We start from the raw sequence: 57,671 nt of genomic DNA, 5'->3' as shown, positions 1-57,671 counted from the left end.
ACATGGCAAACATCGTTGAACCTACAAAGCTTTAGCTTAGAAGTTCCAGCAGATGATAAAGATCGTATTGAATTTGTAAATGAGCACGTTGCAAGCCACATTGATGGGCCTTGGATTGATTCGTTGACTGAAGGTACTCAGGGTATTCGTCGCCTAAGTCCACCAGCATTCCGTTATCAGCTGACAGAATTTGCACGCCGCGCCGCCAAGCGTATCGTTCTTCCTGAAGGTGATGAACCACGTACAGTAAAAGCAGCGGCTATTTGTGCTGAACGTGGCATCGCAACTTGCGTACTTCTTGGTAACCCTAAAGAGATCCGTCACGTTGCTGAACAACAAGGTGTAGAACTTGGTGCCGGTGTTGAGATTATCGACACAGACGCTGTACGCGAAAAATACGTTGCTCGTCTTGTAGAATTGCGTTCTAAGAAAGGCATGACCGAAGTTGTTGCACGAGCAAAACTGGAAGACTCTGTATTCTTGGGCACGATGATGCTAGAGAACAACGAAGTTGATGGCCTTGTATCTGGCGCTGTACACACAACAGCGAACACCATTGTTCCTCCATTCCAGATAATCAAAACCGCACCAGATGCTTCTATCGTGTCTTCCGTATTCTTTATGCTGCTGCCTGATCAGGTATTGGTTTATGGTGACTGTGCGATTAACCCAGATCCTACCGCTGAGCAACTGGCTGAAATTGCGATTCAATCTGCCGATTCTGCTAGGGCATTTGGTATTGACCCTCGCGTTGCTATGATTTCATACTCAACGGGTGAATCTGGCAAAGGCGCAGATGTAGATAAAGTTCGTGAAGCAACCAAACTGGCTCAGGCGAAACGTCCTGACCTCGTTATTGATGGTCCACTTCAGTATGACGCTGCAATCATGGAAAATGTCGCCGCTTCTAAAGCGCCAGATTCTCCTGTCGCAGGTAAAGCAACTGTATTTGTATTCCCAGACCTCAATACTGGTAACACAACTTACAAGGCTGTACAGCGTTCTGCTGACCTAGTGTCTATCGGTCCAATGCTTCAAGGCATGCGTAAACCAGTCAATGACTTGTCTCGTGGTGCACTAGTAGACGACATCGTTTACACCATCGCACTAACGGCGATTCAGGCTGACCAAGCTGATCAAGCTGAGAAAGTCATTCAAGCTGAAAAAGCGTAGTCTTCGCTACAAATAAAAACCCCCAAAGACAATCTTCGGGGGTTTCTTTTTTTGTCACTGGCAGTAATACCAGATACGTTAATTAGTCAAATTGGTATCAGGTTACTTTATGCTTGTATACCGACGATAAGCCATGGTGCATTATCTACGGTTAAATCGCGCTCTAAATGCCAAATATCCGTGATATCTTCTTCAATCGCTTCCACTGAGTCCCGATACCGACCACTGAACTGAAGGCTAAGCTGCGCTTTAGAGGCATCGTAATTTACACGAACAATTTCCGCGTCTACATACATAACATCCGTATGCTGATCACCCTCAAGTTTTGCTCTCTCCGACTTCAAATCATCAAACAAACTTGAAGACACGTACTCTTCAATTGTATTCAGTTCATTATGATTCCAAGCACCTTGAAGAATACGATAATGCTCACGAGACCCATTAATAAACGCTGCCTGATCAAATCCCGGTGGGTAATTATGCGGAACATCGCTGTGCCCTGCAGACCCGAAACCCGTCGCAGGTTGAGCTTGTTCAAAACTCTGATGAATAGGCTGTTCTTTTTGGTAGTGATTGTCAGCGCCAGAGTACACTTGCTGATTCATGCTTCCAGCTTTTGCGCCCAACATGGCACGTAAAAACTTAAAGACAAAGAACGCGACCAACCCTATGATAAGGATATCCATAAACTGGATACCCTCAAATGCGCCACCAAAGAATGCAGCTAATAGACCACCAGCAAGAAGACCGCCCATCAAACCACCCATTAAACCACGTTTGCCGCCAACGGGACTCTGTGTCTGATCTTTTTTGACAGAACTTGTGTTGGTCTGACTCTTGTTTGTCGCGGGTGCTGTCTTGAACATCTTACCGAAAGACTTACCACCACCAAATCGCTTGGCTTCGGCAGTCGGTGACGTGGTCACGGTAAACATGATGAGTGCGACCATAGCTAAGATACGTTTCATTTTTTCCCTTTTGTTTGTCTCACAAAACTATTTTTATTAGACTAAATATTATAAAAATCCAACTTTATATTACCGCATAGTATATGGATATCCCTTACATTTATATCCTTTGTGCAAGCTTGTATGTATCGAAATATTGCAAAGCCCACATTACGACAAAATAGCACGCATTGTTCTTGACCTTTTTGGGGCTCCACATAGAATAATGAACAATGTTCATTTTATAGATCTTGTTTAGTTACATAAATGGGAATGGCACAAAAAAGTATGGCACGCAGAAACGATCACACCCGCGAAGAATTGGTTGAATTAACTTTACAGAAGGTAAAGGAATTCTTGGCGGATCAACCCCATCATAGTCTTAGTCTAAGAAAAATTGCTACTCAAATTGGTTATGTACCCAGCACTCTTGTCAATATATTCGGCAACTATAATTTATTGCTATTACAGGTTGTCGCTCAAACGGTTGACGAACTGCGAATAGAGGCTTCCACTGCACTTGAGAACTCAAACAGCACTGAAGAAGCACTGTATAATCTCGCGTATTGTTACCATGACTTCGCTCAACAAAACCCCTACCGCTGGCAGCTAATATTCCAGCATACGATGAATGGTGAAAACCTACCCGATTGGCAGTCCGAACGCATCGATAACATGACGAGTATGTTAGAAAAATTGATCGCTATTTTGTCTCCGACCAAGTCTGAATACGAGATTGTAGAAGCCAGTCGTGTCTTATGGGCCGGGGTTCATGGCATCACCGTGTTGAGTGTGGATGATAAGTTTTTTACATCATCACCTATCGACGGAAAAGCACTGATTAAAAACCTACTTTCCAACTATTTAGAGAATTGGCATAAGAATGAATAAGGTTTTGCATGTCTGAGCTAAACCCCTCTCCAACAAGCAGCAGTTCTTTGCTGACTCAAAGACGTTTTTTGCCTTACTTTATTACCCAATTTTTTGGTGCATTCAATGACAATATTTTTAAAAATGTCTTACTCATATTGGTCGCCTTCACCGCGAGTGGCACCCTCTCTATATCTTCAAGCCTTTTTATAAATATTGCTGCGGGGTTGTTTATTCTTCCTTTCTTTTTATTCTCGGCAACCGCAGGTGAATTAGCCGACAAATATGATAAAGATTGGTTTATACGAAAAGTTAAGTTAGCAGAAATTGGCATTATGACTTTGGGTGCTATCGGCTTTATTACTCAAAGCTATGAGGTGTTGCTTCTACTGCTCTTTCTTATGGGTACCCAGTCTGCTTTCTTTGGCCCGGTTAAATATGCATTATTGCCACAACACCTGAAAAGCGAAGAGCTTCTAACTGGCAATGCCTTAGTTGAAACTGGTACCTTTCTTGCCATTCTTTTGGGTACCTTAGCCGCTGGTATTATTGCCTCAAATGATAACGCTACCCATGTTGCTGCCCTTTCGGTAATGCTTTTCTCTATAATTGGTTATGTTTCGAGTCGGTTTATCCCAAAAACACCCGCCGCGAATCCAACGGCAAAGATACGTTGGCAGCCGATAAAGCAGACAAGACACACATTAGGCATCGCAAAAAAAGACAGTGTGACGCACAAGTCCATTTTAGCGATCAGTTGGTTTTGGTTTTTAGGCGCCAGTTACCTTACTCAATTCCCAAACTTTACCCAAATCTCTCTTCATGGCAGTGAAAGCGCCGTTTCTTTTCTTCTTGCTCTGTTTTCCGTCGGTATCGCGATAGGATCACAGCTATGTGATAAGTTGTCTAGAAATCGAATAGAGTATGGGCTTGTCCCTGTGGGAAGTATGGGCATTACTTTGTTTGGTATTTTGATGGCTTACTCGGTACCCGATAATCTACCGTCACTTACCTCTTTCGCAGACTTTGTTGGGTACAGAGAACTTTGGCCAACCTTTACTTATTTAGCGCTGTTAGGTATTTCTGGTGGGTTATTTATAGTGCCACTTTATACTGTGATGCAATTAAGAGCGAAGAAGACAGAATGCTCACAGGTCATCGCCGCAAACAATATCTACAATGCGCTTTTCATGGTTGGTAGCGCGATACTTGGTATCGTATTGCTCGGCATTCTAGAGATGCCTATTCCTGAGTTTTTCATCTTTCTCTCGGTCATCAACTTTGTTGTAGTGCTATACCTTTTTTCACAGGTTCCTGTGTACGCAGTTCGGTTTGTTGTATGGATAGTTACCCATATTATCTACCGAGTAAAGCATACCAATTTACACCATCTGCCTAAAAACGGAGGCGCTTTATTGGTTTGTAACCATGTAAGCTATATGGACGCACTGTTGTTGAGTGCCGTCTGCCCTCGTTTGATACGATTTGTAATGGAAGAAGATTACGCTAATCTTAAACCACTTCGGCGCTTTTTATTTCGTGCTGGTGTCATCCCCGTTTCAGCGGCGAACAGTAGATCGATACGCAAGGCATTCAAAGAGGTTGAAAAAGCACTGTCAGATGGTGAGATTGTCTGTATTTTTCCAGAAGGTCGATTGACGGAAGATGGCGAAATTCAACCCTTTATGCGTGGCATCGATATCATTATTAACCGCTCACCTGTCCCCGTCATTCCTTTGGCTATAAAAGGTATGTGGGGGAGTTACTTTAGCCGACATAAAGGACGAGCCTTTAAAGGCTTCCCTAATCGGTTTAGGGCAAAGCTAGAGATAGAAGCAGGAAGACCTGTCTCGCCAGCTGACGCCAAATCGGATTATATGCGTGAACAGGTACAAAAGTTACGAGGAAGCTACAAGTAGTTTTTTGGTCTAGAGAATACTTTCGTTTAATTAAACTTAACGGTTGGTTAAGTAAATTAAGACATACTAAACGTCAATGTCACGTTATGCTCATCGTGACTTTTACGTAATACGGCAGCAACAATGAACAGTAAAAAACTCTTTTTTTTCATCGCAGCAGCAATGTGTTTAACACCTTGGGTTTCTTCACCTACCGCCTTGGTTATTGGGTTTGTGCTATCGAGTTTGGGCTTTGTGCCCCAAGACTTACCTGTCAGTAAAATAACCAAAAAGTTACTGGCTTACTCTATTGTAGGATTAGGTTTTGGTATCCATTTTCAAGAGGCGCTTGCGGTGACTGGAGAGGGCATCGGTCTTATCGTTGTTTCCATTTTTGGCACATTAATCATAGGCACTTTGGTCGCAAAACAGATAGGTTTAAATAAGGAAGGTGCGTATCTTATCTCTGCTGGTACTTCTATCTGTGGAGGTAGCGCTATAGCCGCTGTTTCTCCTGCTATTAGAGCCTCTGATGAACAAACAGGCTTAGCCTTGGCGGTTGTCTTTGTTCTGAATTCTGTTGCACTATTTGTATTCCCTTTAATCGGACATGCACTTAATCTAGATCAGCATACATTTGGTACCTGGGCGGCTATCGCTATCCATGATACCTCTTCTGTGGTCGGTGCGGCTTCCGCTTATGGCGAAGAAGCCCTAAAAACGGCCACGACTTTAAAACTCGCACGAGCACTTTGGATTGTCCCTGTCGCATTTATTAGCGCCATGTTGTTTAAAAATGGCAGCAACAAAATAAATATCCCTTTCTTTATTTTATTTTATTGTGCAGCAATATTGATAAGCGATTACTTACCACAGTTTGAGGTTATATACGGGGGGATTTTCGCCATTGCTAAGCAAACATTAGTGGTCTGCTTGTTTCTTATCGGTTCGAGTATTTCTCTGGAGAAACTGAAAGCAGCAGGTGCTAAGCCTCTTTTATTTGGTGTTTTCTTATGGGTAATGGTTTCAAGCTTATCACTTGCTTGGCTGACTCTGGCGTGAATACAGATAACCAATAATAGTCAAAAAGGCACCGAGTTCAGCTAAAGACTTAACGACGCCTTGGCTAAATAGTGCGGTCGCAATTAACAGCACGGCTATGGTAATCAACACAATCTTCATTATAAAAGCTCTCTAATAACTAATAGTACTATTATTGAGCTTTCTTATAATAAAACAAAATTCAGTTTTGGACTAAGACATAACCAATTGGTTCGCTAGATGGCTTTTCTCTTGCTCACTTGAGAGCTTATAAACCACGCCTTTACCTTTGGCCTAGACAGCTTGATCGATGGTCCTTCTAATAGAATTTCAGGCATAGCGATATATTCAACAGGCCATTTGAATTTTTCTAGCCGCCGCGACAGAAACTGCTCCACATCTTTTTGCTCAAAAGCATGCTCACTTTGAATAACGGCGACTGGCCTTGCTCCATACTCTTTATCTTGCACTGGAATTACCACCGCATTGTTGATCTTGGCATGTTGGGTTAAGACAAATTCTATCTCTTCACAATGGATATTTTCGCCACCTGAGATAAATAAATTATCAACACGTCCGAGGATTCGTAATTGATCGCCTTCCCATTCGCCCAAATCTTTACTATCAAACCAATCATTATTAACAATGGGTGTTAATCTACCTCGATAAAAATACCCTGAAGCCAGCGTCTCTCCACCGACGTATATTCGTTGTTTTTCCACTTTAAGAAGCCGATTAGGTAACAAGAAACCCACACCCAAGTATTCATCCACTTGCTTAGCCATCACGGTAGAAGCCGATTCAGTCATGCCATAACCTAGCCAGGTATCTATTCCTCGACGATTCGCTTCTTGTGCTAACGCCAATGGGATGTGACTTCCACCCAATAACACTCGAGAAAGCGTGATCCGCTTTCCGCTGTCAATTAAACGTTTGAGTTGTGTAGGAACTAGGGAGGCATGAGTTGCCCCCTGAAGATCGGTAAAAAGATCCTTTCCTCCGCCTACTTTTAGGCAAGCACCCACTGTTAACCATCGCCAAATAATAGCTAAGCCTGACACATGGTACATCGGCAAACTAAGTAACCACGTATCGTTGGGCTTAAAACCAAAGCGAGCCAGCAACCCATGCGCAGAAGCTTCATGTTGTTTATTCGTGTGTGCGACGGCTTTCGGTAACCCTGTAGAACCGGAGGTGAATACAATGCTGACAAGGTTGTCTGGGTGAACACTTGCAGGTGTAGTTGAGTTTGACCCTACGCAACATCCGATAGATATCTGTAGAAGCGAGTAGAGCGTACTGAGCGGTGCCCTATCGACAAGTTTATTTGTCCCTTTTCCAAACCAGACATGGTTACAACCTAACGTATCAAGCTTTTGAACCAGTGGAGTAATCGTACTCGGTGCGATAAGGGCAGGAAGTGCACCCAGATGAATACAAGCCAAGTAGGCAAGTACCAATTCAATACTGTTCTTAGAGACAAGAGCAACCACATCACCTTGACCGATATTTTGGCCACGCAGCGAAACCGTGACTCCATTGAGCAAGGAGCTGAGATGAGCCCATGAGTACGTATTGTTTTCAAAAACCAACGCGCACTTGTTAGGCTCCCTTTCAGACCATAGTGATAACCAAGTTTGCACGCTATTTTCCAGTTGGTTATTCATTAAAGCCCGTTCCCAAAGTTTTTACTCTTATTACTTACTTTGCCAAACAACTTGTTGTTCGTCTAATGGAACAATAGGAAGGTCACATTGTGGCCATTTCACTTCAAGTTGAGCCCCAAATAGCTTAATTGTATCTAGGCCGGGCACAGACTCTGGAGTAAGCCATTGCGCAAGCCTAGCAAGTTGATTTAGACCCAAACTCGATTCTAAACTCGAGCTGATCACGACCTTTATTCCATGACGATTAGCATCCTCAACAAGCGACTGGCAACGATAAACAGAACCAATTAACGTCGGCTTAATAATTATAACCTTCGCACCCGTCAGTTTTCCTAAATCAAAATCAGGCTCTGAAACAGCGTCCTGTAACGTTTCGTCCCACGCAATAGCAATGCCCGTTTTAATAGCAAAGGTAAAACTCTGACCCGGCTCTTTGCATGGTTCTTCCACAAATTCTATGCGATGGCGGCGAGACGAATTAATATAAGTAGCAAATTTTTCTGCCTTTTCTGGCGTCCAAGCTCGGTTCGCATCTAAACGAACTCTAAGGTCGGGAATCGACTCCAAAAACAGGTTAACCAACATTCCATCACGAATAGGTTCATAGAGCCCTACTTTAATTTTGGTCACTTTTTTATCTAGTGGAAGTGCATCTAAAATCGGCAACATTGCATCGGGATCACCCGTGCATAAGGGCGCACTATCATAATTACCCGCCATTGGTAACTCGCCTGCTAGTTCGAGCTCAGCAAAGGACAACCCACTCGCCACAGAAGGACACAGATCATCATAAGCAAATGCATTGCCGTTGACCCAAAGCTCTAGTTGCGCCTGGGCCTGAATACCCGCCTGTTCGGTGGTTTCTTTACTGAAACCGACCAGTGGTGCAATTTCACCATATACCGTTTTGCCTTGCTCTGAGAGCTCGGCTATCCACCCCACTCTTTCTGCCAGCTTGCTGTCTCTGAGAATCACTCCGCTGTCCATCGGAAGTTGGTATTTATATAGTTTAGCTTGACGCATGAAGGCCTCGGTATGGTGACATTGAAAAAGTTTGCAATCTAAAATCTACTCATAATGAAAACGAGTGTGCTGAACGCCTTTATGTCGCCTAATTTTTAATTTCAAAAACTAAGCGACGTAAAGCACGATTAAAAACGAGATTATGGGTTTCTTGGAAATTTAGAAAAGTCTGGACGACGCTTTTCATTAAACGAGTTACGCCCTTCCTGCCCTTCTTCTGTCATGTAGAACATCATCGTCGCATTACCTGCTAGCTCTTGAAGTCCCGCTTGGCCATCACAGTCTGCATTTAAAGCCGCTTTCAAACAGCGCAGAGCCATTGGGCTATGTTGTAGAACTTCACGACACCAACGAACGGTCTCTTTTTCAAGTTCGACCACAGGTACTACTGTGTTAACTAGGCCCATGTCCAATGCTTCTTGCGCATCGTAAAAACGGCAAAGGAACCAGATTTCGCGGGCTTTTTTCTGACCAACAATGCGAGCCATATAAGACGCACCCCAGCCCCCATCAAAAGAGCCAACTTTAGGACCTGTTTGACCAAATTGAGCATTCTCAGCCGCAATCGTTAAATCACACATCATGTGCAGTACATGACCACCACCAACGGCATAACCGGCAACCGCGGCGATAACTGGCTTAGGGCAGGTACGGATTTGACGTTGAAAATCAAGAACATTGAGATGATGAGTGCCTTCTTCGTCTCTGTAACCACCATAGTCACCACGAATTTTTTGGTCACCACCTGAACAGAAAGCGTCTTCACCTAAACCGGTAAGAATGATGACGCCAACCTTTTCGTCATAGCGAGCGTCGGCCAATGCTTTCATCATTTCATTAACGGTTTGAGGGCGAAAAGCGTTGCGAACCTGAGGGCGTGCGATCGTGATCTTAGCGATACCATCAACGGATTTATGATAATGAATATCTTCATATTCAGAACTACAATCTGCCCAAGTTACTGGTGCGTAAAGTTCTTCTTCTGTCATTCCAATTGTTCTTGCCATGTTTTGGTCCAATTTGTTTTGTTGATCTTGCTAAAGCGTCTGCTCTAGCTGTATAAGTTTGGTTCGAATTAACTGTGCAAACTCTTCAGGTTGTTCCTTATGAACATTATGCCCTGCCTCTTTTATTGATGTAAAAGATAGTCTACTTTGCTTGGCTAATTCAAAAAATTTCATGTCTTTTTCACCACATATATAGTGAATAGGCTTACCAGTGCGCACTATTTCATCCAACAGGTAAGATTGATTGCCGAGGGATGTAGTGACTAACATCTCTGCAATCGCGCTCCCTTTATTGTGCGCTCTTCTGCCAATCAGTTCATCTCTTTGCTCGCGATTTAGAGAACTAAATACAGCTTGCTGATACCAATCGCTTAATACTTGTTCAATTGGCTCACTCTTAAACCTCTCTGCCCAGCGTCTATCATTAATCAGACGTTGTTGCCGTTCATTGTCATCTTTAAGCCCAAAACCGCCGCCTTCGAAAAAATAGCCAGCGATGTTTAACCGATCAAAAATGCCGTTGGCTAATCCAAACATGGCCAGTCTTGCGCCCAGAGAATAACCAACAATAATAATGGACCTATTTGATCCTACTTGAGACAAAATTGTGTTAAATATTAACTGGCAAGTATGGGTAAAACTGACAGGGTGTTGACTACAACTGTTTCCATGGCAAGGAAGGTCCACCACTACACAGGGATATTGGTCGAGGCGATGAATCACCTCTTGCCAATCACTCCCACTTCCAAGTAAGCCATGCAGAAAAACCAACACAGGGCGATCGCGGTTGGTATCCAGTTCATGGAATTGATTATGGTGTAGCATGATTTCTTTGTATTAATTTTTTAATGTCAGCAGAAGCTTGACCCGCAGGTGTTCGTATTTCAATGAGCAATGCACCTTTACCTGAGTCAAGGTGCTCAGTTGCCACACCAATCAACTCATTCATATTGTCTGGTTCGAGATATTTAAGGCCAAACTGTTTGGCTGCGTATTTGAATTGATAACCATGAGGCATTTGGTAAAGTGCCGTTTTCTTTTCCTGTGGCACCGGCAAGAGATCGAATATAGCGCCACCATCGTTATTGGTCACCAAAATAATAATAGGCTCTATTGTATGGCTAAATAACGAAAGTGAGTTGAGATCGTAAAGCAGTGAGGTATCACCCAATAACACCAGCATCGCTTCTTTATTGATTCGCTGTACTCCTGCCGCCGTGGCTACCAATCCATCGATGCCTGATGCACCTCGATTAGTATAAGCTCGATTTCCAGACAGAGCGGTAACCATATCCAACAACCTTACAACTAAACTGTTACCAATAAATAAATCTTTCTTACCGACTATTTTAGGAATCGCGATAGCAACACCCAGCTCAGAAAATTCATCACATTCAAGCGCAAGCCTTTTCACTTGTATGGTGCATACCTTCAACTCATCCGCCCACGATTTATGACGGCTGATTAACGGTAACTTAAGTAACAACTGATCATTCACCCACGCGACAATGCAAGAGTAGATATGTGTTTGAGGTAAATGGTCAGGATTTGATCGAGTTTCTTCATTGCCAATCAGATAATACTTCGCAGCATAATGAGTACACTGCTTCTTGATAAATTCGTTTAATGTTTTTGATACTAACCTAGCACCAAATTGTAAAATGAGATCGCATTGTCCTAGCTTGGTTTTACCATCTTCTGTTCGTAACCAGAGATCATAATGCTGCCATTCACTCGATAGACCCGATTGAGGGTCGCACAACACTGGCCAACCTAAAGCACTGGCTAGTGCCTTTGCTTTCTCTGCATCGGCAACATCAACATTACCGATTACGACTAAGCCCTTGTGCGTTTGCAACGAGATCATATCATTGACATCACGACCATCTCTTCGGATCTGTCGAGTGTAAGGCGTATCCTTGCTTTTCCACGCGTCTACACTCAGTAAATAGTCATCGTAAATAGACTTGTCTACTTCAGAATACAAAGGCTCTGGAAATGGGCAATTGATATGAATGGCACCACCGCTGCGCTTTTGCTGATACATCAGATTATCGACAGATGAGAGCAACCAAGTAATCGGTATGTTTTCAGTTGGACTTGGTAAATTAAGGCTACCATTTACATGATTCGAATAGATACCAATCTGATTTATCGCTTGGTTAGCACCACAATCAATCAGCTCTGGTGGTCGATCTGCAGTTAATATCACCAATTTCTCACCCGTAAGCTTAGCTTCTGCAATAGCGGGCAATAGATTCGCGACAGCCGTGCCTGAAGTAACGATGATAGCGACAGGAGACAGACTTGCTTTTGCCATGCCTAAAGCAAGAAAACCCAAACCACGCTCGTCAAAATGAGTATGAATAGTGAGTTCTGGATTGCTATCAGCTTCCAAAGTAAGTGGAGTAGAACGGGAGCCGGGGGCAATACAAACATGATGTACGTCTAGTCTAACCAGTTCTTCTAACATGACTTCAGACCATATACGATTAAGCACGGCCTGATCGGTCTGGCGACTTAACGTATTTTGACTCATAGAGCGACTCCCATAGGTCTATTTTCTTCCAGTAAACTCAGCAGAGTTGCCATTTTTTTGTCGAGTTCTAACCACTCCACATCGGCTTGAGAACCTTTAACGATGCCAGCCCCTGAAAACAGATGCAATTCATCACCACTGACCAATGCACTTCTTATCGCGACACAAAATTCTGCCTTTTGGTGACTGATATACCCCATAGAGCCGCTGTACCATCCACGAGAAAAAGGTTCATTCTCTTGAATGTAGTCAATCGCCTCTTCCCTTGGTAATCCAGCAACGGCCGCCGTTGGTTGTAATGCTGCGAGCAACTGCACACCATTTATTCCCTTTTTAAGGCGGGCATGGATCTCACGTTTTAAGTGCTGAACCTTTCTAAGGCGTATCAACTTTGCATTATTTTGCAATTCTATCTCATCCGTGAAAGGTGTTAACCTATCCACAATATCATCAACAACATATTGATTTTCGACAATATTTTTCTTGTCATGCGTCAACCAGTTCGCAAACTCAAGATCTTGTTGAGCATTGTCGCCACGTCCAATCGTCCCAGCTAAGGCTTCAGTTTCTAGCTCCTGTCCATTGCGGCTATATAGCCTCTCAGGTGTTGAGCCGATAAAAGCTTGCTTGTCATTTAATGCGAATAAGAAATGAAAACTGTTTTTATTCTGTGCCCAGCTTGATTTTAGTAGCTGCGCTGCAGAAATAAACCTATCGAGTTTAATAAGGCTTTTTCTAGCTAAAACAACTTTTTTAAATTGGTTTCGCTCAATTCTTTCTAAAACGTCTTCGATTTGATAGCGCCATTTCTGCTCACAAGGAACATGAACGATAGATTGGATATGCGACGAGATAGGCAACAATGGCGTTACATCAGCGGATAACATAGTTAACGCCGAGATAATCGCATCTTTATCATCCGCTAAATTCACGCAAAGCGACCAATTGTTATCGAATCTAACCAGTTCAATTTGTGGAAGAAAGAAATACGCCGAAAGGCCGCTACCGTCTTTTTCTGGTAAGTTGTCAAAAGATTTTCCTCCCCAAATACGCTGATTTTCGCCCAGAATTGTATAGGCTGGTGCAGGTTCAGAAAAAATGTGCACTTTTCCTAACGCAACGACCTCTTCACGGGTATCGCGTGACTGCCAGTAAAATTTAGGAAAATGAGGTTGAACCTCAAGCCAATCAATACAGGCTGCATTTGGTGCGCACGTCAAAGGTTGAGCAATTCTTATGTCTTGCTCTTTAGCGTTGGCGACCTGATTAACGAGTTCATCAATAGCTTGACTAAAATGAGACAAATCTACCTCTAAGTGTTTCATAGCAATATCTAATATTATGCACCGCACTCTATTTGCTGACTAGCTCCAAATCAAGTTAGATCCTCACTTTTGAGTTAGTGGTAAAGGAATATAGCCCAAAAGGAGTAACATCCTGTTAATTCATAACAGATTTTTATACTATGGAACGACAAAGTGGTGTAATTTGATAAAGTAAAATAAGAAATAAAGGGAATAGAACCATGTATAATATCGGGATGTCATCAAAACTCGATAATGTCTGCTACGACATTAGAGGACCAGTGCTCAAACATGCTAAACGCATGGAAGAAGAAGGTCATAATATTCTAAAGCTTAATATTGGGAATCCCGCCCCGTTTGGATTTGATGCCCCCGACGAAATTCTTGTTGATGTGATTCGCAACTTACCTACTTCCCAAGGTTACACCGATTCGAAAGGTATCTACTCCGCTCGTAAAGCCGTAGTACAACATTATCAACGCCGCGGTATTCACAGCTTAGACGTAGAAGATGTCTATATAGGCAACGGTGTTTCAGAGCTTATCGTTATGTCTTTGCAGGCGTTATTGAATAACGGTGATGAGCTTTTAGTACCGGCTCCAGATTACCCATTATGGACAGCAGGTGTATCGCTATCAGGCGGAACACCGGTTCACTACATATGCGATGAAGAATCTGATTGGTACCCTGATCTTGATGATATTAAAAAGAAAATCAGCAAAAAGACACGCGGAATTGTTCTTATCAACCCGAACAACCCAACGGGTGCTGTCTATAGCCGAGATTTTTTACTCGAAGTGATAGAAATCGCTCGTCAAAACAACCTGATCATCTTTGCTGACGAGATCTACGATAAAGTCCTTTACGATGGGGCCACACATACCACCATGGCAAGCTTAGCCGATGATGTATTAATGGTTACCTTCAATGGCTTGTCTAAAGCTTATCGCGTATGCGGATTCCGCAGTGGCTGGATGTTCTTAACTGGCCCAAAACATCTTGCTAAAAGCTATATTGATGGGCTAGACATGCTCGCATCTATGCGTCTGTGTGCCAACGTGCCAATGCAACACGCTATCCAGACAGCATTAGGTGGCTACCAGAGTATTAACGAATTAATACTACCCGGTGGACGTTTACTAGAGCAAAGAGATAAAGCCTTCGAGCTTATAACTCAAATACCGGGAATCACCTGTGTCAAACCAAAGGGCGCAATGTATCTGTTCCCTAAAATTGATACCAAAATGTACAACATTAAAGATGACCAAAAAATGGTTCTCGATTTCTTGGTCCAAGAAAAAGTACTTTTAGTACAAGGCACTGGCTTTAACTGGCCTAAGCCGGATCACTTTAGAATCGTCACCTTACCGCACGTAGAAGACTTAGAAATAGCCATTGGTCGATTTGAACGATTTTTAACTACCTATAGCCAGTAAGAATATCTATGATAAAAGGCTCCTTATTGGGAGCCTTTTTCGTTTTAAGTCAATTAAACGAGATGTTTTGGAACAGGACACACACCTGACTAGAATAATCATTGATACAAATTTTAGAATAAGACACACACCAATTCTGTAACGGTTAAAGGAATCATCAATGAAACCACAGCAAAGTACATTCATGGCATGGGTAACTCGTATGCCTTTAATAAAACGCTGGGCATTAATGCACTGTTTTCAGGAAGAAAACGTCTCTGAGCATTGTCATCAAGTATCGGTTATTGCCCATTTGTTGGTCGTCATCAAAAACAAACGTTATGGAGGAAACTTAAGTCCAGAGAAAGCGGCGGTCGTCGCTATTTATCATGAAATTTCAGAGACAAAGCTTCAGGACATCAACTCCAAAACCAAATACCATAATCCGGAGTTTACGGCTGCTTTCAAAAAGCTCGAAGATATTGCAGAACAAGAATGCTTAGAAACCTTACCCGAAGATTTACGTGACGAATTCTCTGATCTTCTTATCCAGAAAAATGTAGATGTTGAGTACAAGGCCATTGTTAAAGCCGCTGATATCCTCTCTGCCTACATCAAAACTATGAATGAGCTTAGGTTTCATAATGACGAGTTTTTACACGTAAAAGAAGGTCTTGACCCTCGTATAGAGCAACTCATTGAAACCATGCCTGAAGTAAAAGACTTTATGGATATATTTTGTGATAGCTGCACAACGACTTTGGATAAGATATCGGGTTAATTTTCATCAAGGACATACACCACAAGAATTATTAAAGAATGATGCTTTGATCTATCTGTGCCATTAATGTAACGAACGCCTGAATAGTATCTTTAATAAGCATAATGTTTAACTTCAATTGCAGTTTATTGTATCTGGAGTTAATCATGACCACGGCTAGAAATCAGCTCGTTTGCCTAAAATCAACTCAATACTATCATTGTGTATCGCGCTGTGTGCGGCGTTCTTTTCTTTGTGGCGAAGACTCAATATCGGGTAAAAGTTATGAGCATCGGAGAGGATGGATAGAAGAAAAAATTAATACACTGGCATCGATATATTGTATTGATATTTGCGCTTATGCTGTGATGAGCAACCACTACCATCTAGTTTTGCATGTCGACGAAAATGAAGCCAAAACTCTTACGATGCATGAAGTGGTAGAACGTTGGTCCAAAGAACACAAACTCCCGCAATTGATATTGAAATGGCAACAAAATCAAAGGTTAGGTCAAGCCGAAATAAGAATCTGTGAAAGTATCATTAAAAGTTGGCGCACTAGGCTATACAATTTAAGTTGGTTCATGAAAGAGCTTAATTATGATATCGCCTGCAGAGCCAATAAAGAAGATAGTTGCAAAGGTCACTTTTGGGAAAGTCGATTTAAAAGCCAGGCTCTAATGGATGAGCAAGCTCTTATTGCAGCTATGGCTTATGTTGACCTAAACCCAATCCGAGCTGGAATAAATAAGACACCAGAAACGTCCGAATACACATCCATTAAGACGAGGTTAGAAGCATTAAATAATCAACTGGAAGAGGCTCCGGGGTTATCTATTTTCATCGGTAATCCAAACAACGAAATGCTCAAAGGTATTCCGTTTAGGCTTATGGACTATTTAGAATTAGTCGATTGGAGTGCAAGACAGATTAGAGAAGATAAAGCAACGATTTCCACAGCACTACCCCCAATACTTAAACGACTTAAACTAACCCAGATTCACTGGTTAAGAGCTTGTACCAGTATTGAAAATAGACGTGTCACATTGGTTGGAAGCTATTCTGGTCTTAGAAAACATAATCACCTGAACAAACGAAAACACACATGCGCTTTGCAACTAGATATTGATTGATACAGCGCCTAATTACTCGCATCACTGCCGCAACGTTTAATTACTATATAACCTAACTCGTCCAAAAAACCTTCATTTTTACTTGTTTTAACAAATAACGATAATACGTGCTGTTAGTCAGCTAAAACAAACTCAAATTAATGCTGCTACATGTTAGTACAAATAATAAACATGTGGATTGCGGTGTGTGTCCTTGAGAAAAATGCCTTTACGCACTCTTTTCCCCTAGAAAAGTTAATTCAGCATCTGTATCGAATGGGTTGTTAAAATCCGATACTACATCGTTTATCTGCCACTCTTTTATATCTGCTTGAATCAGGACAAATTGAGACAGCCCATATTGGCTAGTAGTAGCAAATTTATGTTGAGTACCAACAATGCCCGTCTCAACGCTTAGCATTCTCCCACCGATATCAATTAATTTTTCTTTTAAACGCTGGGAGAGCTCATAGACAGAAAGTGAGGACTCTATTCTGTACAGGTATCCCCCTTCAATTTTTTGCCTCGACCAATAATCTAGTTCATTAAAGTCGATTGGCTGCTTAGAGGCGAATACCGCTCCACTCTGGTATTGGCAACCGCAAATCGTAACGGGTGTATGTTTGAATTCAGGTTGGCCTGAAAAAGAATCAGTATGAGGCGAGATGAGGTCGCACGGTTTACTATTTTTTGCAGTAATGCTATTCCAATGAATGGGAATGAAAAGATGTTGTAACGCCATATCTTCCGTAACTTCAACCCTAACCTGACACTCTCCTCCGGTGTTAGACACCTTAGCTAATTGTCCATTTTTGACACTAAATTCCGCCGCTGTAGTTGGGTGAACTAACACATAGGGTTCTGGTCGATGCTCGGACAATCGCGCTGATAGACCTGTTCGAGTCATCGTATGCCATTGATCTCTTGAACGTCCACTGTTCAACAACAATGGAAATGTACTGCTGGTACTACTTTTTGGTAAAGCATGTTGAACCGGAATGAACCTAGCACGTTTATCAGCGGTGAAAAACTGAGCATTGGAAAAAAAACGCTGGTCAACGATCTCTGTCTGAAGCGTTTTTACTGGCCATTGTTGTGGTGTAAGACGGCTATAACCTTTGTCGTCCAACTGGGTTAATCCAATAAGGTCAAGATCTCGCTGACCATCTCTATTTCCCTGCGTAGTTAGCTGCGCATGTTCACGAAACACTTCTCCCTCATGGCGATAATTAAATGCCTCTTTAAAGCCCATTTTCTGCCCTACTTGGCTTATTATCCACCAATCTGGCTTAGCCATGCCAGGGCTTGGCAATAATCGACGCTGACGAGATATCCGTCGTTCTGAATTGGTGACTGTCCCCGATTTCTCACTCCAACCTTGAGCGGGTAAAACCAGATCAGCCAGCCTTGTGGTTTCCGTGTCGGCAATACAGTCGGAGACGACGACAAACGGGCAGGTTTTTAGTGCTAGTTTGATTTTTTCACTATCGGGTAGGCTAACAACAGGATTGGTTGCCATTATCCATACGGCCTTAATTTTTCCTTCTGCCATTGCGTCAAACATATCCACCGCTTTTAGTCCCGGCTTAGTTGCTAACGTGTCGGTTTGCCAGAATTGTTTTACCGTAGCGAGATGTTCTGGATTTTCAAACTCCATATGTGCGGCGAGCGTATTGGCTAACGCCCCTACTTCTCTTCCCCCCATAGCATTAGGCTGACCTGTCACTGAGAAAGGGCCACTACCTACTTTCCCTATTTTACCGGTGGCAAGGTGACAATTAATAATGCTGTTTACCTTATCGGAGCCAGAACTAGATTGATTTACGCCCTGAGAATAGATAGTGACGACTTTTTTAGCGTGTGCAAACTGCCGATAAAAAGAGTCTAATTCCTCTCTTGTTAAACCGGTGGTCCGTTCGATATTTGTCTCTAATTTGGCCAACTCAAGTGCCTGAGAAAAGCCGTTAGTGTGAGTATTAATAAAGGCGGAATCGAGGTGATCATGTTCGGATAAAAAACGGAGCAGACCATTAAACAGAGCGACATCTGAGCCTGACTTAACCGCCAAGTGTGCATCCGAATTCGAACATGTGTCCGTTTTCCGCGGATCGACCACAACTACTTTTAGTGATGGGTTGTTCTGTTTTGCGACTCTCAAACGTTGAAATAAAACCGGATGACACCACGATAAGTTTGATCCAACAATCACTACAAGTTCTGATTTTTCAAGATCGTCATAACAGACAGGTACGGTATCAGATCCAAATGCTCGTTTGTGACCCACTACCGAAGAGGCCATACAAAGACGTGAGTTACTATCTATATTCCCTGTCCCCATAAATCCTTTTACAAGCTTATTGGCCACATAATAATCTTCGGTAAGTAATTGTCCTGATACATAGAAAGCAACAGAATCCGGACCATACGTTTCAATTGCTTGTGCAAATTTAGCCGCCACCTGAGATGTGGCCGTATCCCAATCCAATGACTTACCACCTTCAACACTATTATCAATCGGAGTTAACAAGCGACCGTCTTGTATTACCGTGTCTCCAAGTGCGATACCTTTTGTGCAAAGTTTTCCAAAGTTAGAGGGGTGAGCATTATCTCCACGAACTTCCAATTCCCCAGATGATTTTGGCCGAGCTTCGATGCCACAACCGACTCCACAGTAGGCACAAGTAGATTTAATCCAACCATCATTAATCTGCGTCATCATCGCTCCCTAACCCTAATAAAAATATTCACTATTAGTCATTACGTAGCAACATACGAACCAACTGTACATATTGCGCTATTTTAAATTTTTTATTCTATACTATTAACAAGTTACAATCAGCAATACCTCTAAAGTAGTAGGTTATTTTTTGTCATAGAGATACACTTTTCAGTCTCTTTTGCACTACTACACAGCGTTTTGCACCATAACGAATCATTTCATAGAAAAAAAACAGACAATACGCCTATCAAGTCAAGCATGAATACTTAAGTAATACGTAGTAACCACTTGTTTAATATCAATTAAAAATAATTATTACCAATTTCACATCATTTAGGCACCCATATTGCAGCTGGTTGTTCATAAGGTTCTCAGTTATGTATGAATTTAGTGTAGGAGTCAGGATGATGAATAGACATTGCTCAAAAACAGGCACGGTATCACTCGTTGGAGCGGGCCCTGGAGACCCTGATTTGTTAACGGTAAAAGCCGCAAGAGCCATTGAGCAAGCGGAACTAATCGTTTTCGATAACCTCGTCAGCGACGCTATTCGGGCAACATTCCCTCGGCATGCCAAAACCCTATATGTCGGAAAAGCGAAAGGTCTGCACAGCGCAACGCAAAACAACATAAACCAGATTTTAGTCGAACACGCTTTACAAGGTAAAAACATATGTCGCATTAAAGGTGGCGACTCATTTATCTTCGGCAGGGGTGGTGAAGAGATGCTACTACTCACTCAAAAGGGCATCCACGTCGACGTTATACCCGGCATTACCGCCGCCTCAGGATGTTCTACTTACGCAAACATCCCCTTAACTCACCGTGGGTTAGCGCAAGGCTGTACGTTCATTACCGCACATGCTGACAAGCAACTTGATTTGAATTGGTCTGCGTTAGCAAAACTCAATCAAACACTCGTTATTTATATGGGGTTAAGTAAATCCAGATTGATAAGCGATAGGTTGATTGAAGAAGGGTTGCCACGCAATACCCCGGCGGCCTTTATTGAAAATGGTTGCACTCCCGAACAGCGAGTTTTTACTGGCGAACTTGGTGAACTTGAACAAATGATGCAGAACAATCAAATCCAGTCACCGGCCTTGATCGTCATCGGGAAAGTGGTCTCTATTAACCAACAAATGCAATGGCTAGAACAACGAACAGAAAGGGTTGTTGATACAGACAGATCAAAAAAAGATTTCAAACTATCCGCGTAGTTTAAAACATCACAATAACGGTAAATATTTAGTAATTTTTGAATCAGGAATGTAATTATGAGCAAGCAAAGAATTATCGTTGTAGGCAACGGAATGGTTGGCCACAAATTTATCGATACCCTCATTCAATCTGAGCGAAGAGACGTTGAGATCATCACATTTTCCCAAGAGTCTCGTCTTGCATATGATCGAGTACAGCTGACTTCCTATCTAACAGGTAAAACAGCAAAAGATCTTGCAATGACAGACGAGTCCTATTACCAAAAAAACGGTGTCAGCTATGTCGTCAATGAGAAAGTAACCAAGCTGAATACCGTTGACAATCAAGTTATTACTGCCACTGGCCGCATTGAAGCTTACGACAAACTTGTCTTAGCAACTGGCTCCTTTCCTTTTGTACCGCCTATTCCGGGTAACGACCAAGAACACTGCTTTGTATACCGAACGATTGAAGACCTCGACGCTATAGAGCTATCAAGCAAGCAGAGTAAAATTGGTGTGGTTATTGGTGGTGGTCTACTTGGTCTTGAGGCGGCCAATGCGATTAAAAACCTCGGACTAGAAACACACGTTGTCGAATTTGCCCCAAGGTTGATGGCCGTGCAACTTGATGATGGCGGCGGTGCGCTACTTCGCCGCAAGATCGAAGATATGGGTGTGACAGTTCATACTGAGAAAGCAACGACTGAGATTGTCGACGGTGAAACGGCTCGTTATCGTATGAATTTCGCCGATGGCACGCATGTAGAAACCGACATGATTGTTTTCTCCGCTGGTATTCGCCCACAAGATGAGCTCGCAAGAAGTGCTGATATCGATATTGGAGAACGTGGTGGAATCACGATCAACAACTTTTGCCAAACTAACTTAGAAGATGTCTACGCCATTGGTGAATGTGCACTTTGGCAAAATCAAATTTTTGGTCTTGTTGCTCCGGGTTACCAAATGGCCAAAGTTGCCGCGAATCACTTATTAGCAGAAGATGAGCAAACTTCTCCGTTTCTTGGGGCAGATATGAGTACCAAGTTAAAATTACTTGGTGTTGATGTGGCCAGTATCGGTGATGTACATGGTAAAACAGAAGGTGCACAATCGTTTACTTATAACGATGAAATAGAGCAAGTGTATAAACGCTTAATCATCTCAGCAGACGGAACAAAAATCGTTGGGGCCGTATTGGTGGGAGATGCTGATGCCTATGGCACTCTATTGCAAATAATGCAAAACGACATGCCTTTACCTTCAAATCCTTCCGTGTTGATTTTACCTAACGTTATTGATGATGAATCACCGACTATGGGTATCAATGCATTACCAGATACCGCGGTTATCTGTTCTTGCTTTGATGTCACCAAAGGCGATATCAAAGCAGCAGTGTCTTCTGGTTGCGTGACCATGGCTCAGCTTAAAGAAACCACGAATGCATCAACGGGTTGTGGCGGTTGTGCGACACTGGCTAAACAAGTTTTAGATAGTGAGTTGACTCAACTGGGTGTAGAAGTAAACAACAACCTTTGTGAACACTTCGCCTATTCTCGTCAAGAATTAAGCGACATTGTTCGTATCAACAAAATAAAAACATTTGATGTACTACTTGAAAGCCATGGCAGTGGTATAGGTTGTGCTATCTGCAAACCAACAGCAGGTTCTATCCTTGCCTCTTTTTGGAACGACTATGTACTTGAAAACCGTCACATGGAGCTTCAAGATACTAATGATATTTACCTCGGTAACATGCAAAAAGATGGTACGTATTCTGTTGTGCCTCGTATCGCTGGCGGAGAAATCACACCGGATGGGTTAATAGTGATTGGCAAAGTTGCCAAAGAGTTTGACCTGTATACAAAAGTAACCGGTGGTCAACGTATCGACTTATTTGGTGCACAGTTGAACGACCTGCCGGCCATATGGACGAAATTGGTTGATGCTGGATTTGAAACTGGACACGCCTATGGAAAGTCGCTTCGAACAGTTAAATCTTGCGTTGGCAGCACGTGGTGTCGTTACGGAGTCAAGGATAGTGTTGGCTTCGCGATTGACGTAGAAAACCGCTACAAGGGATTGCGCGCGCCACATAAAATCAAGTTTGGTGTTTCTGGTTGTACTCGAGAGTGCGCTGAAGCTCAATCAAAGGATATCGGTATTATTGCAACAGAGAATGGTTGGAACCTCTATGTGTGTGGTAATGGCGGTATGCGTCCACGTCATGCAGACTTGTTCGCAACGGACCTCGATGACAGCACACTGATTAAATATATTGATCGAGTATTGATGTTCTATATCCGTACTGCCGACCGTCTGCAACGTACATCCGTTTGGTTAGAGAACCTCGAAGGTGGTATCGACTACCTCAAACAAGTTGTTATCGAAGACAAAATCGGTGTGTGTGATGAACTTGAAAAAGAGATGGCCTATAGCGTTGCAAACTACCAATGTGAATGGAAAACCACCTTGGCTTCACCACAAAAACTTAAGCGATTCAGTCATTTTATTAATAGTGATCAACGAGATGAGAACCTTCAATTTGTTTCTTTACGTGAGCAGCGATTCCCAAAACCTGTCACTGAACAACAAATAGAGATAGTGGAAGTGGAATAACAACCATTATGCTAAGAAAGAATCCAAAATGTAAGGAATTGAGATATGAGTAGCTGGAAATCAATTTGCAATGAACAAGATCTCGCGCCAAATATTGGTAGCTGCGCACTAGTAGAAGATAAACACGTCGCTATTTTCAACTGCAAACGTACCAATAAGCTTTACGCAATAGCCAACTATGACCCAATTGGCAAAGCATCCATTTTATCCAGGGGTATTATTGGCTCAATAGAAGGCCAACCTTATGTAGCATCACCATTGTATAAGCAACATTTTCACTTAGTAACCGGGAAGTGCCTAGAGGAGCCTGAGTATCAACTTGAAACCTACCCAGTTCGATCCGTAAATGGTGAGATACAGGTTCAATTGCCGGGTTGTGTATAACTAGTACCAATCTGTAAGATTAACCGCTCAGCGACAGGATTGTCACAACGCTGACATCAATGGGCTGAAAGGCCCGTTTCTGAAACACGACCCACTCGTGTTTCAGAAACGGCTGTCAGGCTACCTTATCTTTAACAAGACACTTTTAATTCTCAATTTTTCCTCTCACCAAAGACTTTTTGTTGATATATAGCGCCAATACTGAAAAACTATTTCTTAATAGCAACAATATTCTTCAAGGTTATCTTCCTTATGCTTAATAACGTGAATCTTTCAGATGTTCGATCTTTCGTGCTCATTGCTCAATTGGGTAATTTCACTAAGGCTGCAGAAGCACTGCAAGTCTCTCGATCACATGTATCACGACAAATTAGCGCACTAGAAGCTGAAATTGGTGTGAGTTTACTGACTAGAACAACCAGAACTCTCCGTTTAACTCAAGCCGGTGAAGCCTTTTACGCACAATGTGAAGGAGCGCTGAATGAAATTGACCAAGCGTTGATTGCTGCGGTCGATGATACCAATGATGTGCGGGGGCTGATCCGAGTTAACTGCGTTGGTGGGTATATTGGCGAAGAAATCATTGCACCCTACATCAGTGAATTCATGGCGCTATACCCTGAAATTAATATACATCTCGATTTTAGTAGTCATCGAATTGACTTAATCGAAGACCAATTTGATATCGCTTTTCGTATGGGACAAATAGAAAACGCAGGATTCATAGCAAGAAAGCTCATGGACATTAATATGGTGACCTTGGCCAGCCCTAATTATATACAAAATCATGGCTTACCTTTGCATCCCAAAGATCTTAACCAGCATAAATGTTTAACGGGCTCAGTTAAGAAATGGCGTTTTTTATCGTTAGACGATTCGACCCAACACTATGAAGTCACTGTTGACGGCCATTTGTTGTGCAAAAATGGCAATGTGTTGATTACCGGAGCACTACACAATAATGGGATTATTCGAGTACCTGAGATGTATTGTAAGCATTCCATTGAATGCGGTGAATTAGTCGAGATATTCCCCAATTGGAAGGTTCCAAATTCGCCCTTTTCTGCCATTTACCATAAAGACAAATATCAACCCAAAAGACTTAGGGCCTTAATTAGTTTTGTAACAACAAAATTTGAACACGATGATCACTAAAACACCATCATAATCTCTTGCCTAACCGATAAAAAGATTGTTGCACAGAAGCAACAGTCTTTAAACCTACGCCCTATATATCAACAGTGCTAAATCGCCTAATATGAGACATCACAACGAGGAACCCGTTGTTTCTCAATGTCTATTAACTCATTGCCTTGGAGCAAATTATGAAAAAATTAGTCGTTATTACAGGTGCAAGTTCTGGTATTGGTGAAGCAATTGCTCGTCGTTTAAGCAAGTCAGGACACCCGTTATTACTTATCGCACGCCGTATTGACCGCCTAGAAGCGCTTTCGTTACCTAATGCATTATGTGAAAAAGTAGATGTGACCGATAAAACCTCTTTCGAAGCGGCCATAGCAAAAGCGGAAGCGATATATGGCCCAACAGATTGTATTGTTAACAATGCAGGTGTAATGCTATTGAGCGAATTAGATGTGCAAGACCCGGCAGAATGGAAAACTATGTTTGACGTTAACGTCATCGGCCTAATGAATGGCATGCAAGCAGTTCTTGCACCTATGAAAGCCCGTCAAAGTGGAACAATCATCAATATTAGTTCAATTGCTGGTCGCAAGACATTTCCCAACCATGCCGCATACTGCGGAACAAAATTCGCGGTTCACGCCATTTCAGAAAATGTTCGTGAAGAAGTATCAAACTCAAATGTTCGTGTGACGACTATCGCTCCAGGCGCAGTAGAAACTGAATTGCTTTCTCATACTTCGTCGACTGACATCATTGATGGATACCAAGACTGGAAAGAGTCTATGGGCGGAGCACTTCAAGCTGACGATATCGCTCGTTCTGTTGAATACGCTTATCAACAGCCACAAGGTGTATGTATTCGTGAAATCGTCATCTGTGCGACACGTCAACCAGCATAATCGGACAAAAGAACATCATATATAAGCGCTAGATATCATTATGGGTAATTATGCCCATAATGATTGGAGATATGAGCACTGTTTTTCTATGGCTGAACTCATTACGATGCACCCATCAAATTGCTTAACGAGAAGCCGAACATGACTCACCAAATTATTACTGATCTAAACAGCCGTTACACAGCTAAAAAATACGATGAAGCAAAACGCATTTCATCTGACGATATGACCGTCATAAAAGAGGCGATTCGTTTGTCTGCTTCTTCGATAAACGCTCAACCTTGGAAGTTTATCGTTATTGAAAGTGACAACGCTAAGCAACGTTTCCATGATTCATTTGAAAACAACTTCCAATTCAATCAACCACACGCTAAAGAAGCGTCACACACCGTATTGTTCGCCTACAACCCTCGTTTTACAAAAGAACAGTACCGTAAAGTAGTTGATATTGAAGTTAGCTCTGGTCACCTACCTGCAGAAATGTACGACAACATGCTAAACGGTGGCTTCACATTCGCTGAAATGAACACAGATGAAGCCGGCTTCAACGGCCATTGGACCAAAGCGCAAACATATATTGCTCTAGGTAATACTTTGCACACTCTTGCGCGTTTAGGTATCGACTCTACACCGATGGAAGGTGTTGATGCGCAACTTATTGGTGAAATATTTAAAGACGAACTGGATGGGTTTGTAGTTGATGTAGCTCTGGCGATGGGCTATCACAAAGAAGTTGAAGACTATAATCACAGCCAACCTAAAGCTCGCCTTGCAACAACGGATGTCATCACCGTTCTTTAACGATATCTCTTATTTGAAAACGCTCAGGTTTATCTGATAAATGCCAGATAAACCTGAGCGTTTTTTATTTCTGAGGATAAAAAAAAAGCAAAGCGTTACCATCAATAATCGCCCCCCGATAACGAATGGTCCGCTTTGCCAATCTGCGCCTTAGCGCAATTACCTTTTGTTGTTATTTAAATATTTAAGGCGTCGACATGATGCTTTATTTTTTATTTCGTTACTTCGATGCCTTTCATGTTTTTAAACATTTATTTTAAAAAATACTATTCTGATAAGTTCTGCAATTTCATGCAGTTGAATAGCATTTAAAACACCATCCAGAATGGCATGAGTCGATATTCCCCCGCCCTCTCTCATGGTTAGCAAAACAGAGCATTCTGAAATACAACTTTAAAAAAGCATTTTCAATTGCTGATATAATTCTTTATACGTTTCTCGTCTTTTCTCATAAAGTTTATGTTTTTCTAAATCCGGTTTGTGAACTTGTACAAGCTCTGGCACAGGACAAACATCGGCTATGTTGGCATGCTTTGCCGTGCCTAAATGCGCTAAACGCGCCGCACCAAGCGCAGGACCCACCTCACCACCAGAACGATAAACCAGCCTCATCCCAAAAATATCTGCAAGCATTTGACGCCAATAAGCACTTCTCGCACCACCACCAATAAGAGAGATTTCTTCCGGTATCAAATCGGTTGCATGAAGTGCATCCAACCCATCTTTAAAGGCAAACCCAACCCCTTCGAGAACGGCAAGCACAAGATCTGATTTGGTGGTTGAATGCGTCATTCCAAAGAAGACTCCTTTGGCGTTTGGGTCATTATGAGGCGTTCGTTCACCAGATAAGTAAGGTAAGAAAATAACCTTTGAGTCTACGTCCGCATTAGCTTGCACGTCTTCTAACATTACGCCAACGTCCGCTTGTCCTGTTAGTTTCGCAACCCAATCTAAACACGAAGCTGCGCTTAAAATAACCGACATAGAATGCCAGGTATTAGGCAATGCATGGCAAAAACTGTGTAATGCGGATTCGGGGTTAGATAAAAATCCATCGCTAACAGCAAAATAGACACCAGATGTCCCCAACGACAACATCGCTTGGCCCGGTTCGATAATCCCTACTCCAACAGCACCTGCCGCATTGTCTCCTGCACCTGCAACGATAGGAACACAAGGCATATTCCAACGCTGTGCCAACTTATTTGACAACATACCCGTCACTTCACAACCTTCATACAATGTGGGCATATGGTCTCTAGTAAGGCCTGTCGCTTCAAGTAACTCATCGCACCAATCACGTTTAGCAACGTCTAGCCACATTGTGCCCGCCGAATCCGACATATCTGAAGCAAAGTCACCAGACATCTTGTAGCGTAGATAATCTTTGGGTAACAACACTTTATCTATCTTGCTAAATATTTCGGGTTCGTAATTTGCTACCCACTTCAGTTTAGGTGCCGTGAACCCTGGCATCATGATATTTCCGGTAATGTCACGACTATTTGGCACCAGTGTTTCGAGCTGTAAACACTCCTCAAAACAACGACCGTCATTCCATAAAATGGCAGGTCTTAACAACTCGCCCTCTTTATCAAGCAGGGTCGCACCGTGCATTTGGCCTGATAACCCAATGGCTTTAACCTTAGTGAGGTCAGTCTGCTGCTGCAACTTTAAGATGGCAGTATTGGTTGCCTCCCACCAATCCTGAGCATTTTGTTCTGACCATAGATCTTTAGGCCGAGAAACGGTCAACGCCTCTGTTTGTGACGCAATAATAACGTCATTGTCGTCAAGGAGAATAACTTTAACTCCAGATGTACCTAAATCAATTCCAATATACATATGCCCTGCCTCTGTTTATGTTCACTCGGATATAGTCGTCTTCACCGTCGTAATTATTCGCGTAGATTCTTGTTTAAAATGGCGCTTTCCCTACACTCATCATGTTCTTGAAGCGAGGTTCCCTCAATTACGTTTTTTATTAGTTATGTTCTCTGATTTAACGAGTGAGTCGTAGATCACACGCTAATGAGAATTTGCTTGTTACACTCATCTTCGTTTTCAATAACGGTAAAGATTACTTATGGATAAGCGCTTTAGAATTACACTGCTTTTTAATGCCAATAAAGTTTACGATCGTCAGGTCATTGAAGGCATTGGAGAATACCTGCAAGCCTCGCAGTGCGAATGGGACATCTTTCTTGAAGAGGATTTCGTTACTCATTTAGATAACTTTGAAGCATGGAGAGGCGACGGAATTATTGCAGATTTTGATAATCCTGATGTAGTGGACAGGCTCAAAGGCACCGATATTCCGGTTGTTGGCGTAGGCGGTTCCTATACTGAACCATCCCAATATCCCGATATCCCTTATGTGGCTACCGACAACAATGCACTTGTAGAGCTGGCGTTTCAGCACCTGCGTGAAAAAGGGTTAGAGAACTTTGCTTTATACGGCATTCCCACAAATTCAGGAAAACGGTGGGCACAAGAGCGCGAATTATCGTTTAAAAAGATCGTAGAAAGAGAAGGTTATAGCGGATCAATCTATCGCGGAAATGAAACCTCACCAGAGACTTGGCAATATGATATGAATCGCCTCGCAGATTGGTTACAAAGGTTACCTACCCCAACGGGCATCATTGCCGTTACCGATTCTCGCGCTCGTCACCTATTACAAGTATGCGAACAATTGAACATTATGGTCCCGGACAAAGTCTCAGTGATTGGCATAGACAATGAGGAGTTGGCCCGCTATTTAACAAGAGTATCCCTAAGCTCCGTTGGTCAAGGTTGCAAAGAGATGGGCTATCGTTCAGCGAAGATACTGCATAAACTGCTATTAGCAAAAGATAAAGAAAAACCCGTCAATCAAGTTCTTAAACACGCACGTGTTTTGATTCCACCGACTAAGGTATTCGAAAGGCAAAGCACTGATTTTCAAGCACTAAAAGACCCATATGTCATTCAGGCCATGCACTATATTCGTCACAATGCCTGCAAAGGTATTAAGGTTGATCAAGTACTCGGTTGTGTGGGTATTTCACGCTCTAATATGGAAGCGAGGTTCAGAGAAGAGCGAGGCCACTCCATTCATCAAGAGATTCATAATTCAAAACTAAAAAGAGCCTGCAACTTATTGGCAGAGACCACTCTCCCGATACTAGAGATCTCAGAGTTATCTGGTTACCCATCTTTACAATACATGTATACCGTATTTAAAAAGAACCTAGAAAAGACGCCAAAAGAATTTCGGGATAATGCAATAACAGCAGAATAAAAAGGAATACGTTCCACCCTAAATTAAGGTGATACTATTCAATCGAAGGCCAAATGCTAATCACATTGGCCTTTATTTTTGGGTAAAGAAAGAGTAATTAGGAAAGAATCTATTAATACAAGAATGTCGTATAGGACAAACCGCTTACCCATCCAAAGACAAGAACTTGGATGGGTAAGCGGCAGAAAAGAGTTAAGGGTCGTTCACTCTTTCATTTTAGATTATTAACGTTTTTGCTTAGTGGCACTGTCCATCCAAACTGCAAGTAATAAGATTCCGCCCTTAACAATATACTGCCAAAATGTCGGGACATCCATCATACTCATACCGTTATCAAGTGATGCCATAATAAAGGCACCAATGACCGCACCAATGACCGTACCGACACCACCCGCCATGCTAGTACCACCGATAACACAAGCAGCAATCGCATCTAGTTCAGCAATGTTCCCAGCAGATGGCGAACCAGCACCCAACCGAGAACTCAAGATCAGGGCGGCAACCGCAACCAGAAGACCATTCATTGCGTATACAGATAATTTCGTTTTCTCAACGTTGATACCGGATAAACGACTCGCATCAATATTGCCGCCAATCGCATAGATACGACGACCGAACCGAGATTTCGTCGCGATGAAAGTCCCCACAATTAAGAAAAAGGTCAGCATTAATACTGGTGTTGGTACACCTCGGTAATCATTCAATAAGAAGATAATCGTAAGCACTGCAATACCAATTAACGCACTTTTTGTTACCGTAGATTGAGTGCTCGCAACCACTAGGTTGTACTTCTTGCGCATTCCATTGTGCTTTTTTTGCCAAGCAAAATACGCCGATAAACAGCCAATACCAATAACTAAACTAACCATATTCGGCAGATAGCTCTGACCGATAATAGACATGGCATCAGAGGTTGGTGCGACGGTTGTACCATCGGTAATACCAATCAAAATACCTCGGAACGCTAGCATCCCAGCTAAAGTAACGATAAACGAAGGCACTTTTCGGTAAGCAACCCACCAACCATTCCACACACCTAATGCAAATCCGGCAATAAGTGTAATCACAATGGTGACTGGTAACGGCAGTCCAAACCAGACATCTAGAATAGCGGCAACACCGCCCAACAAGCCCATCATGGAGCCAACAGAAAGGTCGATTTCACCACTGATAATCACGAACACCATACCAATGGCAAGGATCCCCGTGATGGCCGTCTGTCTAAAAAGGTTAGATATATTACGTGGGGTCAGATAACTCCATTCCGTCATCACACTAAAGAACAACATAATAAACACGATAGCCGCGATCATGACGATTAACTGTATATTCATGGTCTTAAGTTTCGCTATTACGCTCATATCGTTCTCTTTTTTCAATTCACTAGATTGCTCAATCATGCTGCTACTCCTTCTGATAAAGCACAATCCATAATAATTTCTTGAGTTAAATTTTCGTTGACCAAATCACCCTTGATAACACCTTCATGCATAACAAGAACTCGATCACTTATGCCCAATACTTCAGGCAGTTCAGAAGAAACCATAATGATACTAATACCGCTCTTCACCAGTTTAAACATCAGTTTATAAATCTCATATTTTGCGCCAACATCGATGCCACGGGTAGGTTCATCAAGAATGAGAACGCTCGGATTAACCATCAAAAATCGCGCTAAGATAGCCTTTTGTTGATTACCGCCTGAGAGGTTTTTTATGGCTGAATTGGTATTCGGTGTCTTGACCGTCAGCTTTTTAACCGCCTCTTCAATTGCGATCGCCTCTAAGGTGTCATTTACAATCCCACCGACGCTAAACTGATCGATGGCGGCCAATGATATGTTCTGGCCTACACTCATAATAGGAATGATACCGTTACGTTTTCGATCCTCCGGTACCATTGCAATTCCGGCTTCCAGAGCATCACGACTGGTCGACGTTTTAAGTCGCTCGCCATCGAGAAAGAACTGACCCTCATGCTTACCTAAATAACAACCGTATAGGCATTCCATCAATTCGGTTCGACCCGCGCCGACCAAACCAGAAACACCCAGTATTTCGCCTTTTCTCAAATTGAAGCTGGCATCGCGTACTTTAGGGATGTTGGCATTCGCTTTATCCCACGCTTTCACATTCTTGACCTCGAGAATCACCTCACCAATGTCATGTTCTTCTCTTGGGAATAACTGCTTCATTTCGCGTCCCACCATCATAGTGATGATATCGTCGGTGGTCATATTACTCGCTTCTCGTGTACCGATATGCGTCCCATCACGAATCACACAGATGTGATCTGATATTGCTTTTACTTCACCAAGCTTGTGGGATATGTAGATGCAACTTACACCGGTATCGCGTAAATCTTTAACCAAGTCCAACAAAATTTCAGTTTCAGATTCGGTCAGTGGTGCTGTTGGTTCATCAAGCACAAGTAATTTGGCGTTTTTAGACATGGCCTTAGCAATCTCAACCAACTGTTGCTGCCCTACCCCTAAGTCGCCCACTTTTGTTTCTGGCGAAACAGCCAACTTAACTTTCTCTAGCAAAGTTTCTGCTTCAAAATGCATAAGTTCATAATCCATCACACCATACTTACAAAGCTCAGAACCTAAAAAGAGGTTTTCTAAAATGCTTAGCTCTTTAACCATGGTTAGTTCTTGGTGGATTATTGCGATACCTAAGTCTTCGGTATCTGAAATATTTTTGGGTTCTAATTTTTCGCCTTGATAAATAATTTCGCCTTGGTAATCACCATGAGGGTAGATACCACAAAGCACCTTCATCAATGTCGACTTTCCAGACCCATTCTCACCACACAGCGATAAAATTTGACCCTTTTCTAAGCGAATGCTTACCCCGTCTAACGCCTTAACAGGGCCAAAGCATTTAACGATATCGTGCATCTCTAGTAATGGAGAAGACATACAAATCACTCCTAATGGAAGAGACGCTAAGGTAACCCTTAGCGTCTAAGTCGATTATTGATAAACATCTTTTTCTGCGTGGAAACCATCGGCAATAACGGTTTGCTTAAGGTTATTTGCGTCTACTGCAATAGGGTCTAATAACCATGCATCTACCTCTTTCATTCCATTGTTTAATTTAGAATTCATACGAGGCGCATCGTCATTAGCCAGAACAACCGCGATTTCTGCCGCACGTTGAGCTAACGCGACGATAGGTTTGTAAACTGTCATTGTTTGCGTACCGTTTGCAATACGACGAACGGCTGCTAAATCAGCATCTTGACCAGAAATAAGTACTTTACCTGCAAGGCCCTGTGCATCTAGCGCTTGAATCGCGCCACCCGCTGTTGAGTCATTAGAAGCCACAACTACGTCAATATTATTATCATTTGCTGTTAAAGCGTTTTCCATTATCTTCAACGCGTTCTCAGCTAGCCAGAAGTCAACCCACTGATCACCAACAACCTTGATATCGCCTGAATCAATGCTAGGTTGAAGAATATTCATCTGACCTTTACGGAATAATTTCGCGTTATTATCCGTTGGCGCGCCACCCATTAGGAAATAACGACCCGTTGGTTTAGCCGCTATTAGTGCTTTAGCCTGCATTTCACCTACTTTTTCGTTATCAAATGACAAATAGAAATCAATATCGGCATTACTAATTAGGCGGTCATATGCCAGCACTTTAATACCATCTCGTTTCGCTTCTTTAATAACGTTTGAAAGTACTTCACCATTGGTTGGAATAATGACAAGCACGTCAACACCGCGAGAAATCATATTCTCTATTTGTGAGATCTGAGTTTGCTCATTACCATTTGCGGATTGAACATAAATTTTGGCACCTAGTTTTTCAGCTGTCTCGACAAAAATATCTCTGTCTTTCTGCCAACGCTCCAAACGTAAGTCATCGATAACCATACCGATTTTTACGGATTTTGCGAATACTGGCGCACTTATTGTTATTAACACTGCGCATATAAGGGTTATTATCTTTTTCATTCTACTGTCCTTTGTATCACGTTAGATGTAGGTAAAATCCACAAGTACTGGTGAATTTAACTAGACTTTAGAACAACTCGTTCTGGACTTCTTTTGGCAGATTTCTTTTTGTTTTTATGTTTTTTGGTTTTGTTAATCTATTGTGATCCAGCTTAAAAAAACGGACTTAATATAATATTGAGAAGTGAGTACCACACTTATATTCAATTAAAAATGTAATAAACACGTTAAATTGCACCTATTAATGTCGTATACACGACCTTTTACCGTTATTGATACGGTTTTTTTAACTTTATTATTTTTACGGCTTCGCCTTATATATTTTTACTGCCTTAGGGGTCACACTTCTAAAAATTTGCAATATTCATTATTCGTTTACCTTATTTCATTTTTACACAGCATACGCTAATCCTTATCAAAATAGTGCTAATACTACCTATACAAACCGTTGCATTAAAAAGTATTTCTGATGAAGCTTTCCCCAGTTGTTAACTCAAATTATCTTAATTCAGCATATCAACCCACCATTTATCAACCTAAAATCCTGTCCCTTTATCTATTTATACGCACTTTATAATACTTTACTTATGTGATGAGGTTCGAATTGATAGCGACTGATAGATATTTTCAGTATCTCTATATCAATAGAATATGAACATTCTAAATAAATTTATCGATAAATATGGCCGAGAATTTGAGAGGTAGCCCACACAAAACAAATAGCTGAATTTTACTATCAAATATCATAATTGAATGAATTCAGTAAAAAGCCAATGATTAACTGCGAACATGGTTCACTATTATATTGGAAATAAAAGCTATGACTGAATTCTTTAAAAATGTAAGTACAATTAAATTCGAAGGAAACGAAACATCGAATCCTCTCGCTTTCCGCCATTATGACAAAGATAAGATGATTCTCGGTAAGTCCATGAAAGATCACTTACGCTTTGCCGCATGTTACTGGCATAACTTCTGCTGGCCAGGGTCTGACGTTTTTGGCGCTGGCACATTTGATCGTCCTTGGTTAAAAAGCGGCGACCCGCTAGAAATGGCAAGAATGAAAGCGGATGCCGCGTTTGAATTTTTCTCAAAATTAGATGTGCCGTATTACTGTTTCCACGATACCGACGTTGCACCTGAAGGTAATTCAATCAAGGAGTATGTAAACAATTTCGCGCAGATGGTAGACATACTAGAACAAAAACAGTCTGAGACTGGCCTAAAACTACTATGGGGGACGGCGAACGCCTTCTCTAATCCGCGCTACATGGCAGGTGCAGGTTCAAACCCTGATCCTAAAGTCTTTGCCTATGCTGCAACTCAAATATTCAATGCTATGGCCGCAACCAAGCGACTGGGTGGTGAGAATTATGTCCTTTGGGGTGGTCGCGAAGGCTATGAAACGTTATTAAACACCGACCTTCGTCAAGAACGCAAACAACTCGGTCGCCTAATGCAAATGGTCGTTGAGCACAAACATAAAATTGGCTTTAACGGCACCATTCTAATTGAGCCTAAACCTCAAGAGCCAACGAAACATCAGTATGACTACGATACAGCAACCGTCTACGGTTTCTTAAAGCAGTTTGGTTTAGAGAACGAAGTCAAAATGAACATTGAGGCAAACCACGCAACTTTAGCAGGACATAGCTTCCAGCATGAAGTAGCAACGGCAACCTCTCTTGGACTTTTCGGTTCTATCGATGCAAACCGTGGTGATCCGCAACTAGGTTGGGATACAGATCAATTCCCGAATAGCGTGGAAGAAAACACCTTGATTGTGTATGAAATCCTTAAGGCTGGCGGATTCACAACAGGTGGTTTGAACTTTGATGCTCACGTACGTCGCCCATCAATTGACGGTGAAGACTTGTTCCACGGTCACATTGGTGGCATGGATACGATGGCGCTTTCACTAGAGAAAGCTGCGGCTATGATAGAGAATGATGTTCTGTCCGAAAACATCGCTAAGCGTTATGCCGGTTGGAATGACAACCTAGGTAAGAAGATACTTGCTGGGGATCTATCGCTAGAAGCATTAGCTCAGTTTGCCGTTAATAACGATATTTCTCCAACGAAGGAGTCTGGTCGCCAAGAACACTTAGAAAACGTTGTTAACAGCTATATCTTCAAATAATGACTAAATAGTACTCGCTATTATTTCCTTTTATTCTTCCCTCTTTGGGAAGAATAAGGGTAGTCACACCTCGCCCTACTGATGCGTCAGAATTCGCTCATTTATTCGAATCACTTCAAATAGTTATCACACTCCCTAGACTCGCTCATTATTTCAGCGCATTATTAAAATACCAATGGGGTTTTGCATGGAGTGATTATGGATGACAAGCAGCATGTACTTTGGCAACAACGTATAAACATTGAGCATAAACTAAGGCGAAACGATCATCGTGATCCCTTTCAACGAGACCGAGCAAGAATCTTGCACTCGGCTGCATTTCGTCGTTTACAAGCCAAAACACAAGTACACGGCACTGGCGCCAATGACTTTCATCGTACTCGACTCACTCACTCATTAGAAGCCGCTCAAATTGGTTCTGGAATTCTAGCCCAAATTGAAAATAAACAGCCTGAACTATTACCTATATTGCCCTCTGCAAGTTTAATTGAATCACTCTGTTTGGCCCATGATATCGGTCACCCACCTTTCGGCCACGGTGGTGAAGTTGCACTCAACTATGCAATGAGAGAACACGGAGGGTTTGAAGGCAACGCTCAGACCTTTCGCATCGTCAGCCAACTAGAACCTTATACAAAGTCCCATGGCATGAACCTATCGAGACGAACCCTATTAGGGCTTATGAAATATCCCGTGTTATTAAGTAAAGTTCGTTGTGAAATCCTCCCAGAGGCGGTTTCTCATCAACGTAGGCTAAAAGCGAAAGATTGGAGCCCCGCAAAAGGAATCTATAACTGTGATGAGATCGATTTCGATTGGGTTTTAGAACCATTATCCGCAAGTGATATGACCCTTTTTTCATCTCTGCGTGAACCGATTGTTGCACCTGACAGACACAATAAAACGCGTTTCAAATCATTAGATTGCTCCATTATGGAGATAGCCGATGATATCGCTTATGGTGTGCATGATTTAGAAGATGCCATTGTTCTAGGGATGGTCAATCGCCAACAGTGGCAGGAGTCAGCGGCTAGCCAGTTAGCAGAATGCGGCGACCCGTGGTTTGAAGAAAACATAAACGATATTAGCGACATGCTGTTTTCTGGAGAGCACTATCTACGGAAAGATGCCATTGGCGGCATCGTCAATACGTTACTAACCAGCGCCCAAGTTGAGGCAGTGCCCAACACGCACTTTCATAATGAGTTGCTTAGCCATAACGCCTACCTAGAGCCGCATCTTGCCACCGCACTTGAGGTATTCAAAAGCTTTGTCAGTGAATTCGTTATCCAGATACCTGATGTGCAGATTATTGAGTACAAGGGCCAACAGATTATTATGGATCTATTTGAAGCGTTAAGTGCTGACCCTGAAAGGTTATTACCGGAAGCGACTCGAAAAAAATGGCAACTTGCCGACACTGCAAATGGTTCAGGCATGAGAGTTATTTCTGACTACATCGCTGCAATGACGGACGGATATGCCCAGAAGCTTCATCAACAACTGTTTTCTGCTAATAACTAATTGAGGACTAAGAAGGTGACGAATCATCACAGGTATAGTTTTGCTGATAGACCCCTTCTGGAAGCTGTTGAATATAGAACTCGACCATAGCATTAAAGGCAACGATCAACGGTTCAAAATTGTGCTCTGGTTGTAGAATTTTAAGCGCTTGATATCCAGCTTCGACGGTAGAGAGACTGTTTTTCTTCGGTGCTTTTCTAATTTTATAGTTACCGTTCATGTTTTGCGGCAAGCGTAGACAAGGTAGCGCGTGTAGGTTTTCCGAAAGTTGGTAGATCTTAAATGCCTTTTTCCACGTGCCGTCCAACAGAATAATTCTGATCTTATTGTCCAAGCGCCTATTTTCAGTCAGCTTTGGCGATATTATTTCTGAACGTTCAGAAGGAAAAAGCACAAACGTGCTGACCTGATTTTCCGTTAACAGGTTGTTTAGCTCATTATGTTGTGAAAAGTCTTCTCCGACAAAACAATGGCTATTGACAAGCGACAGGCTCAAAATTTTTGCCGTGCCTTTTGCCCGATTAACTTCAGTAGGGTGTTGAAGGATGATAAGCTCAATATTCGTGTTTATGGTTTTAATCCAAGAACAGATACAAGCCTTTTTCGCTTTACCACATTTTAAGCAATATCGAGACATTGATTGAAATTATCCTACTTTCTTATTTTGGTTACCGTTATAAGTGCTCTATTTCAGTTGCCTTACTTGCAGAATCTCGTCGTATGGCATCACGAATTGATTCAGAACGGGCAGTGGTGGCGGATCCTATCAGGAAACTTCACTCACACCAACACCATACACTTCTCTATGAATATAGCGGCGATGTGGGTGATTGCTTATCTGTTTAAACCCTCCGCTAAAAGTTTACTTGGTGCACTTCTATTTTTATCAACTTCTGTCGGGTTAGGCTTACTTTTTTCGACTTTACACTCTTACGCGGGTCTATCTGGCGTATTACACGGTTTATTCGCCTTTTACGCGCTCTCAGAAGCACTATATGGCCGAAAATCCAGTTGGTTACTCGTTATTGGTTTAATTATAAAGATCGTTCATGAGCAGCTCTACGGCGCGTCAATAAGCACTGCCAAGTTAATCTCAGCGGAGGTTGCCATTGAGGCACATTTGATAGGTGGTGTAACCGGCTTATCTCTAGCTGTTATGCTTTACGTATTGCTTAGGTTTAATACCCATTCAACAACATAACTGATCACGCGAAATGTGTTGGATGCAGCGAACAAGAATGTCTTTAACCGTCGACGCCACCTATCTAAATAGATGGCGTATTTCTGACCGCTACAACCTTATTCTCTTGCTGTTTTTCTCTATCGTAGAAGGTCCAATCCCTTTCACTTGCATCAAATCTTCCGCCGATAGAAATGGTCCATGCTCATCCCGGTAATCAATAATCAGCTGTGCTTTTTTTTCTCCAATTCCGAGTAAAAGTGTAGACAGCTCTTCAATGGTGCCAGTATTGATGTTGACCGTTATTTCGATACCTTCGTATTTATCGGCTGCCACAGGTAATACATGCTCTGTCATTGCTGAATTAACCGATGGTTTAATGTCACGTTCTGATGTAGGAGCAGCAAGTGCCGTATACGAATATAAAGCCGTTAAAGTCCCTAGGATAAAAACAGTAAATGAATTCATAGGATTTCCTTTTGAGGTTAGTTAGGAATCCATATGATTAGAGATGCGGAGTATATTGTCTTTAACTTTGAACTAGAAATAGAACAGGCCGCAAAAGCGGCCTGTTTTTGTATCATTTCAATACATTTAACTACGGTTGAGAATCCACCACGTAGTACTCAATATCAGCCTCTTCACGCAGCGTACTCACAACTGCGGCGAGATCTTGCTGAGAACCAGTGCGAACTAACTGAGCCGCAATCTGAGTATTGAAACTATCGTCTTGGTTTACGTTGACTTGACTTAGTTCAACAATAACAATATTTCGTTCCAAATCAGTCGTTTGAGCGTAAGTCTTATTGCCATCTTCCGGCTTGGTTAATGCAAACACCGTTTGTGCAAGTGGTGAACGACGGTCGATTGTCTCAATGTCACCAAACTCCAGGCCATTTGAACTAACGACAGACTCATCACCTGCTTTCAACGCTTGCATAACCGAATTAGCAACGTCTAACGCTTTTTGTTCACCTTTAACGAGTTCTAACTCTGATTCGACTTGAGCTTTCACTTCATCAAATGGCAACACCGTTTCGTCTCGAGTATCTTCTACACGAACCACAATCACATGCTCTGGTGCGACTTCGATAACTTCTGAATTAAGTCCGTCGTCTTTCACATCAGCACTAAGAATTGCTTGCATTACCGCAGGAGTAAGCAGAATTTCTGGCGCATCGACACGTGAAATAAAATCTGTGGTTTTGATTGGTTGATTGACCACTTGAGCAGAATCGTCTAAAGAATCAGGGTACTCAAACGCAACTTTCTCTAGTTCGGTTTGCATTGCATAGAAACGTTCTACTGCTTCTTGCCCAGCAATTTCGACTTTTATCTCGGCTTCAACATCAGCAAATGGTGTGGCTTCTGCACTTTTCAGAGCATCCAGTTTGATAATATGATAGCCAAATGCCGATTTAACTAACCCTGTTGTGTCACCTACATTTTGTAGAGCAAACGCGGCGGTTTCAAAATCGGGATCCATCACATCTTTTTCTATCCAACCGAGTGAACCACCCTCTTCTGAACTACCAATATCTTCAGATTTGGTTTTGGCTAACTCAACAAAATCAGCACCCGCATTCAGTTCATCAAGAATAGCCTGAGCTTTTGCCTCGTCATCACCTTGAACCAAAATATGGCTAAGTTGACGCTGTTCGATAGTGGAATACTTATCTACGTTGTCTTGATAGTAAGTTTGAGCTTGTTCATCAGTTACTGTCACCTGAGATTGAAGCTCTTGTGCAGACAACTCAATGTAGGCAACTTTGACTTGCTCTGGGCGAGTGTAGTTGCGTGAATTTTCGTTGTAATACGTTTGCAGCTCTTCATCCGTAAACTCAACATCCTTAGCGTATTCTTCGATACTTAATAGAATCGAACGAATATCTCGGGTTTGAGTTAATAATTGGCTCTGAGTAGCGACTTCACTTTCAAGTGAAAACTCGCTGCCTTGTAGGGCAAACAAAACCTGTTGACGCGTTAGGTCTCTGCGCAAGTACTCAGCAAAGCTATCTGCGTCGTAACCAGCACGGCGAAGCGTAGCAGCGTACACCTCTTGATCAAATTGACCGTCATTTTGGAATTCCGGCATATCAATTATCTGCTGGCGAATCTGCTTATCACTAATACGCAAACCTAAAGAGTCGGCATACTGTTCTAAAAGCAACTCATTTACCATGCGATCGAGAATTGATTTACGGAAAGACTGAACGTAAGTTGGGTCAGCTAATAAGCTAGCAAAGTAATCACCCATTTGTGATTGCATACGGTTACGTTCACTTGTGTAGGCTTGTTCAAACGCACCACGACCAATCTCTGTATTATTCACTTTAGCAGCAGCATTGTTGCCACCACCTACGATGTAGCTACCTACACCTGCAAATACAAAAGAAAGGATAATTAGACCAAGAATAATCTTAACCGCGATACTGTTTACGCCTTCGCGTAATCGCTCCATCATAATCTTATTTTACTCCGCAGATTGAGCAGGAAATATTACCTGTGCCCAGTATGAAAATTGAGATGTTCGATGATATCAGAAAAAGAAATGCGCACCAGTGTTGAGATGCGCATATTTAAGAGTCTTGTATAGAAAAGAGTAACGAATCGTTTTTAGTTACAAGCTTCTTTAAGAGCTTTACCTGCTTTAAAAGCGGGTACTTTAGCTTCTGCAATTTGAATCTCTTCACCAGTTTTAGGGTTACGACCAGTGCGAGCAGCACGTGTACGAACGCTAAAAGTACCAAAGCCAACTAGAGCAACTTGCTCATCAGCTTTAAGTGTTTCTGTTACTGCTTCAATTACTGCATCTAATGCACGGCCAGCTGACGCTTTTGAAATATCTGCATTTTCTGCGATTTTTTCTACTAATTGAGTTTTGTTCACTTTTTTGTTCCCCTTAATGCGTTACCAGTTATATTTTTAGTTAGGTAACATTCGTTCCATTTGACTATTTTAAATTTTATCTCTAAGCCTTTAGGAATATAGCTTAGAGTCACAGGTTGTAACGTTAGCCTCCAAAAAAAACGCTGACAAGTATTTTTATACCTTGTCAGCGTAATTCTTTACTTATTTTTGCTACACGTCACTATTTTGAGGACTCAACCGTAAAACCAGAAGGGTCTTTCTCTAATGCAATGGCTAAAACTTCATCAATCCACTGCACTGGCTTAACGACTAGATCGGCAATAACGTTGTCAGGAATCTCTTCTAAATCACGTTCATTGTCTTTCGGGATGAGAACAATTTTAATTCCACCTCGATGAGCAGCAAGAAGTTTTTCCTTTAACCCACCAATTGGAAGCACTTCACCACGCAGTGTAATTTCACCTGTCATCGCCACTTCGGCACGCACTGGGTTACCCGTTAAACTAGAAACGAGCGCAGTACACATTGCGATACCCGCACTTGGACCATCTTTAGGTGTTGCACCTTCTGGTACGTGAACGTGAACGTCACGTTTCTCATAAAAATCTTCGTTGATACCTAACCTACTCGCACGAGAACGCACCACAGTCATCGCGGCTTGTATAGATTCTTGCATTACCTCGCCAAGAGACCCGGTTTGAGTGAGTTTACCCTTACCTGGCATCGCCTCAGTTTCAATAGTAAGTAGATCACCACCGACTGATGTCCATGCAAGACCGGTCACTTGACCAATGCGATTACTTTCGTCTGCTTTGCCATAATCGCAACGCTGCACGCCTAAGTAATCTTTCAGGTTATCTATATCAACAACGACCTGATTTATTGAGCTATCTAGTAAGATATTCTTCACAGCTTTACGGCAAATCTTCGAAATTTCTCTTTCTAAACTACGAACACCAGCCTCGCGAGTGTAAAATCTGATAATACCTACGATCGCAGAATCTTCGATGGTCACTTCGTTGGTTTTGAGCCCATTTCGCTTCATCTGTTTTTCAAGTAGATGACGCTTAGCGATATTCAGTTTTTCGTCTTCGGTGTAGCCAGAAAGACGGATCACTTCCATACGGTCTAACAGCGGCCCAGGTATATCCATCGAATTCGACGTCGCAACAAACATCACGTCTGATAGGTCATAATCTACTTCTAAATAATGATCGTTAAAGGCGTTGTTTTGTTCTGGGTCTAATACTTCCAACAATGCTGATGACGGATCACCACGCATATCTGAAGACATTTTGTCGATTTCATCAAGCAAGAATAATGGGTTCTTAACGCCTACTTTCGACATTTTCTGTATTATCTTACCCGGCAGAGAACCAATGTAGGTTCTGCGATGACCTCGAATCTCCGCCTCATCACGAACCCCACCGAGCGCCATACGTACGTATTTACGACCCGTTGCAGACGCGATAGACTGGCCTAGAGACGTCTTACCAACACCCGGAGGCCCCACAAGACAAAGGATTGGGCCTTTTAACTTGTTGATTCTAGTTTGAACCGCCAAATACTCGAGAATACGTTCTTTTACGCGCTCTAAACCATAATGGTCTTCATTAAGCACTTCTTCAGCTTTAGTCAGATTTCTCTTCACTTTAGATCGTTTTGCCCAAGGAACGCCAACCATCCAATCAATGTAACTTCTGACCACTGTCGCTTCTGCCGACATGGGAGACATCATCTTCAGTTTTTGCAACTCTTGCTCGGTTTTTTCACGAGCTTCGGTTGGCATCTTGGCTTCTTCAATCTTTTTCTTAAGTGTTTCAAATTCATCCGGAGCATCATCCATGTCGCCAAGTTCTTTCTGAATCGCCTTCATTTGCTCATTCAGATAGTACTCGCGCTGTGATTTCTCCATTTGCTTTTTCACGCGGCCACGAATTCGTTTTTCTACCTGAAGCAGGTCGATTTCTGACTCCATTTGACCCATTAGAAATTCTAGACGTTCATTGACATCTATAATTTCTAAAACTTGCTGCTTTTCTGTCAGCTTTAACGGCATGTGTGCGGCAATAGTGTCGGCTAAGCGTGTCGCTTCTTCTATTCCATTTAATGACGTCAGCACTTCTGGTGGAATTTTTTTGTTCAGTTTAATAAAACCTTCAAACTGATTAATTGCACTACGTACTATCACTTCCTGTTCTTTTTCATCAAGTTCAGGTGTCGTTAAATACTCAGCATCCGCAAGAAAGAATTCGTTTTCTCTAAATTGGTGAATTTTAGCTCGCTGCTGTCCTTCAACGAGCACTTTGACTGTGCCGTCAGGTAGTTTAAGCAGCTGAAGAATCGTTGCAACAGTACCGATATCGAATAGATCATCGATAACGGGTTCATCGGTATCCGCTTCTTTTTGTGCTACCAATAATACTTGCTTGTTGTTATCCATTGCTGATTCTAAGCAGCTGATCGACTTTTCACGGCCAACAAACAAAGGAATAACCATATGCGGATATACCACAACATCACGCAACGGTAATACTGGAATCTCGATACGTTCGGAACGCTCCAAGTTCATATTTTTCTCTCTATCCGTTTTTCTTATGAAAAGTATATGGGGTCTAATTGATTGGATTCAACAAGTGATCAAAAAAAAGAGGCATTTTAAAGGCTTCGGGCGATTAAAATGACGTTTTATATAAATAATAGGTAAAAAAAGGGAGATACAACGTATCTCCCTTTTTAAATCTTAATGCAAGTAAATCGTGGTACTTATGACTCAGCACCAGCCGCTTGATTATCTTTTCCGTCATAGATAAGCAAAGGCTCAGATTCACCGTTAATAACCGATTCATCTATTACGACTTTACTTACGTCTGTAGACGATGGCAGCTCATACATTGTCTCAAGCAATACACTTTCAAGAATAGATCGTAGACCACGTGCACCGGTCTTACGTTCCATTGCTTTTTTGGCAATCGCTTTAAGTGCATCTTCACGGAATTCAAGTTCAGTGTTTTCTATCTCAAATAGTGCTGCGTATTGCTTAGTAAGCGCATTCTTAGGCACACACAATATTTGAATCAACGCTTCTTCATCAAGCTCAGTTAGCGTTGTAGTCACTGGTAAACGACCAATAAATTCTGGAATCAAACCGTACTTAACTAGATCTTCGGGTTCCACTTGTTTAAACAATTCACCGACTGTTTTAGTCTCGTCTTTTGAACGAACTTCAGCACCAAAACCAATACCCGAACCCGTTGAAACACGTTGTTCGATTACTTTATCAAGGCCTGAAAACGCACCGCCACAAATAAACAGAATCTTAGAGGTATCTACCTGCAAAAACTCTTGTTGTGGGTGCTTACGGCCCCCTTGAGGTGGAACAGATGCAATTGTACCTTCAACCAGCTTTAAGAGTGCTTGTTGAACGCCTTCACCCGAAACATCTCGTGTAATTGATGGGTTCTCAGCTTTACGAGAAATCTTGTCTATCTCATCGATATAAACGATTCCGCGTTCCGCTTTAGCGACATCATAATCACATTTTTGTAGAAGCTTTTGGATGATATTTTCAACATCTTCACCAACATAACCGGCTTCGGTTAGTGTTGTCGCATCAGCCATAGTAAACGGAACGTCTAGGAAACGAGCAAGCGTCTCTGCTAGCAATGTTTTACCGCTACCTGTTGGGCCAATAAGCAAGATGTTACTTTTACCCAATTCCACACCTTCTGCTGTGGTATCGCCATTACGTAAACGTTTGTAGTGATTATAGACCGCAACTGCTAACACTTTCTTAGCGTAATCTTGACCAATTACATAGTCGTCAAGGTGTTCACGGATATTGCGCGGAGTCGGTAGTGCTTCTGACTCTTTCTTCGGCAGAACATCTTTAATCTCTTCACGAATGATATCGTTACATAAGTCGACACATTCATCACAGACGTAAACCGAAGGACCTGCAATTAGCTTGCGAACTTCGTGCTGGCTCTTACCGCAGAAAGAGCAATACAGTAATTTTCCGCCGCTGCTCTCTTTGCTTTTATCTGTCATTCGCTAACCTCTTAGCCTTTACCTTATAGATTGAGTGTATATCAAATCTCATCGATTTTCTTGTAAAACATAAGTCTACTATTTGTAGGTGCTTAGGTTCTATTCGCCTCGATGATTGAGTACTGCATCCACTAATCCGTATTCAACCGCCTGATCCGCAGACATAAAGTTGTCACGGTCAGTATCATTTTCAACCACTTCAAGGGGTTGACCTGTATGTTCAGCAAGTAACTTATTCAGTTTTTGCTTAATCGTTAAGATTTCTTGTGCGTGAATCTGAATGTCTGATGCTTGACCTTGGAAACCGCCAAGTGGTTGGTGAATCATCACTCGAGAGTTAGGCAAACAGTAACGCTTACCTTGTGCACCACCGGCGAGTAAGAAGGCACCCATAGAGCATGCTTGCCCCATACATACTGTACTGATGTTTGGCTTAATGAATTGCATTGTGTCGTAAATAGACATGCCAGCTGTAACGCTACCGCCTGGCGAATTGATATATAGAAATATATCTTTGTCTGGATTTTCCGACTCAAGGAACAATAGCTGAGCCACAACGAGATTCGCCATATGGTCTTCAACTTGACCCGTAAGGAAAATCACTCTTTCTTTAAGTAGACGAGAATAGATGTCATAAGAACGCTCACCACGGGAAGTTTGCTCAACAACCATTGGAACAAGTGCATCAATAATCGGAGACATTACATTTTTTTCTTGGTAGCTCATTTGATATCCCTAAAAAATTACCGCTTTATATAAATATCTAAATCAATATTAGAGAATAAACAAGAATAAATTAACTATTCTTAAGTGATTGATTGACAATTGTACGTTTTCGCATGTTTTCTGTTACAGAATGATAACAATGCAACTTAGTCACTCGCAAAAATACTTATATAAAATAGTAAAAATATGGTCCGAATGAATGCACAAACGGACCACAATTAATTACTTAGAAGCGAACATCTCACAATATTGCTTCTACCAAACAGACCTAAAATTAAGCTGGTTGCTGTTGGTTCATTAGTTCGTTGAAGCTTGTTTCTTTATCAGAAACCTGAGCTTTAGCGATGATAGCGTCAATTGCTTGCTCTTCTAGAGCAACGTTGCGCATGTTGTTCATCATCTCTTCATTTTGCTCGTAGTAAGAAACAACTTCTGTTGGATCTTCGTAAGCCGTCGCCATCTCAGATATAAGTGCTTTCACTTTTTCATCGTCAGCTTTTAGTTCTTCAGCTTTGATTACTTCACCAAGAAGAAGACCAACCACTACGCGACGCTTGGCTTGTTCTTCGAACAATTCACGAGGAAGTTGCTCAGCGGCTTCTGGGTTACCACCAAAACGCTGTGCAGCTTGCTTACGTAAAACACCAATCTCTTGGTCAACAACAGCAGTAGGAACATCGATGTTGTTTTCTTTTACTAGGCCGTCAATAGCTTGTTCTTTGATTTTGTTTTTGATTGCTTGCTTAAGCTCACGTTCCATATTTTTGCGAACTTCAGCTTTAAGTGCATCAACACCACCTTCAGAAACACCAAACTTAGCAACAAATTCGTCGTTGATTTCAGGCAAGTCCTGAGTTTCAACTTTGTTTACTTTGATTTGGAACTTAGCTTGCTTACCTTTTAGGTTTTCAGCGTGGTAGTCTTCTGGGAAAGCAACGTCAATTTCAAACTCAGTACCTTTGACTTTACCCATAATTCCATCTTCGAAACCTGGAATCATACGACCCTGGCCCATTTCTAGAGGGAAGTTATCCGCTTTTCCGCCTTCAAACTCTTCACCGTCGATAGAACCAATGAAATCGATAGTCGCTCGAGAACCTTCCTCAGCAGCGGTATCAACTTCTGTCCACGAAGCTTGTTGCTTACGTAGCGTTTCAATCATTTCATCAACATCAGAGTCGTTAACGTCCACTGTTGGTTTTTCAACAACAATGTTCTCTAGGCCCTTAAGTGCTACTTCAGGGTAGACTTCGAAAGTCGCAGTAAATACCAGATCTTTTCCTGCTTCATTTTCAACAGGAGCAAAAGTAGGTGCGCCCGCTGGGTTGATTTTCTCTTTTACGATAGCTTCGATGAAATGGCGTTGCATAACTTCACCCATAGCATCTTGACGTACAGCTTTACCGTACATTTTTGCAACCATCTTCATAGGCACTTTGCCTTTACGAAAACCATCGAAACGACGATTTTTCGCGATGTTGCGAAGTTCCGCTGTTACTGCATCTTCGATGTTTGCAGCAGGAACAGTAATATTTAGACGGCGTTCTAGGCCTTCAAGAGTTTCAACAGTAGCTTGCATTATATATAAACCTCAAAACTAACTCAGATTACTGAGTATTTTAGCCACCAACCGTCTTTAGGTTATGACCATATCCGTGTGTCGTACTTCATTGAAGTACAGATTTAAATCGAGAATTGATGCAAAACACACTCGTAAGCATTCACTCACGAAAGAGATGCATCGGACTAATTAGCGATATCTTTTCTCACACTCTGACGATACAAAGTAACGAGCAAGGTATCTCCGATTAGTCTCAGAACCAAAATTTTAGACGCGACATTCTAGCGATATGACGAATAGCTGTCGAGAGAAGTTCTGAATTCTCACTAGAAGTTGACGACAAATCGGCAAATTTATTACTTATTTTACCATGTCGCATCAGAAATGGGGACAATAACTGTTTTTTCAATAGAGAGAGATGATTTTTTTCCTAAAATGACTAAAAAGAGATCTTTGTCTTGTTTTAACCCCTTAAATTGGTAAGTTTTCTGGGACCCTTTAACCTAGAACTAATTGTTCATTAGGTAAACTTAGATGGTTAAACTAAGACGTATATCCTCAATTATTATTATTTTGTATTTACTTACCATCTTAATTGGGGGCAAGGCGTATTGGCATACCGCTTACGAAGACCAAAACGAAGAAAATCTGGTCCAATTAAATCGCTTTACGAGTCAACTGTCTAGTCAGCTCGACAAATACGCCTATATTCCTCAGTTATTATCAAAAGATAGTGAGTTGATCGATGCATTAACCAGCCCTCAAAACGGGGCGCAGATAGATATTACCAACAGATACCTACAAAATGTGAATGCGATTATTGGTGCATCTGATACCTACCTTTTAGATAAGGATGGTACAACTATCGCCTCAAACAATTGGCATACAGACAAATCTTTCGTCGGTAGAAACTTTGCTTTTCGCCCCTATTTCCAACAGGCAATCAACGGTCAGAGAGGGCAATATTTTGCTCTTGGCTCCACATCAGGAAAACGGGGTTTCTATTATTCATATCCTATTGTTTTCGCGGCAGAACGACTAGGTGTTGTCGTAGTAAAAACAGATCTCAACGATATAGAAGAAAATTGGTCCAGCGACAACAGTTACTTTATCGCGACCGACCCCAACGGCGTCATATTTATGTCGAGCAATGAAAAATGGCTCTATCGAAGCTTGTTTTCTATCTCTGACACTCTGAAAACCGAGATTGCAGATGGTCGTCGCTACCTTGATAAACAAATAGAAAGTCTTGGGTTCTCTACAGACCATCCAACGCAAATAGGTGAAATTAGAAAAAACACATCGGTCTTTTTTAGTCATCAATACCTTAGTGCCAAACAACCCCTAAATTCCCAAGAATTGGAAATCAGAGTACTGGCACCAACCCTTCTTCTTTTTTGGCAACTATTCGATTTTTTCATGATAACCACGTTAGTTTATGCGCTGGTTTTTGTGATCTGGCTTCTGATTCGAAATCGTCAAATTAAGCAGCGTCAAATTGCCCAAATAGAAATGGAAGCAAAACAAAAATTAGAGTTTCAGGTAATGGAGCGTACTGCGGAACTTCAAATGGAAATTGACGAAAGAGAAAAGACCGAAGTTATGTTGATGCAAACACAGGAAGAGCTCATTCAGGCTGCTAAGCTAGCCGTTTTAGGTCAAATGTCTGCCAGCATCAGTCATGAACTGAATAACCCCTTAGCCGCCATCAGGAGCTTCGCGGAAAACGGCAAGCGTTTTTTAGATAGAGGCCAACCAGAAAGAACAACGGATAACCTCACCCGGATTTCCGCACTGACAGATAGAATGGCGAATATTAGCCAGCAGTTAAAATCTTTCGCACGAAAAACATCCAGCGATGAACTTGTTGTGGCTCAAATATATCCCATTATCGTCTCTTCTATGGAGCTGGTAAAACCACAATATAAAGCGCATCAAATCCAGCTAGCCACTCATATCAAAAACGACAAACTGGTTGGTAAAGTTAATTTGATCCATCTAGAGCAAGTGTTGATTAACTTAATGACCAACGCCATGGATGAGTTAACCAACGCAGAAACAAGGAGGGTAGAAATAACACTTTGCGAAACAGAAACAGACATACTCATCCATATTGATGATTCAGGCCGAGGGCTAAAAACTAAAGACCAACAACATCTTTTCGAACCTTTCTACACAACGAAGAAAAATGGATTAGGCTTAGGTTTGTCTATCTCTTTGCAAATCATGCAGACTATGGGCGGTGATCTCTGTTCCGGTGTAGCAGAGCTAGGAGGCGCAAGGTTCACAATTACTTTAAAAAAGTCAATATTGAAGAATAAGCAGAGTTTGCTGTAAATAAGGACATAACCATGTACGACGTATTTTTCATTGATGATGAACCCGATATGAGACTTGCTCATGAGCAAAGCTTTGAACTGGAGGATATTTCTGCTCAGTTTTTTCCCGATGCTGAGTCAGCGTTAATCGCGGCCAAAAACGATGGTTTACCTTATGTCGTGGTTACCGATATCTGTTTGCCAGGTATCTCGGGGCAAGCGCTACTAAACAGTTTTAAAAGCCAAGACGCTGACTTACCCGTAATTTTAATCACGGGTCATGGTGATATATCGATGGCCGTACAGTCTATGCATGACGGCGCTTATGATTTTATTGAGAAGCCTTTTTCAAACGATAGACTGATAGACACGGTTAAAAGAGCCATCGATAAGCGCCAACTTACGGAAGAGAACAAACAGCTAAAACAAGCGTTAAAAGCGAATAAAACGTTAGGACCTCGTATTATTGGTGAAGCCGACAGTGTCCAAAGCCTTAGGAAGACCATCACCCATGTGGCAGATACCAATGCAGACATATTGTTGTTTGGAGAAACCGGTACGGGTAAAGAGTTAGTCGCTCGTTCTTTGCATGAACAGAGCAGCCGCAGGAAAAACAACTTTGTTGCGGTAAACTGTGGAGCGGTGCCAGAAAACCTGATCGAGAGCGAGCTCTACGGACACGAAAAGGGGGCGTTTACCGGCGCAGAAAGCAAGCGTATCGGTAAGTTTGAGTTTGCCCAAGGTGGCACACTGTTTTTAGATGAAATCGAATCCATGCCTATGCAGGCTCAGATAAAGTTACTTAGAGTCCTTCAAGAAAGAAACATTGAACGTGTCGGTTCTAATCAGATGATACCTCTCGATATTCGAGTGGTTGCCGCAACAAAAGTCGCTCTAAAACAAGCGGCTATCGAAGGGACATTTAGACAAGATCTTTACTATCGCCTAAACGTCGTTACTTTGGACTTACCCCCTCTTAGAGAAAGAAAGGAAGACATTCCTGCCCTATTCCACCACTTTTTATTGGTCGCGGCGGCTCGCTATAAAAAAGCGGCGACCACTCTGCCTCAAACAGAGCTTCAAACGTTGATATCTCATCGTTGGCCGGGCAATGTAAGAGAGCTTCGAAACGCAGCAGAGCGATTTGTTTTACTCGGTAAATTAGTACAACTTGATCAGGATTCAGACAATGCACCCACCGCGTCGAGTCTTGCTGAACAGGTTTCTGAGTTTGAACGTTCCGCCATAGAGCATGCACTGATTGAATCGGGAGGCAGTATCAAAGATACCATGGAAATTCTAAACCTCGCCCGCAAGACACTGTATGACAAAATGCAGCGCTATGAGTTGGACAAAGATAACTATAAGTTAAATTAAAAAAATGCAGCGCCAGAGCGCTGCATTTTTATTCTATAGAACGAAATTAACACATGACTATTTAATAATAATCTCAGGTCCCATCAAGGACGTCGGTAACCACGTTGATACCCATGGTACGTACGTTACGATGATCAAGAACAAAAACATTACGCCGACCCATGGTAGCGCAGCCTTCACAACGCTCAACATCGACATCTTCGCCACCCCCGCGGTGACAAAGAGATTGAGACCAACAGGCGGCGTTATCATCCCTATTTCCATATTCACCACCATAATGATACCAAGATGAATAGGATCAATACCTAATGCGATAGCTATTGGGAAAACTAAAGGTGCCACGATAATCAACAACCCTGATGGCTCCATAAACTGACCACCAATCAGTAACAGAACATTGACCACAATTAAGAAGGTGATCGGCCCCAGACCCGCCGATAACATGGATTCTGTAATCATTTGCGGAATGCGCTCTTCAGTCAACACATGCTTTAATATCAGTGCATTAGCAATGATAAACAACAACATAATGGTTAACTTACCCGCATCATATAACGTTGCGTGTGTATCTTTGTGTACAAAAGCTTGGAATATTTTGATGAACCAAGGTTTCTTATTCTCCTTGTCCGCAAAAGGCCCCATATCTTTGTAGATAAAATTAGCGATTAAGAATGCGTATACCGCCGCGACAGCCGCCGCTTCGGTAGGCGTAAATATACCGCCATAGATACCACCTAAAATGATGACAATAAGCAATAAACCCCAACTTGCATCTTTGGCCGCTTTAAATGCTTCAGACCAACCAACAAACGGTTGCTTAGGTAAATTTTTAACACGAGCTGTAATATAAATGGCAATGATAAGCATCAAACCAGCAAGCAAACCAGGCACTACGCCCGCTAAAAACATACGACCTACAGAGACATCCGTTGCTGCTGCATATACTACCATCACGATTGAAGGCGGAATTAGGATACCTAGCGTCCCTGCATTACAGATAACACCTGCCGCGAACTCCTTACTGTATCCATTTTTTACCATACCAGCGATGACGATACTCCCAATGGCGACCACCGTAGCGGGAGATGACCCAGACAGCGCCGCAAACATCATGCAGGCCACAACAGATGCGATGGCAAGACCACCACGGAACCAACCTACCATCGCAATAGCAAATCGAATAATTCGACGCGCGACGCCACCGGTAGACATGAAACTCGACGCAAGAATAAAGAATGGAATAGCTAAAAGGGTGTAATGTCCTGCAAAAGCGTTAAACAATGTTTGAGCAACCGACGCAAGAGAAGCATCTGAATGAATCATCAAGAAAAACATGCTCGCTAAACCAAGAGAAATAGCGATTGGAACGCCAACAAGCATGAAAGCGATAACCATTATAAATAGAAATAAAATTGCCATAATTTACCCCTCCTTCTCGTCATTTTTAAGAACGTCAGCTTTTAATGCTTCGAGGTTTTCTTCTGCCTCATGGCTGGCAATCAATCTATCCAGATCACCCACTATAATTTTATAGGCGGCTTGAAGAAATCTAGCAGTAAGCGTTGCCATGCTGATTGGTAGTACTGCATAGGGTATAAATCGAGGTAGCTTTTCGTAGCGCTCACCTTCGTTGAGAAGGTCCGCTAAAAATTGCAACATTTCTGGCATAGGAATGTCATCCGTTTCATACCACGCACGTTCAGAAATAAACGGATACCAGTAATTCCAAGAACCAATGAGCAGCATGACCGAAAAACAGAGACAAAGAGACACAGCGATAATCGCATATACCTTTTGTAGTCCCTTTGGTGCCATGTTAATCACAACATCGACACCGATATGAAAGTGCCTTTTTACACCGTAAGAAGCGCCAACTAACACCATCCATGCAAACATAAATACTGTTAATTCAAGAGCCCATAGAATGTTGTCGTTCAGTGCATAACGAAATACAACATTGGTGAAAGTTAGCAAGGTCATTATTCCAAGGAAACCAGCAATTAAGGTTTCTTCAAGGAGGTCGGTTGCCCTTTCTACTTTAGAAAAAAACGTCCGTATCATGAGGATTCTCCGCTATCATTATTATTGTAAATTGCATGGGTAGATTCCTACCCATGCTTTGCGGATTACTTATTTGATGCCAAGGCAGCATCGATTAACTCGGAACCAATATCTTTTTCATATTTGCTCCAAACAGGTTTAAGTGCATCAACCCAAGCTTGACGCTGCTCAGAGGATAACGTTCGCACTACTCCACCTGCATCGATGATGTTTTGCTTATTGGTTGCATTCACTTTACTTGACTCAGAGTTACGAGTATCGGTTACTTCCATTACGATCTTGCTTAATTGATCACGAACATCTGCAGGCAATTCATCCCAGAAATTATTCGACGTTACCACTAGGTAATCTAGGATACCGTGGTTGGTTTCGGTCACACCATCTTGTACTTCGAAGAACTTCTTACCATAGATGTTAGACCACGTATTCTCTTGGCCATCAATAACTTTAGTTTGCAAGCCGCCGTACACTTCTTTGAACGACATTTTCTGCGGATTAGCACCCAATTGCTCAAACTGTGCAACTAGAACATCTGAAGCTTGTACACGAAATTTGAGCCCTTCAGCATCCGATGGAAGCATCAATGGCTTATTCGCAGACATTTGTTTCATACCGTTGTGCCAGAATGCAAGGCCTTTAAGGCCGCGTCGTTTCATCGCATTTTTAAGCTTGTCACCAGATTCAGAGTTTTGGAAACGGTCTACGGCATCTACATCTTCAAAAAGGAAAGGAAGGTCGAAAATACGATATTTCTTAGTGATTTTCTCAAATTTTGATAAAGATGGGGCGGCCATTTGAACATCACCATTTAACAAGGCTTCTAGTACTTTGTCATCATCATACAAAGTAGAGTTAGGGAACACTTGCATACAAGCTTTTCCATTCATCTCTTCATTTACGCGTGTCTCTAATAAAGAAGCAGCGATACCTTTAGGGTGTTTATCTGTATTGGTCACGTGGCTAAACTTGATGACGATTTCACCAGGGTCACAGTTAGCAGCAGCATTGAAACTCGTTAAGGCAAGTGCAGACACAGACAGTAGGGTAAGTGGCTTGATCATTTTTATTCTCCATATGATTTAAACAGGCCCATCTTTGGGCTCTGCATGGACTACATAACGCAATAAGCAAGCCAACTATTAACAATAATTTTACATCCCTTGCAGCACGGGCTCTATTGCCGCTTTATCAATGTATTGTGTTATTGCAGGAGTTATCTAGGGAGTCTAAATGGGTGGGAACTGACACATAAAAAGAGTACAAATGTGTCATTTATTACATACTGGTAACATATAGATGAGCGCTTTCAAATTTCAGCTCACAAATTCTTCTCTTTTCAAATCTGATAGCTTTTCTATAAACCAATTGAGCGCTTTTCCGGTGTTATCTTTGCGCCATCCTATTCCTAAATTATTGCTTCGATTCGTTAGCGGAGACGTATCTAAAACAACAAGCTCACCTGAATCTAGCTCTTTTTTTATTCTAAACAAAGGTAAATATCCCACACCTAACCCTAAAAGATGCAGTGTGATTTTTTTGTCTACTGTTGGGACGGTGAGTCTTCGTTGGCCTTCAAAGATACCCGAAGATTTTGCAGGTAGGCTCTTAGAGCTATCAGAAACGACTATGGAAGGGTACTGTTTTACTTCTTCTATTGTGATCGGCTGGCGTAACGCCGTCAAAGGATGATCGCTGGCTACAGCAAACACAAAGTCGATTTCACCTATTCCTAAACATTGATATTTGATGGTATCAATATCTAACGGTGTACCTATCGCAAGATCGACTCGCCCAGAATCTAGCGCATCAAAAGTGCCACCAAATACCTCTTCTACCAATTTGATCTCTACGTGAGGATAATGTTTCTGAAACTCACCTATTAGAGCATAGATAGGCTGACAATTTATAATATTGTCAACGCAGATCCTTAGTTCTGGCTCCCACCCACTTTCAGCTTGGATAACCAGTTTCGATAGATTATCCGTTGCCTGCAATATAGATCGCCCATGCTTCAGTAACAATTGCCCCGTCACTGTGAACTCGGCTTTTCTTTTGCTTCGATCAAATATGACGACACTAAGATCCTCTTCCAGTTTCTTTACTGTATAAGAAACCGCCGATGGTACTCGGTAAAGTTCTTCAGCGGCGGCAGCGAAACTTTCTTTTCTATCTATCGCATCTAAAATACGCAGTGCATCTAGGGTAATAGGATTGGTCATGATTAAATAATTTTCACTCTCTAGAGTTAGCTAAAAGGGCGTTTTCCAAGGTGCATTGTTATCTACAATATCATTACAGCATTAAAAAGAAACCGCCAATCAATTTGACGTTGATTGGCGGTTAAACACAGCTAGGTTTCCTTATTTCATCTTCTCGAGATGGCATTATTTTGATTGCCTAGATCAAAGTCACTCATCAGGTCTTGCAAGTGAACAGCGCTATCGTTTAATTGAGAGGCTTTATCTTGAAGTTTTCTCGCCTCCTCTTCCGTTGATACGGCTTCAATGCTAATAGTCTCAATACTGCTGCTCATTTCAACGGCAACTAAACTCTGCTCTTCTGCCGCGGTCGCTATTTGAGTTGTCATATCATTAATAAGTTCCATACCTTGTGCTACTTGGGCAAAGATATCCCGCGACGACGCCACTTTTTCCAACGCATTTTGAGCTTCTTGGTTATTTCTTTTTATCGTCTCAGCGGAATTTTTAATGCCGCTAGACAAATCATCTAACATGGTTCTTATCTCTTGGGTTGCATCTTGTGTACGAGATGCAAGATTTCTCACCTCATCAGCAACAACAGCGAAACCTCGACCATACTCCCCGGCTCTTGCCGCTTCTATTGCTGCATTTAGCGCCAATAGATTAGTTTGGTCCGCTATTTCACTGATCACGTTAGTAATCTGACTAATCTGTTCACTATTGGCAGAAAGGGTATTAATTTGCTTGGTTGTATTGGTTAATTCTAGTGAAAATGCTTCCATTGAATGTAATGCATCCATTACGACGCTGTCACCATCAACCACCGTCTGCTGAGCGGCGGTAGTGGTATCAGAAGAATTTTGTGCATTGCTGGACACTTCATCAACTGTAGAGCTCATTTCACTCATCGCCGTCGCAACTTGAGTAGTATGATTAGACTGATTAGCCATGGTTTTCGTCATTGAGTAACTGGTGCCAGAAAGCTGCTCAGCAGATATAATCAAATCACCCGCAGCACTAGACACCTGGCCTAAAACGGTTTTACTCCTCGCCTGTAGAAGCTTCACTGCCATCATGGCTCGTCCTACTTCATTCATCGATTCGAGATGAATTTGTTGATTATAGTCGCCGCTGGCCATCTCTCGTAATCTGATGCGAATCTCATCCAATGGTTGAATTAACCCAACGATGGAGCGCCACCAATTAAACAACGTCAGCAGCATTGAAACACCAAGTAGCATCAATAACGCAGGATGTGCATCCTGATAGGCCATGAATATTGCGAAAAGTAAAATCAATAGATTCACGACGGATGTAATATTGAAGAGACTCTTAAAGGTTAACCGATGGATAAGCTTAATCTTTGGTAGTTTTAATGAATCATTGTTTCTCAGTTTTTTATATAGCTGATCAGCCTTGCTAACTTGCTCCCTAGAAGGCTCTGCACGAACGGATTGATAACCAATTACCTTGCCCTGTTTCATAACTGGAGTAACAAATGCGTCGACCCAATAATGGTCACCATTTTTACAACGGTTTTTAACAAATCCACGCCAGCCATTGCCTGTACGTACCGTCTTCCATAGGTCTTCAAACGCGGCTTTCGGCATATCAGGGTGACGCACTATATTGTGGTCCTGCCCAATCAACTCGTCTAGCGTAAATCCACTCATCTCGAGAAACGCTTGATTCACATAACGAATTTTTCCATCCAAATCGGTTACTGATACTAAGTCTTCCGACGAAGTGAACCGTTGCTCTTTCTGTGTGACAGGCTGATTATTTCTCATATGGTCTTCCATTCTAAATTACGTTTAGGTACACCTAACCTTCTTCCCGAGGTTCAACTCCATACCTAGCATCTTTGGATCTACATCATTATCGGC

General features: G+C 42.1%; 45 protein-coding genes (1 of these 45 running past the window's edge). 19 read left to right on the top strand and 26 right to left on the bottom strand.

What is annotated here, in order from left to right; translation table 11 throughout:
- Positions 1–1,173, top strand: the 3' portion of a protein-coding gene (pta, locus tag IUZ65_RS04690) for a phosphate acetyltransferase (RefSeq protein WP_195702638.1). Its footprint begins 999 nt before the window's first position; the window shows 1,173 of its 2,172 coding nt (coding positions 1,000–2,172); its start codon lies beyond the left edge, outside the window; it ends in the stop codon at positions 1,171–1,173.
- A gap of 107 nt (positions 1,174–1,280) precedes the next feature.
- On the opposite strand, the gene IUZ65_RS04685 is transcribed toward pta, so the two are convergent.
- Entirely contained in the window at positions 1,281–2,141 is an 861-nt protein-coding gene (locus IUZ65_RS04685; protein ID WP_195702637.1) for a Tim44 domain-containing protein, read from the bottom strand.
- A gap of 267 nt (positions 2,142–2,408) precedes the next feature.
- Between IUZ65_RS04685 and IUZ65_RS04680 the strand changes: the two genes are divergently transcribed.
- From IUZ65_RS04680 to IUZ65_RS04670, 3 genes are all read left to right on the top strand, one after another.
- On the top strand, positions 2,409–3,011 hold the full coding sequence (locus IUZ65_RS04680) for a TetR/AcrR family transcriptional regulator (RefSeq protein WP_195702636.1): 603 nt from the start codon (positions 2,409–2,411) through the stop codon (positions 3,009–3,011).
- An 8-nt stretch (positions 3,012–3,019) separates the two neighbouring features.
- Entirely contained in the window at positions 3,020–4,909 is a 1,890-nt protein-coding gene (locus tag IUZ65_RS04675; RefSeq protein ID WP_195702635.1) for an MFS transporter, read from the top strand.
- Between the two features lie 123 nt (positions 4,910–5,032).
- Entirely contained in the window at positions 5,033–5,950 is a 918-nt protein-coding gene (locus tag IUZ65_RS04670) for a YeiH family protein (RefSeq protein WP_195702634.1), read from the top strand.
- Here IUZ65_RS04670 and IUZ65_RS04665 read toward each other — a convergent pair.
- The 7 genes from IUZ65_RS04665 to IUZ65_RS04635 all read right to left on the bottom strand — a co-directional run bounded on the left by IUZ65_RS04665 (position 5,924) and on the right by IUZ65_RS04635 (position 13,490).
- Positions 5,924–6,070, bottom strand: a complete 147-nt coding sequence (locus tag IUZ65_RS04665; RefSeq protein ID WP_195702633.1) for a hypothetical protein — start codon at positions 6,068–6,070, stop codon at positions 5,924–5,926. The genes IUZ65_RS04670 and IUZ65_RS04665 overlap by 27 nt on opposite strands.
- Before the next feature lie 95 nt (positions 6,071–6,165).
- Positions 6,166–7,596 carry an o-succinylbenzoate--CoA ligase gene (menE, locus tag IUZ65_RS04660; protein ID WP_195702632.1) on the bottom strand — a complete coding sequence of 477 codons (1,431 nt, stop codon included), beginning with the start codon at positions 7,594–7,596 and terminating at the stop codon, positions 6,166–6,168.
- Between the two features lie 30 nt (positions 7,597–7,626).
- Positions 7,627–8,619, bottom strand: coding sequence for an o-succinylbenzoate synthase (menC, locus tag IUZ65_RS04655; RefSeq protein ID WP_195702631.1), 993 nt, complete (start codon positions 8,617–8,619; stop codon positions 7,627–7,629).
- Positions 8,620–8,759: 140 nt separating this feature from the next.
- Positions 8,760–9,626 carry a 1,4-dihydroxy-2-naphthoyl-CoA synthase gene (gene menB / locus IUZ65_RS04650; RefSeq protein ID WP_195702630.1) on the bottom strand — a complete coding sequence of 289 codons (867 nt, stop codon included), beginning with the start codon at positions 9,624–9,626 and terminating at the stop codon, positions 8,760–8,762.
- A gap of 30 nt (positions 9,627–9,656) precedes the next feature.
- The gene (gene menH / locus IUZ65_RS04645; RefSeq protein ID WP_195702629.1) at positions 9,657–10,451 is read right to left on the bottom strand and encodes a 2-succinyl-6-hydroxy-2,4-cyclohexadiene-1-carboxylate synthase; all 795 of its coding nucleotides are present in this window, start codon (positions 10,449–10,451) and stop codon (positions 9,657–9,659) included.
- Positions 10,438–12,165, bottom strand: coding sequence for a 2-succinyl-5-enolpyruvyl-6-hydroxy-3-cyclohexene-1-carboxylic-acid synthase (menD, locus tag IUZ65_RS04640; RefSeq protein ID WP_195702628.1), 1,728 nt, complete (start codon positions 12,163–12,165; stop codon positions 10,438–10,440). The genes menH and menD overlap by 14 nt, the downstream gene beginning before the upstream one ends.
- Positions 12,162–13,490: an isochorismate synthase gene (locus tag IUZ65_RS04635; protein WP_229637978.1), complete on the bottom strand. Its 1,329-nt coding sequence runs from the start codon at positions 13,488–13,490 to the stop codon at positions 12,162–12,164. Before IUZ65_RS04635 ends, menD begins: the two co-directional genes overlap by 4 nt.
- Positions 13,491–13,690: 200 nt before the next feature.
- On the opposite strand from IUZ65_RS04635, the gene IUZ65_RS04630 reads away from it, so the two are divergent.
- From IUZ65_RS04630 to IUZ65_RS04620, 3 genes are all read left to right on the top strand, one after another.
- Positions 13,691–14,905, top strand: coding sequence for a pyridoxal phosphate-dependent aminotransferase (locus IUZ65_RS04630; RefSeq protein WP_195702627.1), 1,215 nt, complete (start codon positions 13,691–13,693; stop codon positions 14,903–14,905).
- Between the two features lie 160 nt (positions 14,906–15,065).
- The gene (gene yfbR, locus IUZ65_RS04625) at positions 15,066–15,665 is read left to right on the top strand and encodes a 5'-deoxynucleotidase (RefSeq protein ID WP_195702626.1); all 600 of its coding nucleotides are present in this window, start codon (positions 15,066–15,068) and stop codon (positions 15,663–15,665) included.
- 146 nt (positions 15,666–15,811) lie between these two features.
- Entirely contained in the window at positions 15,812–16,777 is a 966-nt protein-coding gene (locus tag IUZ65_RS04620) for a transposase (protein WP_229637977.1), read from the top strand.
- Positions 16,778–16,985: 208 nt separating this feature from the next.
- Here IUZ65_RS04620 and IUZ65_RS04615 read toward each other — a convergent pair whose 3' ends face one another.
- The gene (locus IUZ65_RS04615) at positions 16,986–19,472 is read right to left on the bottom strand and encodes a molybdopterin oxidoreductase family protein (RefSeq protein WP_195702625.1); all 2,487 of its coding nucleotides are present in this window, start codon (positions 19,470–19,472) and stop codon (positions 16,986–16,988) included.
- Positions 19,473–19,882: 410 nt separating this feature from the next.
- Here IUZ65_RS04615 and cobA point away from each other — a divergent pair, with 410 nt between their 5' ends.
- The 6 genes from cobA to IUZ65_RS04585 all read left to right on the top strand — a co-directional run bounded on the left by cobA (position 19,883) and on the right by IUZ65_RS04585 (position 26,523).
- A complete protein-coding gene (cobA, locus tag IUZ65_RS04610; RefSeq protein ID WP_195704993.1) occupies positions 19,883–20,695 on the top strand; it encodes a uroporphyrinogen-III C-methyltransferase in 813 nt (270 codons plus the stop codon).
- Between the two features lie 57 nt (positions 20,696–20,752).
- On the top strand, positions 20,753–23,293 hold the full coding sequence (gene nirB, locus IUZ65_RS04605) for a nitrite reductase large subunit NirB (protein ID WP_195702624.1): 2,541 nt from the start codon (positions 20,753–20,755) through the stop codon (positions 23,291–23,293).
- Positions 23,294–23,338: 45 nt separating this feature from the next.
- Positions 23,339–23,677 (top strand): nitrite reductase small subunit NirD, encoded by a 339-nt coding sequence (nirD, locus tag IUZ65_RS04600; protein WP_195702623.1) that lies wholly within the window; start codon positions 23,339–23,341, stop codon positions 23,675–23,677.
- Positions 23,678–23,929: 252 nt separating this feature from the next.
- Complete coding sequence (locus tag IUZ65_RS04595; protein WP_195702622.1) at positions 23,930–24,832, top strand: LysR family transcriptional regulator; 903 nt, start codon at positions 23,930–23,932, stop codon at positions 24,830–24,832.
- Positions 24,833–25,002: 170 nt separating this feature from the next.
- Positions 25,003–25,722: an SDR family oxidoreductase gene (locus tag IUZ65_RS04590; protein WP_195702621.1), complete on the top strand. Its 720-nt coding sequence runs from the start codon at positions 25,003–25,005 to the stop codon at positions 25,720–25,722.
- A 141-nt stretch (positions 25,723–25,863) separates the two neighbouring features.
- Positions 25,864–26,523, top strand: a complete 660-nt coding sequence (locus tag IUZ65_RS04585) for a nitroreductase family protein (RefSeq protein WP_195702620.1) — start codon at positions 25,864–25,866, stop codon at positions 26,521–26,523.
- 393 nt (positions 26,524–26,916) lie between these two features.
- Here IUZ65_RS04585 and xylB read toward each other — a convergent pair whose 3' ends face one another.
- A complete protein-coding gene (xylB, locus tag IUZ65_RS04580) occupies positions 26,917–28,368 on the bottom strand; it encodes a xylulokinase (protein ID WP_195702619.1) in 1,452 nt (483 codons plus the stop codon).
- 241 nt (positions 28,369–28,609) lie between these two features.
- Between xylB and IUZ65_RS04575 the strand changes: the two genes are divergently transcribed.
- Positions 28,610–29,806 (top strand): XylR family transcriptional regulator, encoded by a 1,197-nt coding sequence (locus IUZ65_RS04575; RefSeq protein ID WP_195702618.1) that lies wholly within the window; start codon positions 28,610–28,612, stop codon positions 29,804–29,806.
- A 224-nt stretch (positions 29,807–30,030) separates the two neighbouring features.
- On the opposite strand, the gene IUZ65_RS04570 is transcribed toward IUZ65_RS04575, so the two are convergent.
- From IUZ65_RS04570 to xylF, 3 genes are read right to left on the bottom strand one after another with little or no spacing between them, the layout of a single operon-like run.
- Complete coding sequence (locus IUZ65_RS04570; protein WP_443083732.1) at positions 30,031–31,167, bottom strand: sugar ABC transporter permease; 1,137 nt, start codon at positions 31,165–31,167, stop codon at positions 30,031–30,033.
- Between the two features lie 35 nt (positions 31,168–31,202).
- Positions 31,203–32,729, bottom strand: coding sequence for a xylose ABC transporter ATP-binding protein (locus tag IUZ65_RS04565; RefSeq protein ID WP_195702616.1), 1,527 nt, complete (start codon positions 32,727–32,729; stop codon positions 31,203–31,205).
- Between the two features lie 54 nt (positions 32,730–32,783).
- The gene (gene xylF / locus IUZ65_RS04560; protein WP_195702615.1) at positions 32,784–33,776 is read right to left on the bottom strand and encodes a D-xylose ABC transporter substrate-binding protein; all 993 of its coding nucleotides are present in this window, start codon (positions 33,774–33,776) and stop codon (positions 32,784–32,786) included.
- Between the two features lie 820 nt (positions 33,777–34,596).
- On the opposite strand from xylF, the gene xylA reads away from it, so the two are divergent.
- Positions 34,597–35,916 carry a xylose isomerase gene (xylA, locus tag IUZ65_RS04555; RefSeq protein ID WP_195702614.1) on the top strand — a complete coding sequence of 440 codons (1,320 nt, stop codon included), beginning with the start codon at positions 34,597–34,599 and terminating at the stop codon, positions 35,914–35,916.
- A 198-nt stretch (positions 35,917–36,114) separates the two neighbouring features.
- Positions 36,115–37,440 carry an anti-phage deoxyguanosine triphosphatase gene (locus tag IUZ65_RS04550; RefSeq protein WP_195702613.1) on the top strand — a complete coding sequence of 442 codons (1,326 nt, stop codon included), beginning with the start codon at positions 36,115–36,117 and terminating at the stop codon, positions 37,438–37,440.
- A gap of 7 nt (positions 37,441–37,447) precedes the next feature.
- Here IUZ65_RS04550 and IUZ65_RS04545 read toward each other — a convergent pair whose 3' ends face one another.
- Entirely contained in the window at positions 37,448–38,077 is a 630-nt protein-coding gene (locus IUZ65_RS04545) for a tRNA-uridine aminocarboxypropyltransferase (RefSeq protein ID WP_195702612.1), read from the bottom strand.
- A 3-nt stretch (positions 38,078–38,080) separates the two neighbouring features.
- On the opposite strand from IUZ65_RS04545, the gene rrtA reads away from it, so the two are divergent.
- A complete protein-coding gene (gene rrtA, locus IUZ65_RS04540; RefSeq protein WP_195702611.1) occupies positions 38,081–38,641 on the top strand; it encodes a rhombosortase in 561 nt (186 codons plus the stop codon).
- Positions 38,642–38,731: 90 nt separating this feature from the next.
- On the opposite strand, the gene IUZ65_RS04535 is transcribed toward rrtA, so the two are convergent.
- The 7 genes from IUZ65_RS04535 to tig all read right to left on the bottom strand — a co-directional run bounded on the left by IUZ65_RS04535 (position 38,732) and on the right by tig (position 47,846).
- Positions 38,732–38,977: a ComEA family DNA-binding protein gene (locus tag IUZ65_RS04535; protein ID WP_195704992.1), complete on the bottom strand. Its 246-nt coding sequence runs from the start codon at positions 38,975–38,977 to the stop codon at positions 38,732–38,734.
- A gap of 241 nt (positions 38,978–39,218) precedes the next feature.
- A complete protein-coding gene (gene ppiD, locus IUZ65_RS04530; RefSeq protein ID WP_195702610.1) occupies positions 39,219–41,084 on the bottom strand; it encodes a peptidylprolyl isomerase in 1,866 nt (621 codons plus the stop codon).
- A 152-nt stretch (positions 41,085–41,236) separates the two neighbouring features.
- Entirely contained in the window at positions 41,237–41,509 is a 273-nt protein-coding gene (locus IUZ65_RS04525) for an HU family DNA-binding protein (RefSeq protein ID WP_195702609.1), read from the bottom strand.
- 202 nt (positions 41,510–41,711) lie between these two features.
- Positions 41,712–44,063: an endopeptidase La gene (lon, locus tag IUZ65_RS04520; protein WP_195702608.1), complete on the bottom strand. Its 2,352-nt coding sequence runs from the start codon at positions 44,061–44,063 to the stop codon at positions 41,712–41,714.
- Between the two features lie 194 nt (positions 44,064–44,257).
- Entirely contained in the window at positions 44,258–45,541 is a 1,284-nt protein-coding gene (gene clpX / locus IUZ65_RS04515; RefSeq protein ID WP_195702607.1) for an ATP-dependent protease ATP-binding subunit ClpX, read from the bottom strand.
- A gap of 99 nt (positions 45,542–45,640) precedes the next feature.
- Positions 45,641–46,267: an ATP-dependent Clp endopeptidase proteolytic subunit ClpP gene (gene clpP / locus IUZ65_RS04510; protein WP_195702606.1), complete on the bottom strand. Its 627-nt coding sequence runs from the start codon at positions 46,265–46,267 to the stop codon at positions 45,641–45,643.
- A 274-nt stretch (positions 46,268–46,541) separates the two neighbouring features.
- Positions 46,542–47,846 carry a trigger factor gene (gene tig / locus IUZ65_RS04505; RefSeq protein WP_195702605.1) on the bottom strand — a complete coding sequence of 435 codons (1,305 nt, stop codon included), beginning with the start codon at positions 47,844–47,846 and terminating at the stop codon, positions 46,542–46,544.
- A 516-nt stretch (positions 47,847–48,362) separates the two neighbouring features.
- Here tig and IUZ65_RS04500 point away from each other — a divergent pair.
- Positions 48,363–50,165 carry a sensor histidine kinase gene (locus IUZ65_RS04500; protein ID WP_195702604.1) on the top strand — a complete coding sequence of 601 codons (1,803 nt, stop codon included), beginning with the start codon at positions 48,363–48,365 and terminating at the stop codon, positions 50,163–50,165.
- A 14-nt stretch (positions 50,166–50,179) separates the two neighbouring features.
- Entirely contained in the window at positions 50,180–51,523 is a 1,344-nt protein-coding gene (locus tag IUZ65_RS04495) for a sigma-54-dependent transcriptional regulator (RefSeq protein ID WP_195702603.1), read from the top strand.
- Positions 51,524–51,580: 57 nt separating this feature from the next.
- On the opposite strand, the gene IUZ65_RS04490 is transcribed toward IUZ65_RS04495, so the two are convergent.
- The 5 genes from IUZ65_RS04490 to IUZ65_RS04470 all read right to left on the bottom strand — a co-directional run bounded on the left by IUZ65_RS04490 (position 51,581) and on the right by IUZ65_RS04470 (position 57,575).
- Positions 51,581–52,942: a TRAP transporter large permease gene (locus tag IUZ65_RS04490; RefSeq protein WP_195702602.1), complete on the bottom strand. Its 1,362-nt coding sequence runs from the start codon at positions 52,940–52,942 to the stop codon at positions 51,581–51,583.
- A 3-nt stretch (positions 52,943–52,945) separates the two neighbouring features.
- Positions 52,946–53,584 carry a TRAP transporter small permease gene (locus IUZ65_RS04485; RefSeq protein WP_195702601.1) on the bottom strand — a complete coding sequence of 213 codons (639 nt, stop codon included), beginning with the start codon at positions 53,582–53,584 and terminating at the stop codon, positions 52,946–52,948.
- Between the two features lie 65 nt (positions 53,585–53,649).
- A complete protein-coding gene (locus IUZ65_RS04480; RefSeq protein ID WP_195702600.1) occupies positions 53,650–54,645 on the bottom strand; it encodes a TRAP transporter substrate-binding protein in 996 nt (331 codons plus the stop codon).
- Between the two features lie 252 nt (positions 54,646–54,897).
- Positions 54,898–55,803 (bottom strand): LysR substrate-binding domain-containing protein, encoded by a 906-nt coding sequence (locus IUZ65_RS04475; protein ID WP_195702599.1) that lies wholly within the window; start codon positions 55,801–55,803, stop codon positions 54,898–54,900.
- A 146-nt stretch (positions 55,804–55,949) separates the two neighbouring features.
- Entirely contained in the window at positions 55,950–57,575 is a 1,626-nt protein-coding gene (locus IUZ65_RS04470; protein ID WP_195702598.1) for a methyl-accepting chemotaxis protein, read from the bottom strand.
- Positions 57,576–57,671: the final 96 nt, after the last annotated feature.

It is taken from the genome of Vibrio sp. VB16 (assembly GCF_015594925.2).
GTDB lineage: Bacteria > Pseudomonadota > Gammaproteobacteria > Enterobacterales > Vibrionaceae > Vibrio.
The sequence above is the reverse complement of the archived record's forward strand: the minus strand, read 5'-3'. Positions and strand labels throughout refer to the sequence as shown.

Bases quoted from the DNA above. Each gene is read 5' to 3' on its own strand.
- xylF (WP_195702615.1), bottom strand. From the start codon at position 33,776: ATGAAAAAGATAATAACCCTTATATGCGCAGTGTTAATAACAATAAGT.
- menB (WP_195702630.1), bottom strand. From the start codon at position 9,626: ATGGCAAGAACAATTGGAATGACAGAAGAAGAACTTTACGCACCAGTA.
- IUZ65_RS04665 (WP_195702633.1), bottom strand. From the start codon at position 6,070: ATGAAGATTGTGTTGATTACCATAGCCGTGCTGTTAATTGCGACCGCA.
- IUZ65_RS04535 (WP_195704992.1), bottom strand. From the start codon at position 38,977: ATGACAGAGCATGTATTACCTGTGGCAGCCGATAAATACGAAGGTATC.
- IUZ65_RS04570 (WP_443083732.1), bottom strand. From the start codon at position 31,167: ATGAGCGTAATAGCGAAACTTAAGACCATGAATATACAGTTAATCGTC.
- IUZ65_RS04670 (WP_195702634.1), top strand. From the start codon at position 5,033: ATGAACAGTAAAAAACTCTTTTTTTTCATCGCAGCAGCAATGTGTTTA.
- xylA (WP_195702614.1), top strand. From the start codon at position 34,597: ATGACTGAATTCTTTAAAAATGTAAGTACAATTAAATTCGAAGGAAAC.
- IUZ65_RS04500 (WP_195702604.1), top strand. From the start codon at position 48,363: ATGGTTAAACTAAGACGTATATCCTCAATTATTATTATTTTGTATTTA.
- IUZ65_RS04495 (WP_195702603.1), top strand. From the start codon at position 50,180: ATGTACGACGTATTTTTCATTGATGATGAACCCGATATGAGACTTGCT.
- menH (WP_195702629.1), bottom strand. From the start codon at position 10,451: ATGCTACACCATAATCAATTCCATGAACTGGATACCAACCGCGATCGC.
- IUZ65_RS04575 (WP_195702618.1), top strand. From the start codon at position 28,610: ATGGATAAGCGCTTTAGAATTACACTGCTTTTTAATGCCAATAAAGTT.
- ppiD (WP_195702610.1), bottom strand. From the start codon at position 41,084: ATGATGGAGCGATTACGCGAAGGCGTAAACAGTATCGCGGTTAAGATT.
- IUZ65_RS04545 (WP_195702612.1), bottom strand. From the start codon at position 38,077: ATGTCTCGATATTGCTTAAAATGTGGTAAAGCGAAAAAGGCTTGTATC.
- clpP (WP_195702606.1), bottom strand. From the start codon at position 46,267: ATGAGCTACCAAGAAAAAAATGTAATGTCTCCGATTATTGATGCACTT.
- IUZ65_RS04685 (WP_195702637.1), bottom strand. From the start codon at position 2,141: ATGAAACGTATCTTAGCTATGGTCGCACTCATCATGTTTACCGTGACC.
- nirD (WP_195702623.1), top strand. From the start codon at position 23,339: ATGAGTAGCTGGAAATCAATTTGCAATGAACAAGATCTCGCGCCAAAT.
- yfbR (WP_195702626.1), top strand. From the start codon at position 15,066: ATGAAACCACAGCAAAGTACATTCATGGCATGGGTAACTCGTATGCCT.
- menC (WP_195702631.1), bottom strand. From the start codon at position 8,619: ATGCGTCAAGCTAAACTATATAAATACCAACTTCCGATGGACAGCGGA.
- IUZ65_RS04615 (WP_195702625.1), bottom strand. From the start codon at position 19,472: ATGACGCAGATTAATGATGGTTGGATTAAATCTACTTGTGCCTACTGT.
- tig (WP_195702605.1), bottom strand. From the start codon at position 47,846: ATGCAAGCTACTGTTGAAACTCTTGAAGGCCTAGAACGCCGTCTAAAT.
- menE (WP_195702632.1), bottom strand. From the start codon at position 7,596: ATGAATAACCAACTGGAAAATAGCGTGCAAACTTGGTTATCACTATGG.
- xylB (WP_195702619.1), bottom strand. From the start codon at position 28,368: ATGTATATTGGAATTGATTTAGGTACATCTGGAGTTAAAGTTATTCTC.
- IUZ65_RS04595 (WP_195702622.1), top strand. From the start codon at position 23,930: ATGCTTAATAACGTGAATCTTTCAGATGTTCGATCTTTCGTGCTCATT.
- IUZ65_RS04470 (WP_195702598.1), bottom strand. From the start codon at position 57,575: ATGAGAAATAATCAGCCTGTCACACAGAAAGAGCAACGGTTCACTTCG.
- menD (WP_195702628.1), bottom strand. From the start codon at position 12,165: ATGAGTCAAAATACGTTAAGTCGCCAGACCGATCAGGCCGTGCTTAAT.
- IUZ65_RS04585 (WP_195702620.1), top strand. From the start codon at position 25,864: ATGACTCACCAAATTATTACTGATCTAAACAGCCGTTACACAGCTAAA.
- IUZ65_RS04680 (WP_195702636.1), top strand. From the start codon at position 2,409: ATGGCACGCAGAAACGATCACACCCGCGAAGAATTGGTTGAATTAACT.
- IUZ65_RS04630 (WP_195702627.1), top strand. From the start codon at position 13,691: ATGTATAATATCGGGATGTCATCAAAACTCGATAATGTCTGCTACGAC.
- IUZ65_RS04620 (WP_229637977.1), top strand. From the start codon at position 15,812: ATGACCACGGCTAGAAATCAGCTCGTTTGCCTAAAATCAACTCAATAC.
- clpX (WP_195702607.1), bottom strand. From the start codon at position 45,541: ATGACAGATAAAAGCAAAGAGAGCAGCGGCGGAAAATTACTGTATTGC.
- IUZ65_RS04675 (WP_195702635.1), top strand. From the start codon at position 3,020: ATGTCTGAGCTAAACCCCTCTCCAACAAGCAGCAGTTCTTTGCTGACT.
- IUZ65_RS04485 (WP_195702601.1), bottom strand. From the start codon at position 53,584: ATGATACGGACGTTTTTTTCTAAAGTAGAAAGGGCAACCGACCTCCTT.
- IUZ65_RS04565 (WP_195702616.1), bottom strand. From the start codon at position 32,729: ATGTCTTCTCCATTACTAGAGATGCACGATATCGTTAAATGCTTTGGC.
- IUZ65_RS04480 (WP_195702600.1), bottom strand. From the start codon at position 54,645: ATGATCAAGCCACTTACCCTACTGTCTGTGTCTGCACTTGCCTTAACG.
- cobA (WP_195704993.1), top strand. From the start codon at position 19,883: ATGAATAGACATTGCTCAAAAACAGGCACGGTATCACTCGTTGGAGCG.
- IUZ65_RS04635 (WP_229637978.1), bottom strand. From the start codon at position 13,490: ATGAAACACTTAGAGGTAGATTTGTCTCATTTTAGTCAAGCTATTGAT.
- nirB (WP_195702624.1), top strand. From the start codon at position 20,753: ATGAGCAAGCAAAGAATTATCGTTGTAGGCAACGGAATGGTTGGCCAC.
- IUZ65_RS04490 (WP_195702602.1), bottom strand. From the start codon at position 52,942: ATGGCAATTTTATTTCTATTTATAATGGTTATCGCTTTCATGCTTGTT.
- IUZ65_RS04590 (WP_195702621.1), top strand. From the start codon at position 25,003: ATGAAAAAATTAGTCGTTATTACAGGTGCAAGTTCTGGTATTGGTGAA.
- IUZ65_RS04475 (WP_195702599.1), bottom strand. From the start codon at position 55,803: ATGACCAATCCTATTACCCTAGATGCACTGCGTATTTTAGATGCGATA.
- IUZ65_RS04550 (WP_195702613.1), top strand. From the start codon at position 36,115: ATGGATGACAAGCAGCATGTACTTTGGCAACAACGTATAAACATTGAG.
- lon (WP_195702608.1), bottom strand. From the start codon at position 44,063: ATGAACTTGGAGCGTTCCGAACGTATCGAGATTCCAGTATTACCGTTG.